Below are 55,963 nucleotides of genomic sequence, written 5' to 3' on the forward strand. Positions count from 1 at the left end.
GCCGCGGGTGGCGGTGCGAAGCATATGATCGTGTCCAGCACGACGCGTAATTCACCAGGAGTTGTTCGATGAGCGCCGCCCGCAGTTCCCATCCGGCGCATCAGCAGATCGCAGCCGCGCTTGCGTGGCTGCGTCAGCATGTGGCCCCCGCGGCGCAACTGCATGCCGACACGCGCAGCCTCAAGGCCGGCGACGTGTTCCTTGCATATGCGGTAGACGGGGCAGACAACCGAGCCTTCATTGCCGACGCCGTCGCTTGCGGTGCGGCCGCCGTGCTGTATCAGCCGGAAGGGCTGGCCGCTGCGCTGGCCGTGCCTGTCGCGCTCGCGGTGCCGGCGCTCGACCAGCTCGCCGGCGAGATCGCCAGCGGCTGGTACGGCGATCCGAGCGACAGCCTGCTCGCGGTGGGCGTAACGGGCACGAACGGCAAGACTTCGTGCACGCAATGGATCGCCGCCGCGTTGACGGCGCTGCACCAGCCGTGCGCGGTGATCGGCACGCTCGGCAGCGGGATGCCCGGCCAACTCGTGCCGACGGGCTTCACGACACCCGACGCGCCGCAACTGCAGCGCAGCCTCGCGCAGTTGCGCGATGCGGGCGCGAAGGCCGTGGCGATGGAGGTGTCGTCGCACGCGCTGCACCAGGGGCGCGTGAACGGTACGGCATTCGACATCGCGGTGTTTACGAATCTCACGCAGGATCACCTCGACTATCACGGCACGTTCGATGCGTACGAGGCCGCGAAGGCGAAGCTGTTCGCATGGCGGGGCCTGCGCGCGGCGGTCGTCAACCGCGACGACGTGGCCGGGCGACGTCTGCTCGAGAAGCTGGCCGGCCGCGTGCGCACGATCGCGTACGGGATCGGCGACGCACCGGCGCCCGACGCCGATCGCGAACTGGCCGCGCTCGACGTGCGCGCCACCGCAACCGGCACGGCATTCCGCCTGCGGTCGTCGTGGGGCGACACCGACGTCGAGGTCGGCACGCTCGGCACGTTCAACGTCAGCAACCTGCTCGCCGTGCTCGGCGCGCTGCTCGCGGCCGACGTGCCGTTCGACGCGGCGATCGCCGAGATCGCACGGCTCGAGCCCGTCAATGGCCGGATGCAGCGGCTCGGCGGCCGGCTGCAGATCGACGAACCGCTCGTCGTGATCGACTACGCGCACACACCCGACGCACTTGAAAAGACGCTCGACGCGCTGCGCCCGATCGCCGCGGCGCGCGGCGGCCGGCTCGTCTGCATGTTCGGCTGCGGCGGCGATCGCGATGCGACGAAGCGGCCGCTGATGGGCGCGATCGCGGAGCGGCTTGCCGACGAAATCGTCGTCACCAGTGACAACCCGCGCAGCGAAGATCCGCGGCGCATCATCGACCAGATCGTCGCGGGCATGACCGCGCCCGATCACGCACGCCGTATCGAGGACCGCGCGAGCGCGATCCTGCAGGCGGTGCGCGGCGCCGCACGCGAGGATGTCGTCGTGCTGGCGGGCAAGGGCCACGAGGCCACGCAGGAAATCATGGGCAAGAAGCGCACGTTCTCCGACCAGGATCACGCGCGGCTCGCGCTTGCGGCACGCGCGACGCACGGCAAGGGAGGCGGCGAATGACGATGCTCAGTCTCGGCGAAGCCGCCCGCCTGATTCCCGGCGCAACCGTCCACGGCGATGCGAGCGTCACGTTCGAGCGCGTGTCGACGGACAGCCGCACGGCCGGCCCGGGCGACCTGTTCGTCGCGCTGAAAGGCGAGCGCTTCGACGCGCACGACTTTCTCGGCGATGTCGCCGCGCGCGGCGCTGCCGCGGCGCTCGTCGCGCACGTGCCGGCGGGCGTCACGATGCCGGCGATCGAGGGCGGCGAAACGCGTGCCGCGCTTGGCGCGCTCGCGCACGGCTGGCGCAAACGATTCCCGCTGCCGCTCGTCGCGGTGACGGGCAGCAACGGCAAGACGACCGTCAAGGAAATGATCGCGTCGATCTTCGCGGCGGCGGTCGGCGCCGACGCGCGGCTCGCGACGGCCGGCAACCTGAACAACGACGTCGGCCTGCCGCTCACGCTGCTGCGCCTGTCGGCCGTGCATCGCCTCGCGGTGATCGAACTCGGCATGAATCACCCGGGCGAGACCGAGATCCTCGCGCGCCTCGCGGCGCCGACGGTCGCGCTCGTCAACAACGCGCAGCGCGAGCACCAGGAATTCATGGCGACGGTCGAAGCCGTTGCGCTCGAACACGCGGCCGTGATCCACGCGCTGCCGCCGGACGGTGTCGCGGTGTTCCCGGCCGACGATGCGTACGCGGGCATCTGGCGTGTCGCGGCGACCGGCAACCGGATCCTCGATTTCGCGCTGCACGATGCCGAACGGCAGAACGACGCGCAGGTCGCCGGTCGTCTTCACGGCGGCGAACTCGCGATCGACACGCCGGCCGGCGCCGTCACGGTGCGGCTGCGCGCGCTCGGCGAGCACAACGCACGCAACGCGCTGGCCGCGACGGCCGCAGCGCTGGGCGCCGGCGTCGCGCTGTCGGCGATCAGGCAGGGCCTCGAATCGTTCGAGCCGGTCAAGGGCCGGCTGCAGGTGAAGCAGGCGGTCGCAGGCAGCCTCGCGGGCGCGACGGTCGTCGACGATACGTACAACGCGAATCCCGATTCGATGCGTGCCGCGATCGACGTGCTCGCCGCGCAACCGGCGCCGCGCGTGCTGGTGATCGGTGACATGGGCGAGGTCGGCGACGAAGGGCCGGCATTCCATCGCGAGATCGGTGCCTACGCGCGCGAGCGCGGGATCGACGCGCTGTTCGCGCTCGGCGACGCGTCGCGCGATGCCTGTACGGCCTACGGCGACACGGCCCGCCATTTCGGCGACGTCGGCTCGCTCGTGTCGGCGCTGCTCGCGGCGGGCTACGGCGCGCAGGCGACGGTGCTCGTGAAGGGCTCGCGGTACATGAAGATGGAGCGCGTGATCGACGCGCTGACGAATCAACCCGCAGCGGGCACAGCGCCCGCTGCCCACTGAGTAGAAGGAAGGAAGCATGCTGCTGGCGCTGGCGCAATGGCTCCAAGGAGATGCAAGCTTTTTGCGCTTGTTCACGTACCTCACGTTCCGTGCGGTGATGGCCACCATCACCGCGCTCGGGATCGGGCTCGTGTGCGGACCGTGGGTGATCCGCAAGCTGACGCAAATGAAGGTCGGGCAGGCCGTGCGCAAGGACGGCCCGCAGACGCACCTCGTCAAGTCCGGCACGCCGACGATGGGCGGCGTGCTGATCCTGATCGGCATCGCGGTCGCGACGCTGCTGTGGGGCGACCTGACGAACCGTTTCATCTGGATCGTGATGCTCGTCACGTTCGGTTTCGGCGTGATCGGCTGGGTCGACGACTACCGCAAGGTCGTCCACAAGGACCCGCGCGGGATGTCGTCGCGCGAGAAGTATTTCTGGCAATCGGTGATCGGGCTGTTCGCAGCCGTCTACCTCGCATTCAGCGTGTCCGAAGCGAACAACGTGCGCGTGTTCGACCTGTTCATGGCGTGGGTGAGGAGCGGCCTGTCGATGGGGCTGCCGGCACGCGCCGACCTGATGCTGCCGTTCCTGAAGTCGATCAGCTACCCGCTTGGCGTATGGGGCTTCATCGTGCTGACCTACTTCGTGATCGTCGGCGCGAGCAATGCGGTGAACCTGACCGATGGCCTCGACGGCCTCGTGATCATGCCGGTCGTGCTGGTCGGCGCGTCGCTGGGTGTGTTCGCGTACGTGATGGGCAGCGCGGTCTATTCAAAATACCTGCTGTTCCCGCACATCCCGGGCGCAGGCGAACTGCTGATCTTCTGTTCCGCGATGGGCGGGGCCGGGCTCGCGTTCCTCTGGTACAACACGCACCCCGCGCAAGTGTTCATGGGCGACGTCGGCGCGCTGGCGCTCGGCGGCGCGCTCGGCACGGTCGCGGTGATCGTGCGCCAGGAAATCGTGCTGTTCATCATGGGCGGCATCTTCGTCGCGGAAACGCTGTCGGTGATGCTGCAGGTTTCGTGGTTCAAGTACACGAAAAAGCGCTACGGCGAAGGGCGGCGCCTGCTGAAGATGGCGCCGCTGCATCACCATTTCGAATTGTCCGGCTGGAAGGAAACGCAGGTGGTGGTGCGTTTCTGGATCATCACGCTGATGCTGTGCCTGTTCGGTCTGACCACCCTCAAGCTGCGGTAAAGGAAAGGTAACAAGGATGTCTGGCGAGATGTTTGGAGATCGGCAACGGCCGATGGTGCTCGTACTGGGGCTCGGGGAATCGGGTCTCGCGATCGCGCGATGGTGCGCGAGGCACGGGTGCCGGCTGCGGATTGCCGATACTCGCGAGGCGCCGCCCAACCTTGCCGCGCTGCAGGCCGAAGGCATCGACGCGGAATTCGTCGGCGGGGCGTTCGCGCCCGCGCTGCTCGACGGCGGTGTCGAGATCGTCGGGCTGAGCCCCGGGCTGTCGCCGCTCGAACCGGAACTCGCGGCGCTGGCCGCGGCCGCGAACGAGCGCGGGATCGCGGTGTGGGGCGAACTGGAATTCTTCGCGCAGGCGCTGCGCGCGCTCGGCACGAGCGGCTACCAGCCGAAGGTGCTTGCCATCACGGGCACCAACGGCAAGACGACGACGACGAGCCTCGCGGGCCTGCTGTGCCGGCGCGCGGGCAAGAAGGTCGCCGTCGCGGGCAACATCAGCCCCGCGATGCTCGACCGGCTCGCGGGCGCGATCGACGAAACGGCGCTGCCCGACGTGTGGGTGCTCGAACTGTCGAGCTTTCAGCTCGAGACCGCGCGCACGTTCGCGCCCGATGCGGCCGCGCTCCTCAACATCACGCAGGACCACCTCGACTGGCACGGCAGTTTCGACGCGTACGCGCAGGCAAAGGGCCGGATCTTCGGCGCGACGACGACGCGCGTGCTGAACCGCGACGATGCCGCCGTGATGAAGTTCGCGCCGGCGGCGGGCGCGGCCGACGCGCCGCGCACGGTCACGTTCGGCCTGAACGAACCGGCGCAAGACGGCGACTACGGGCTGTCCCGCGACAACGGCATCGCGTGGCTGGTGGAAGCCGTCGATCGCGACGCGCCGGATGAAACGGCGACGAGCCGCCGGCGCAAGCGCGACGCCGCGCATACGCCCGACATCGCGCAGAAGCGCCTGATGCCGGCCGATGCGCTCCGCATTCGCGGGCTGCACAACGCGGCGAACGCGCTGGCCGCATTCGCGCTCGCGCGTGCGATCGACCTGCCTGCCGCGCCGCTGCTGCACGCGCTGCGCGAATACCGCGGCGAAGCGCATCGCGTCGAAGTGATCGCGACGATCGACGACGTGGACTACGTCGACGACAGCAAGGGGACGAACGTCGGCGCGACGGTTGCCGCGCTCGACGGGCTCGCTCAGACGATCGTGCTGATCGCGGGCGGGGACGGCAAGGGACAGGATTTCGCGCCGCTGGTCGCGCCGGTCGCACGCTGGTGCCGCGCGGTGATGCTGATCGGCCGCGATGCGCCGGCGATCCGCGACACGCTCGCCGAAACGGGCGTGCCGCTCGCCGACCACGCGACGCTCGAAGGTGCGGTGCATGCGGCGGCCGACCTGGCGGAGCCGGGCGATGCGGTGCTGCTGTCGCCCGCGTGCGCGAGCCTCGACATGTTCAGGAACTACGCCCATCGCGCGGATGTGTTCCGCGCGGCGGTCGACGAAATCGCCATCGACAAAGGAGCGACGCCATGAGCTGGTCCGATCGCCTCGTCTCCCGTTTCAACGACCGGCGCGATGCCGGCGGCAATGCCGCCGGCGGTCGCGTCGCATCGGCCACGCGCGCCGCGACGGGCGGCCTCGCGAGCGTCGTCAACGGCGTGCGCCCGAGCCGTTCGCGGATGCTCGACTTCGACTACTCGCTGCTGTGGGTGGCGATCGCGCTGCTCGGGCTCGGCGTCGTGATGGTGTATTCGGCGTCGATCGCGATGCCCGATTCGCCGAAATACGCGTCGTATCACGACTACGCGTTCCTGATGCGCCACGTCATCTCGCTCGTCGTTGCGTTCATCGCGGCGGTGATCGCGTTCCGCGTGCCGGTGTCGACGTGGGACAAGTACGCGCCGCATCTCTTCCTGATCGCGCTCCTCAGCCTCGTGATCGTGCTGATCCCGCACGTCGGCAAGGGCGTGAACGGTGCGCGCCGCTGGATTCCGCTCGGCATCACGAACATGCAGCCGTCGGAAATCATGAAGCTCGCGGTGACGATCTACGCGGCGAACTACACGGTGCGCAAGCAGGAATACATGCAGAGCTTCGCGAAGGGCTTCCTGCCGATGGCGTTCGCGGTCGGGCTGGTCGGTGCGCTGCTGCTGCTCGAGCCGGACATGGGCGCGTTCATGGTGGTCGCCGCAATCGCGATGGGCGTGCTGTTCCTCGGCGGCGTGAACGGCAAGCTGTTCGGCGGCCTCGTCGCGACGGCGGTCGGCACCTTCACGATGCTGGTGTGGCTGTCGCCGTGGCGTCGCGAGCGGATCTTCGCGTATCTCGATCCGTGGGACGAGCGCTACGCGCAAGGCAAGGCCTACCAGCTCACGCACTCGCTGATCGCATTCGGCCGCGGCGAGTGGTTCGGCGTCGGCCTCGGCGGCAGCGTCGAGAAGCTGAACTACCTGCCGGAAGCGCATACCGACTTCATCCTCGCGGTGATCGGCGAGGAACTCGGCTTCGTCGGCGTGCTGGTCGTGATCCTGCTGTTCTACTGGATCGTGCGCCGCGCGTTCGAGATCGGCCGCCAGGCGCTCGCGCTCGACCGCACGTTCGCGGGCCTGACGGCGAAGGGCATCGGCATCTGGTTCGGCGCGCAGGCGTTCATCAACATGGGCGTGAACCTCGGGCTGCTGCCGACCAAGGGCCTGACGCTGCCGCTCGTGAGCTACGGCGGCTCGGGGATCCTGCTCAACTGCGTCGCGATCGCGGTGTTGCTGCGCGTCGACTATGAAAGTCGCGTCCTGATGCGCGGAGGGAAGGTATGACCGCAGCACGACGCACGCTGATGGTGATGGCAGGCGGCACCGGGGGCCACGTGTTCCCGGGGCTCGCGGTCGCACACCGGATGGAAGCGGCGGGCTGGCGCGTCGTGTGGCTCGGCAATCCGGCCGGGATGGAAGCGACGCTCGTGCCGAAGCACGGCATTCCGATGGAGTACGTGCGTTTCGGCGGATTGCGTGGCAAGGGCCTGAAGACCAAGCTGACGCTGCCGCTCAACCTGCTGCGCGCATGCTGGCAGAGCCTCGGCGCGCTACGTCGCGTGCGGCCGGACGTCGTGCTCGGGATGGGTGGCTACATCACGTTCCCGGCGGGCGTGATGGCCGCGCTGTCGGGGCGTCCGCTCGTGCTGCATGAACAGAATTCGATCGCGGGCCTCGCGAACAAGGTGCTCGCGAAATTCGCGAAACGCGTGCTCGTCGCGTTCCCGGGCGCGCTGCCGCACGCGGAATGGACGGGCAACCCGATTCGCGCGGAACTTGCGCGCACGGAACCGCCCAAAGCACGCTATGCATCGCGCAGCGGCCCGCTGAACGTGCTCGTCGTCGGCGGCAGCCTCGGTGCGGCCGCGCTGAACGAAGTCGTGCCGCGCGCGCTGGCGATGCTGGCGCAGGGCGAACACCCGCGCATCGTGCACCAGGCCGGCGCGAAGCACATCGACGCGCTGAAGACGAATTACGAAGCGGCCGGTTTCGCGGCCGGCGAAGACGTGCGGCTGGTGCCGTTCATCGACGACATGGCGGCCGCGTATGCGGCGGCGGATCTCGTGATCTGCCGGTCGGGCGCGATGACGGTGTCGGAGATCGCGGCGGTGGGCGTGGCGGCGCTGTTCGTGCCGTTCCCGTACGCGGTCGACGATCACCAGACGACCAACGCCGCGTTCCTCGCCGATGCGGGCGCGGCCGTGCTGGTGCAACAACGCGACCTGTCGGCGGAACTGCTCGCCGACTGGCTGCGCGGCCAGTCGCGGGCATCGCTCGCGGACATGGCGGAACGTTCGCGCGCGTTGGCGAAGCCCGAGGCCACCGACGAGGTCGCGCGCGTATGCGCGAAGGCGGCCGGCGCGAACCTGGAAAAACTGCAATGAAACACATCGTCAAACACATTCATTTCGTCGGGATCGGCGGCGCGGGCATGAGCGGCATCGCCGAAGTGCTCGTCAATCTCGGCTACGAGGTCAGCGGCTCTGACCTGTCGCGCAACGCGGTGACCGATCGTCTCCAGGCGCTCGGCGCACGGATCGCGATCGGCCACGATGCGGCGAACATCGAGGGCGCGAACGCGGTCGTCGTGTCGACGGCCGTGCGCTCGGACAACCCGGAAGTGCTGGCCGCGCGCCACCAGGGCGTGCCGATCGTGCAGCGCGCGGTGATGCTCGCGGAGCTGATGCGCCTGAAGCAGGGGATCGCGATCGCCGGCACGCACGGCAAGACCACGACGACGAGCCTCGTCGCGAGCGTGCTCGCGGCGGGCGGCCTCGATCCGACCTTCGTGATCGGCGGGCGGCTGATCAGCGCCGGCGCGAATGCGCGGCTCGGCACGGGCGATTTCATCGTTGCCGAGGCCGACGAGTCGGACGCGTCGTTCCTGAACCTGTATCCGGTGATCGAAGTCATCACGAACATCGACGCCGACCACATGGACACCTACGGCCACGATTTCGCGCGGCTCAAGCAGGCGTTCATCGAATTCACGCAGCGCCTGCCGTTCTACGGCAGCGCGGTCGTGTGCGTCGACGATCCGAACGTGCGGCAGATCATCCCGTTCATCTCGAAGCCGGTCGTGCGCTACGGCCTGTCGCCGGACGCGCAGGTGCGCGCGGAAGATATCGATGCGCGCGACGGCCGGATGCACTTCACGGTGATCCGCGAAGGGCGCGCGCCGCTTGCGGTCGTGCTGAACATGCCGGGCCTGCACAACGTGCAGAACGCGCTCGCGGCGATCGCGATCGCGACCGACCTCGGCGTGGCGGACGATGCGATCCAGCAGGCGCTGGCGGAATTCAACGGTGTCGGCCGGCGCTTCCAGCGTTACGGCGAGGTGCCGACCGCGGACGGCGGCCAGTACACGCTGATCGACGACTACGGCCATCACCCGGTCGAGATGGCGGCGACGATCGCGGCCGCGCGCGGCGCGTTCCCGGGCCGCCGCCTCGTGCTGGCGTTCCAGCCGCACCGCTACACGCGCACGCGCGACTGCTTCGACGATTTCGTCAACGTGCTGTCGACGGTCGACGCGCTGGTGCTGACGGAAGTCTACGCGGCCGGCGAGGCCGCGATCGCGACGGCCAACGGCGACGCGCTGTCGCGCGCGCTGCGCGCGGTCGGGAAGGTTGACCCGGTGTTCGTCGCGACGGTCGACGACGTGCCGGACGCACTGGCGAAGGTCGCGCAGACCGGCGACGTGGTGATCACGATGGGCGCGGGTTCGATCGGCGGCGTGCCGGCGAAGGTCGTGCAACACATTCAACAGAAGGCATGACATGAGCGGGATCGATCCGAAACGTTTCGGCAAGGTGGCGGTGTTGTTCGGCGGCGAATCCGCCGAGCGCGAGGTGTCGCTTACCTCGGGCCGCCTCGTGCTGCAGGGCCTGCGTGACGCGGGCGTCGATGCGCATCCGTTCGACCCGGCCGAGCGGCCGCTGTCGGCGCTGAAGGACGAAGGCTTCGTGCGTGCATTCAACGCGCTGCACGGCGGCTACGGCGAGAACGGCCAGATCCAGGGCGCGCTCGATTTCTACGGGATCCGCTACACGGGCAGCGGCGTGCTCGGGTCGGCGCTCGGCCTCGACAAGTTCCGCACGAAGCTCGTATGGCAGCAGACGGGCGTGCCGACGCCGCCGTTCGAAACGGTAATGCGCGGCGACGACCTCGCGGCGCGCGCGACGGAAATCGTCGCGAAGCTCGGCCTGCCGCTGTTCGTGAAGCCGGCGAGCGAAGGCTCGAGCGTCGCGGTGCTGAAGGTGAAGACGGCCGACGCGCTGCCGGCCGCGCTCGAGGAAGCCGCGACGCACGACAAGATCGTGATCGTCGAGAAGAGCATCGAAGGCGGCGGCGAATACACCGCGTGCATCGCCGGCGATCTCGACCTGCCGCTGATCAAGATCGTGCCGGCGGGCGAGTTTTACGACTACCACGCGAAGTACGTCGCCGACGATACCCAGTACCTGATCCCGTGCGGCCTGCCGGCCGAGCAGGAAGCGGAACTGAAGCGCATCGCGCGCCGCGCGTTCGACGTGCTCGGCTGCACCGACTGGGGCCGCGCGGATTTCATGCTCGACGCGGCCGGCAATGCGTATTTCCTGGAAGTGAACACGGCCCCCGGGATGACCGACCACTCGCTGCCGCCGAAGGCCGCGCGCGCGGTCGGCATCGGCTATTCGGAGCTGGTCGTGAAGGTGCTGTCGCTTACGCTCAACGACTGACGCAGGAACGGAACGACGTATGTGGAACAACGTTCGCCAACTCAACCTTGCCGCCAGCGCGCTGTACGCGCTGTTGCTGCTCGTGTTGGCGGCGGCCGGCTGCTACTGGCTGATCCAGCGCCCGACGTTCGCGCTGCGCGAGATCCGGATCGACGGCGACACCGAGCACATCAACACGCCGACGGTGCGCGCGGGCGTGGTCGGCCGGCTGAAGGGCAATTTCTTCACGGTCGATCTCGACACGGCGCGTGCCGCGTTCGAGCAGATGCCCTGGGTGCGCCACGCAAGCGTGCGCCGGGTGTGGCCGAATGCGCTGGCTGTCACGCTCGAGGAGTACAAACCGCTCGGGACCTGGGGCAGCGACCAGCTCGTGAGCGTCGACGGCGAACTGTTCACCGCGAACCAGGGCGAGCTGGATCAGGAACTGCCGGCGTTCGACGGTCCGGAGGGCAGTGCGAAGGAAGTCGTCACGCGGTACCGCGACTTCGGGAAATGGTTTGCGCCGCTGAAGGTGGCGCCGGAAGAAGTGACGCTGTCGGCGCGGTACGCGTGGACGGTGAAGCTGTCGAACGGCATGCAGGTGGAGCTGGGCAAGGAGCGCAACAACGAATCGCTGCATGACCGGAGCCAGCGCCTTGTCGCCGCATGGCCGGCGGTCACGGAGCGCTGGGGCAACGACATCGAGTACGCGGACCTGCGCTATCCGAACGGATTCGCGATTCGCGCGGCAGGCATGCGGTTCCTGACCGATACCGACAAGCGCAAGAAGTAAACGAGAGATCACACGCAAGAGCACTTTATGAGCAAAGACTACAAGGATCTGCTGGTTTCCCTCGACATCGGCACGTCGAAGGTGGTGGCCATCGTCGCCGAGCTGAAGGGCGAGGGCCATTACGAGGTGATCGGTCTCGGCCAGAGCGAATCGAAGGGTCTGAAGAAAGGCGTGGTGGTCAACATCGAGGCCACCGTGCAGTCGATCCAGCGCGCGCTCGAGGAAGCCGAGCTGATGGCCGACTGCAAGATCACCAACGTGTTCACGGGGATCGCGGGCAGTCACATCCGCAGCTTCAACTCGAGCGGGATGGTCGCGATCAAGGACAAGGAAGTCACGCAGACCGACGTCGCGCGCGTGATCGAGACCGCGAAGGCGATCAACATCCCGACCGACCAGCAGGTGCTGCACATCCTCACGCAGGAATTCATCATCGACGGCCAGGAAGACGTGCGCGAGCCGATCGGGATGAGCGGCATCCGCCTCGAGGTGAAGGTGCACATCGTGACGGGCGCGGTGAGCGCCGCGCAGAACATCGTCAAGTGCGTGCGCCGCTGCGGGCTCGAAGTGAACGACCTGATCCTGCAGCCGCTCGCGTCGTCGCTGGCCGTGCTGACGGAAGACGAAAAGGATCTCGGCGTGGTGCTGGTCGACGTCGGCGGCGGCACGACCGACATCGCGATCTTCGCCGAAGGCGCGATCCGCCACACCGCGGTGATTCCGATCGCCGGCGACCAGATCACGAGCGACATCGCGATGGCGCTGCGCACGCCGACGCCGGATGCGGAAGACATCAAGGTCGGCTACGGGATCGCGAAGCAGGCGCTCGCCGACCCGGACGAGATGGTCGAAGTGCCGGGCCTCGGCGAACGCGGCCCGCGCACGCTGTCGCGCCAGGCGCTCGCGGCCGTGATCGAGCCGCGCGTCGAGGAACTGTTCTCGCTCGTGCAGCAGGTCGTGCGCGAATCGGGTTACGAAGAACTGCTGAGCTCCGGCGTGGTCATTACCGGCGGTGCCGCGATGATGCCGGGCATGGTCGAGCTCGGCGAAGACATTTTCCTGAAACCGGTGCGCATCGGCGCGCCGGAGTATGCAGGCGGCCTCTCCGACGTCGTGCGCAATCCGCGCTACTCGACGGCGATGGGGCTGCTCGTCGAAGGCAGCGCTCAGCGCATGCGCGGCCGCAAGGTCGCCGTGCAGTCCGGCAACGCGGGGCAGGTTTTCTCGCGGATGAAGGAATGGTTCCTGAGCAACTTCTGACGAACCGAATTGAAATTCGCGCTGGTGCCGGCGGCTGGCGCGCGACAGGGGGTTGCCCGATCTCCTGCCGAATAACGGCCGAGTAGCAGTCATTCTCTTGACGGAGGCAACAATGGAATTCGAAATGCTGGAAACCGAGACCAACGGCACCATCATCAAGGTGGTCGGCGTTGGCGGCGCTGGCGGCAATGCCGTACAGCACATGATCAACCGCGGCGTGCAGGGCGTCGACTTCATCGTGATGAACACCGACGCCCAGGCGCTGTCGCGTTCGCGTGCATCGTCGGTGATCCAGCTTGGCAACACGGGCCTTGGCGCCGGTGCGAAGCCGGAAATGGGCCGTGCGGCAGCGGAAGAAGCGCGTGAGCGCATCGCCGACGCACTGCGCGGCGCGCACATGGTGTTCATTACGGCCGGCATGGGCGGCGGTACGGGCACGGGTGCGGCACCGGTGGTTGCGCAGATTGCGAAGGAGATGGGCATCCTGACGGTTGGTGTCGTCAGCAAGCCGTTCGAGTTCGAAGGCGGCAAGCGCATGCGCGTCGCTGAAGCAGGTTCGCAGCAACTGGAGGATCACGTCGACTCGCTGATCGTCGTGCTGAACGACAAGCTGTTCGACGTGATGGGCGATGACGCCGAGATGGACAAGTGCTTCCAGTGCGCGGACGACGTGTTGAACAACGCGGTCGCAGGCATCGCGGAAATCATCAACGTCGATGGCCTCGTGAACGTCGACTTCGAAGACGTGAAGACGGTGATGGGCGAGCAGGGCAAGGCGATGATGGGCACGGCGACGGTCGCCGGCGTCGATCGCGCACGCCTCGCGGCGGAACAGGCCGTGGCGAGCCCGCTGCTCGAAGGCGTCGATCTGTCGGGCGCGCGCGGCGTGCTGGTCAACATCACGTCGAGCCGTTCGCTGCGCCTGTCGGAAACGCGCGAAGTGATGAACACCATCAAGAGCTACGCGGCGGAAGATGCCACGGTGATCTTCGGTGCGGTGTACGACGACGCGATGGGCGATGCTTTGCGCGTGACGGTCGTGGCGACGGGTCTGGGCCGTGCGGCGAAGAAGCAGCAGTCGGCACCGATGACGCTGCTGCGCACGGGTACGGACAACCAGCCGGTCAGCGCGGTGTCGCACGGTTATGCACAGCCGCATCACGTCAGCACGGCCGACTACGGCGCGCTCGATACGCCGGCGGTGTGGCGCAACTCGCGCGAAACCGCGGCATCGCACGTGCAGGCGCTGCAGGAGAAGGGTGTCGATACCTACGACATCCCGGCTTTCCTGCGCAAGCAGGCTGACTGACGCAAACACAGGCGAAGCCGCGGCGGAATCGCCGCGGTATCGCCGGCGTGACGGATGCTACGGACCACGACAGGCCGCGTCGGCTGCGACGCAGGGCCGGGAAACGTGCCCTCTTCGCTTCGGCGGGGCGGGATGGATCGTGCTGTCCGCAACACGCTGAAAACCGTATCGCTATGAGGGACCAGCCATGATTCAAGTGGGCGACGCGCTGCCCGACGCGCAATTGTTCGAGTTCATCGACGACGCGCGCGAAGGCTGCACGCTGGGGCCGAACGCCTGCAGCGTGCGCGACCAGGTCGTGGGAAAGCGGGTGGTGATCTTCGGATTGCCGGGCGCTTTCACACCGACCTGCTCGGCGCAGCATGTACCGGGCTACGTCGAACACGCCGAGCAACTGCGCTCGGCGGGTATCGACGAGATCTGGTGCGTGTCTGTCAACGATGCATTCGTGATGGGCGCATGGGGACGTGATCTGCACACCGCGGGCAAGGTGCGCATGATGGCGGACGGCAGCGCGGCTTTCACTCATGCGCTGGGGCTGACGCAGGATTTGTCCGCGCGTGGCATGGGAATTCGTTCCCTGCGCTACGCGATGGTGATTGACGGCGGTGTGGTCAAGACGCTGGCCGTCGAAGCGCCGGGCAAGTTCGAAGTGAGCGATGCGGCGAGTGTTCTCGCGACGTTGACGTCCTGATCGTGCGGTGCGCCGTTGCCTGCCGGCAACGCTGCTCACCGGCCTCAGGGCAGTTGTAACACGGGCCGATGACCGGAAACGCCTCCGTTCCGGGCATCGGCCCGTCCCGTATCGGCGCGGGTAAACTGCCGAAACAGATTGATACGCAGTTTCAAACAGCGTTGAATAGGGAATTACGCTATAATCCGCCCTATCGAATATAACTCCTGATTGATATCTTCAATCAAGACGAAGAACACCATGCTGAAGCAGCGCACCATCAAATCGATCGTGAAGACCGTGGGTATCGGTCTCCACTCGGGCCGCAAGATCGAACTGACGCTCCGTCCGGCCGCGCCGGGCACGGGCATCGTCTTTTCGCGCGTCGACCTGCCCACGCCCGTCGATATTCCCGCCTCGGCGATGTCGATCGGCGACACGCGGCTCGCGTCGGTGCTGCAGAAGGATGGCGCGCGCGTGTCGACGGTCGAGCACCTGATGTCGGCATGCGCCGGCCTCGGTATCGACAACCTTTATGTCGACGTGACGGCCGAGGAAATCCCGATCATGGACGGCAGCGCGGCGACCTTCGTGTTCCTGATCCAGTCCGCCGGCATCGAAGAGCAGAACGCGCCGAAGCGCTTCATCAAGGTGACGAAGCCGGTCGAAATTCGCGACGGCGACAAGTTCGCGCGTCTCGATCCGTATTTCGGCTTCAAGCTGAAGTTCTCGATCGACTTCCGCCACCCGGCCGTCGACAAGACCGGCCAGGAGCTCGAGGTCGACTTCGCCAATACGTCGTACGTGCGCGAGATCGCACGTGCACGCACGTTCGGCTTCGCACATGAAGCCGAGATGCTGCGCGAGCTGGGCCTGGCGCGCGGCGGCAGCATGGACAACGCGATCGTGCTCGACGAGTACCGCATCCTGAACAACGACGGGCTGCGCTACGACGACGAGTTCGTGAAGCACAAGATGCTCGACGCGATCGGCGACCTATACGTGGTCGGCCATCCGCTGCTGGCGTCGTACACCGCGTACAAGTCGGGGCACGGGCTGAACAACGCGCTGCTGCGCGAACTGCTCGCGCACGAGGACGCGTACGAGATCGTCACGTTCGACGATCCGCAGACTGCGCCGAGCGGCTTCGCGTTCGACGCGCAGACGGCCTTCGCCTGACCGGCGTTCGGCACCGGCAAAAAAAAAAGCGGCCTGCGGGCCGCTTTTTTGTTGCCGGCTGCCGCCGGTGTCGTGCGCTCAGCGCGGAGATTTCGTGCCGTGCCGTGCCGCCATCCGGGCGAGCGCGGCCTGCAGTGGCGACGGTTCGAGGTGGTCGGCGAGGTCGCGCAATGCGGCGGCGCCGACCGAGGTCATCCGCGCCTGCTTCACGTGCGGCGGCTCCGGCGCGTCCTGCGGCCGCACGCGCACGCGCAGCGTCGCGACGGGCCAGCCGCGCTTTTGGAGATCGCCGAGCAGCCGCGGCTCGACCTGCCGCAGCCGGGCGGCCAGCGCATTGTGCGCGGCAAAGAGGGTCAGGGTGCCGTCCTTGATGAAGGCCGGTTCGACATGATTCGCAAGATAGTCGGGCAGGAGCGCGCACAGATCGCGCTGCAGCGATGCGACCTGCTCAACGCCGGCGCGCAGCGCCGTGAACGCGTCGGTGCGGTTGAGCACTTCGGACACGGGTTGCGGGCGATGCGCGGCGAGCGGGCCGAAACGCTTGGAAAATCGGTTCATCGAGGCATTCTTCGGGCGCGCACGCGCGCGGACGTTGACGCCGATTGTACCCGCGCCGGCCCGCGCACGGGCGGCTTTCGCCCCGGCCGCCCGGCCGTCGGCGCGCAGTGCCCGTCCGGCCGAGACACGGGCGGGCGCGTTCCCGCGTGCTAAAATTCAACGTTTGAGTCCACTAATTCGCTAAGCCGCCGAGGCTCGGGCGCCGGGGCGCGCAACACGCGCCGGGCGCCGGTGCTGCGACGCAGGATCCGATCCGATGACAACCGGTTTTCTCCAGAAAATTTTTGGCAGCCGCAACCAGCGGCTCGTCAAGCAATACCAAAAGACCGTCACGACGATCAATGCGCTCGAAACGCAGATCGAGAAGCTGACGGACGACCAGTTGCGCGGCAAGACGGACGAATTCCGCCAGCGGGTCGCGAGCGGCGAGTCGCTCGACAAGCTGCTGCCGGAGGCGTTCGCGGTGTGTCGCGAGGCGAGCCGCCGTGTGCTGAAGATGCGGCACTTCGACGTGCAGATGATCGGCGGCATGGTGCTCCACTACGGCAAGATCGCGGAAATGCGCACCGGCGAGGGCAAGACGCTCGTCGCGACGCTGCCCGTGTACCTGAATGCGCTGGCGGGCCGCGGCGTGCACGTCGTGACCGTCAACGATTACCTCGCGCAGCGCGACGCCGAATGGATGGCGCGCCTCTACAACTTCCTCGGTCTGTCGGTCGGCATCAACCTGTCCGGCATGGAGCACGACCAGAAGCAGCAGGCCTACGCGGCGGACATCACGTATGGCACGAACAACGAGTTCGGCTTCGACTACCTGCGCGACAACATGGTCTACGAGACCGACGCGCGCGTGCAGCGGGCACTGAACTTCGCGGTCGTCGACGAAGTGGACTCGATCCTGATCGACGAGGCGCGCACGCCGCTGATCATTTCGGGCCAGGCCGAGGATCACACCGAACTGTACGTGCGAATGAACGCGCTGCCGCCGCTGCTCGAGCGCCAGATCGGCGAGGAGAAGGCCGACGGCACGGGTGTCGAGAAGCCGGGCGACTACACGCTCGACGAGAAGGCGCGCCAGGTATTCCTGACGGAATCGGGCCACGAGAAGGCCGAGCGGCTGCTCTCCGAATGGGGTCTGATCGGCGATGGCGAGAGCCTGTACGCGCCGCAGAACATCACGCTGATGCACCACGTGTACGCGGCGCTGCGCGGACACACGCTGTTCCACAAGGATCAGCACTATGTCGTGCAGAACGGCGAAGTGGTCATCGTCGACGAATTCACGGGCCGCCTGATGGCCGGCCGCCGCTGGTCCGACGGCCTGCACCAGGCCGTCGAGGCGAAGGAACACGTGAAGATCCAGAGCGAGAACCAGACGCTCGCATCGATCACGTTCCAGAACTACTTCCGGATGTACGCGAAGCTGGCGGGCATGACGGGTACCGCGGACACCGAAGCATACGAATTCAACGAGATCTACGGGCTCGAGACGGTCGTGATCCCGACCAACCGTCCGCCGAAGCGGATCGACAAGCAGGACCAGATCTACAAGACGGCCAAGGAGCGCTACGACGCGGTGATCCGCGACATCCGCGACTGCTACGAGCGCGGCCAGCCGGTGCTGGTCGGCACGACGTCGATCGAGAACTCCGAGCTGCTGTCGCACCTGCTGAAGCAGGCCGGGCTGCCGCACGAGGTGCTGAACGCGAAGCAGCACGAGCGTGAAGCCGCGATCGTCGCGGAAGCCGGCCGTCCGAACCGCGTCACGATCGCGACCAACATGGCCGGCCGCGGCACTGACATCGTGCTCGGCGGCAACGCCGAGAAGCAGGCCGCGTTCATCGAGGCCGACGACGCGATCCCGGCCGACGAAAAGGCGCGCCGCATCCAGCAGCTGCACGACGAGTGGGAAACGCTGCACGAGCAAGTGAAGGCCGCGGGCGGCCTGCACATCATCGGCACCGAGCGCCACGAATCGCGCCGGATCGACAACCAGCTGCGCGGCCGTGCGGGCCGTCAGGGCGATCCGGGCTCGTCGCGCTTCTACCTGTCGCTCGACGATCCGCTGCTGCGCATCTTCGCGGGCGACCGCGTGCGCTCGATCATGGATCGCCTGAAGATGCCGGAAGGCGAGGCGATCGAAGCCGGCATCGTCACGCGTTCGATCGAATCCGCGCAGCGCAAGGTCGAAGCGCGCAACTTCGACATCCGCAAGCAGCTGCTCGAATACGACGACGTGTCGAACGACCAGCGCAAGGTCATCTACCAGCAGCGCAACGAACTGCTCGAAGCGCACGACATCACCGAGACGATCACCGCGATGCGTCACGGCGTGACCGCCGAAGTCGTCCGCCAGTTCGTGCCGGAAGGCAGCATCGAGGAGCAGTGGGACGTGCCCGAGCTCGAGGAGGCGCTGCGCAACGACTGGCAGCTCGACCTCGCGATCCAGGAAATGGTGAACGAGTCGTCGTCGATCACGGCCGAGGAGATTCTCGACTCCGTGGTGACGGCCGCCGACGAGCAGTACGAGGCAAAGGTCGCGATGGTCGGCCGCGAATCGTTCAGCGCGTTCGAGCGCTCGGTGATGCTGCAGACGGTCGACCGCCTGTGGCGCGAGCACCTCGCGGCGCTCGACCACCTGCGCCAGGGCATCCACCTGCGCGGCTATGCGCAGAAGAACCCGAAGCAGGAATACAAGCGCGAAGCGTTCGAGCTGTTCGCCGCGATGCTCGAGGCGATCAAGCAGGAAGTCACGCGCGTCGTGATGAACGTGCAGATCCAGTCGCCGGAGCAGCTCGAGGAAGCAGCCGAGCAGATCGAGGAGCGTAGCGGCCATCTCGAGAACGTCGAGTACCAGCACGCCGAGTTCGCGGAAGCCGGCACGCCGGTAGCGAACGTCGCGGCTGCCGCGGCGGCCACGGCGACGGCCGACATGGTCGGCAGCGCAATGACCCACAGCGGCCCCGGCGGCGAGATGCCGAAGGTCGGCCGTAACGATCCGTGCCCGTGCGGCAGCGGCAAGAAGTACAAGCACTGTCACGGGAAGCTGTCATGATCGACGGCGGCGCGCGCCACGCGTGCCGCTTCGTTCGCAGCTTCGAGTGAGTGGTGTGAGTTGCGGCGGCCCGCGCGTGTGGCCGCCGGTTCTTCCAATCGATGCCGGCGCGTGCCGGCATTTTCCATCCGGCAGGTGTGCCCCATGGCTGTCAATTTTCCGTCGATCGATCCCGCCCAACTGCATCCCGTCGCCGGCGTCACGCTCGGCTGGGCGGAAGCGAACATCCGCAAGCCGAATCGCAAGGACGTGCTGGTCATCTCCGTCGACGAAGGGGCGACGGTCGCGGGTGTGTTCACCGAGAACCGTTTCTGTGCGGCGCCGGTAACCGTCTGCCGCGAGCATCTGGCGAAGGTGCGCGCGGGCGGCGCGGGCATCCGCGCGCTCGTCGTGAATACGGGCAATGCGAATGCGGGCACCGGCGAGCCGGGCCTCGTGAACGCCCGCGAGACCTGCACGGAACTCGCGCGCCTCGCGGGCATCGAGCCGGCGCAGGTGCTGCCGTTCTCGACCGGCGTGATCCTCGAGCCGTTGCCGATCGACCGCCTGAAGGCCGGGCTGCCGGCCGCGCTCGCGAACCGCAAGGCCGCGAACTGGTATGACGCCGCGCACGCGATCATGACGACCGACACGCTGCCGAAGGCTGCGTCGCGCCAGGTGACGATCGACGGCCACACGGTCGTGCTGACGGGCATCAGCAAGGGCGCGGGCATGATCAAGCCGAACATGGCGACGATGCTCGGCTTCCTCGCGTTCGACGCGAACGTCGCGCAGCCGGTGCTTGACACCCTCGTGAAGGAAGTTGCCGACCGCTCGTTCAACTGCATCACGATCGACGGCGATACGTCGACGAACGACTCGTTCATCCTGATCGCGTCGGGCAAGAGCACGCTGCCGGCGATTACGTCGACCGATTCGCCGGCCTATGCGGCGCTGCGCGATGCGGTGACGGAAGTCGCGCAGGTGCTGTCGCAACTGATCGTGCGCGACGGAGAAGGCGCGACGAAATTCATGACGGTGCAGGTCGAGGGCGGCAAGAGCGTCGCCGAATGCCGCCAGATCGCGTACGCGATCGGCCATTCGCCGCTCGTGAAGACGGCCTTCTACGCATCCGACCCCAACCTCGGCCGAATTCTCGCGGCCATCGGCTATGCGGGCGTCGCGGATCTCGACGTCGGCAAGATCGACCTCTATCTCGACGACGTGCTCGTCGCGAAGGCGGGCGGCCGCAACCCGGCCTACCAGGAAGAGGACGGCCAGCGCGTGATGAAGCAGAGCGAAATCACGATCCGCGTGCTGCTCGGCCGCGGCGACGCGCAGGCCACCGTCTGGACGTGCGACTTGTCGCACGATTATGTGAGCATCAACGCGGATTACCGCTCCTGATCGGAGCGCTCGAACGACATGGACAAGCTCGAACAGTTTCTGACGCGCGCGGAAGCGATGCTCGGCCGTCTCGAGGCGATGCTGCCGCCCGCACCGGCGGCCGTCGACTGGAACGCCGCCCACGCGTTCCGCTGGCGCAAGCGCCAGGGGCGCGGCTACCTGCAGCCGGTGCCGGCTGTATCGTCGATCACGCTCGGCGACCTGCACAACATCGATCGCCAGAAAGGGCTGATCGAACAGAACACGCGGCAATTCGTGCAGCAAAAGCCGGCCAACAACGTGCTGCTGACCGGCGCACGCGGCACCGGCAAGTCGTCGCTGATCAAGGCATGCCTGCACGCATATGCGCAGGACGGGCTGCGCCTGATCGAAGTCGACAAGGACGATCTGCACGATCTCGGCGACATCGTCGACCTGATCGCGGCGCGCCCCGAGCGCTTTATCGTGTTCTGCGACGACCTGTCGTTCGAGGAAGGCGAATCGGGCTACAAGGCGCTGAAGGTCGCGCTCGACGGCTCGATCGCCGCGCAATCGGACAACGTGCTGATCTACGCGACGTCGAACCGCCGCCATTTGTTGCCCGAATACATGAGCGACAACGAGTCGTACAAGCATCTCCCGGACGGCGAGATTCACCCCGGCGAAGTCGTCGAGGAGAAGATCTCGCTGTCGGAGCGCTTCGGCCTGTGGGTCAGCTTCTATCCGTTCAAGCAGGACGACTACCTCGACATCGTCGCGCACTGGCTGCGCCATTTCGGCTGCCCGGATGCGGAGATCGCGACCGCGCGCGGCGACGCGCTCGTGTGGGCGCTCGAGCGCGGCTCGCGGTCGGGACGCGTCGCGTGGCAGTTCGCGCGTGACTGGTCGGGCCGCAAGGAGCAGGCATGAGCATGGAACTCGAACCGGGCGCCGTGCGCGCGCCGGATGGCCGCAAGGTGACGGAAGTCGCGGTTGGCGTGATGGTGCAGCCGGACGGCACGGTCGGCCGCTGCCGTTACCTGCTCGCGCAGCGGTTGCAGGGCAAGCCGTATGAAGGCTACTGGGAGTTTCCGGGCGGCAAGCTGGAGGCCGGCGAAAGCGTCGAGGACGCGCTTGCCCGCGAACTGCACGAGGAGCTCGGCATCGTCGTCACGGCCAGCCATCGCTGGCATACGCTCGAGCACGATTATCCGCACGCGTACGTGCGGCTTTATTTCTGCAAGGTGACGGGCTGGACGGGCGAGCCGCACAGCAAGGAAGGGCAGGCGTTCGTGTGGCAGCAACTGCCGGTCGACGTCGCGCCGCTGCTGCCGGCGGCGCTGCCGGTGCTCGAACTGCTCGAGAAGGAAGCCGCGTCGGACTAACGCCGCGGCGGCCTGCCGGAAAGGCGGGCCATATTGCCGGCGCGCGGTACCGCGCGCCGCTCAGCTGTCGCGGCGGCCGTCCGTATCCGTGCCGTCTTCCTCTGACGAGGGGCCCTCGTCGGAGGTGCCACCGATCCGGTATTTTTCCGAGGCCCATGCGCCGAGGTCGAACTGCTTGCAGCGGGCCGAACAGAACGGGCGGAACTGATTTTCAGGTGTCCAGCGCACTTCGGCGCCGCACGACGGGCATTTCACAACGGTAGTCATACGCAAGCGTCGATCCGGCACGCGGCCGTTACAGATTGCACAGGGTCAGATGGAACGGCACGTCGATGTCCACCGCGCGCGGCCGCACATCGCCGTCCTGCATGGTGAACCGTACCCACAGCATGTATTTGTTGGCGCTCGCTTCGGGAATGACGCGCAACTCCGGCGGCACGCGCACCTGCATCAACTGGTAGGTGCGGCCGGACAGCATCTGCTGGTAGCTGCCCTGCATTGCCATGACCTTCGACGCCTGACCCGATTCGCGTGCGAGCCGCAGCACGATTGCAGCGGCGTCGCGCAGCGGCAGCATCGGCATGATCCACTTCGCGATGTCGTGGCGCCGCTGCTCGGCGGGCCATTGCTGCCACGCGTAGTACGACGGCAGGTCGAACTTGCACGTGCCGCCGGGAATGACCGCACGGCTGCGGATGCTGGCGAGCCACTCGTTGTCGACGAGATGCTGGCCGGTCTTGCCCTGCATCTGCGCGAGATTCGCGAGCGTCTGCTCGATTTCGCCGAGCACGGCTTCGAGCGCGTTCTGCTCGATGCCCGGATTGCCGCGAAAGGGGGCGAGCGTCTGGCGCTGACGTTCGAGCTCCTTCATCAGATCCGATTTCAGGTCCGCGCGGCCCGTTACCTCGGCGATTTCGAACAGCGTCGTCAGCGCGACGTGGTGTTCACGCGGGTCCTCCTGAGCCAAAAAGAACGCGAAGCGCTCGAAGAGATCTTCGAGGCGCAACAGCGTGCGAATTCGCTCGTTGAACGGATACTCGTAAAGAATCAAGCGCGCTCGCCTCTTTGGTAGGGATTGAAACAATGCAGGACATTCTAATGCTCACTGTCTACCCTAGCAACGCACCAATTTCGTACCCCATCACGATCGCGCACGCACGATGCTCAGTGCGCGGCGGCCGCGAACCCGAGATAGCGTTGGTGCAGTGCATCGACCTGCGCGGCGAGCGCATCGGGCGTCGTTGCGTCGTTGACGATCACGTCGTCGGCCGCCGCAAGACGGGCTTCGCGCGTCGCCTGTCTCGCGATGATCGCTTCGACCTGCTCGCGCGTAAAGCCGTTGCGTTGCATCACGCGCGCGATCTGCGTGTCGACCGGGCAATCGACGACGAGCACGCGATCGCTGCGCGACTTCCAGTTGCCTGACTCGACGAGCAGCGGCACGACGAACATCACGTACGGGCCCTTTGCTTCGCGAGCCTCGCGATCGGTCTCCGCGCGGATCAGCGGATGCGTGATCGCTTCGAGGTGCCGGCGCGCATTGTCGTCGCTGAAGATCAGTGCACGCATCTTCGCGCGATCGAGCGACCCGTTGGCGGCAACGAAGCCGAGGCCGAATGCCCGTTGGATCGCAGGCATCGCGAGGCCGCCCGGCGCGGTGATGCGGTGGGCAATCAGGTCGGTATCGACAAGCGACGCGCCTCGGGCGGCGAACAGGTCGGCGACGGTCGTCTTGCCGCTGCCGATGCCGCCGGTGAGCCCTACTGCGAACATGTCAGCCTCCGAGCGCCGAATAGAAAGGGGTGCCGAAAAACAGCGTCGCGACGCCGCCCGCCGCGAGGAACGGACCGAACGGAATCGGTTCCTCGAAGCGCATGCGGCCGCGCCAGGTCGCGACGAGCCCGACGATCGCGCCTGTTACTGCGGCGAACAGCACGACCTGCGGCAATGCGGCCCAGCCCATCCACGCGCCGAGCGCGGCAAGCAGCTTCAGGTCGCCGAAGCCGATGCCCTCGATGCCGCGCAACCATTTGAACAGCCAATAGATCGACCACAGGAACAGGTAGCCGGCCATTGCGCCGATCACGGCCGAGCGCAGCGACGTGAACGTGCCGCCGAGGTTCAGCACGAGCCCGGCCCAGAGGAGCGGCAGCGTCATCGAGTCGGGCAGGTAGCCTGTCCGGATATCGATCGCGCTCATCGCAAGCAGCGCGGCGCACAGCGCGAAGGCGGCCAGCGCGGCGATGGTCGGGCCGAACGCCGCGAGCGAGCCGGCAGCGAGCAGCGCGCACGCGAGCTCGACGAGCGGATAACGGATGCCGATCGCGTGGCCGCAGTGCCGGCAGCGTCCGCGCAGCATCAGATAGCTGACGAGCGGGATGTTTTCCCACGCGCGCAGCACATGGCCGCAATGCGGGCATGCGCTGCGCGGGCGCCACAGATCGTAGCGCGGCGGATAACCGTCGTCGGGGGCGGCGCCCGCGTTGCCCGTCGCTTCGGCGATCTCGGCCCGCCAGGCGCGCTGCATCATCACGGGCAGCCGGTGCACGACCACGTTCAGGAAGCTGCCGATACAGAGGCCGATTACGACCGCGAACGCATACTGCACCGCGGGCGGCAGCATCGCCAGCGCAAGCAGCGTGCTCTCGGGCGAATCGGGAACGGCGGACAGGGGCGCTGGCGTCATGAGGCTCAAGGTTCGGACTAAAAGGCGACAGAATCGGTTGCGATGCTACACCACGTTGCCGAGCTGAAGGATGGGCAGGTACATCGCGATCACGAGGCCGCCGACGAGTGCGCCCAGTACGATCACGATCAGCGGTTCGCCGAGCGCGGCGAGCGTATCGAGACGCGTGTCGAGCTGGCGTTCGCACAGCGCGGCGATGTCGGCGAGCATCGTGTCGAGCGCGCCGGTTTCCTCGGCGACGGCGATCGGCTGCACGACGTCGTCCGGAAAGCAGCCGGCCGACTGCATCGCGTCGGCGAGACGCGCGCCGCGCAGCACGCGTGCGGCGATATGCACGGTGGCGTGCTCGAACACCGGATGGCCGGCCGTGCGCTCGAGCGTGGCGAAGGCATCGGCGAGCGGCACGCCGGCGCCGAGCAGCGTCGCAAGCGAGCGGCACCAGCGTGCGACCGCGAACCGCCCGAGCGCGCTGCCCGCGAGCGGGGCGTGCAGCAGGCGCCGCGCGACCGCATGGCGCAGCGGTGGCGACCGCCGAAGCGCGTGATGTGCGGCAAGCCCGGCTGCCGCGGCACCGGCGACAAGTACACCGCCCCACGCCGACAGCGCGGAGGACAGCGCGAGCAGTGCGCGGGTCGGCGCCGGCAGTGCGGCGCCGAAACCGTCGAAGATCTGCCGGAACGTCGGCACGACCCACACCATCAACGCGGCCGAGATCGCGAGCGCGAACAGGATGACGGCCGCAGGATAGGCGAGCGCGGCCCGCAGCTTGCGCCACTGCGCGTCGGCGCGCTCGCGGTGTTCCGCGACCCGTGTCAGCACGATGCCGAGCGAGCCGGACGCTTCGCCGACCTCGATCAACTGGCGATACAGCGTGCCGAACTGCGATGGGTAGCATGCGAGCGCGTCGGCGAAGCGCCGGCCGCCGACGATCTCGCGGGCGAGACCCGCGGCGATGCGTGGCAGGCCGTCGCGCGTACGCGTACGCGCGAGCATCTCGAGCGACGGCGCGAGCGGCAACCCGGCCTGCAGCAGGCTCGCGAGCTGGCGCGTGAAGCGCGTGACGTCCCGTGCGCCGGCCGCCGGCGGCCGGGCCGGCCCGCGGACGTCGAGCGACAGCACCGCGATGCCGTCGCGCGCGAGAGCGGTGCGCGCAGTTGCGGCGTCGAAGGCGATGACGATTCCGCGGCGCGGCGTGCCGTCGCGACGGCGGCCGCGCCATGCGAAGCGGGTTTCGCGCGGTGGCGTGCGCATGCTCACGCCGCAGGTGTCGCGGCGACGGCTTCCGCGATGCTCGTCGTGCCGTCCCGGACGCGCGCGAATGCCGCATCGCGCAGGTTGCGCACGCCTTCGGCCGCCGCGCATCGCGCGAGTTCGCCGACGCTCGCCCGCGCGACGATGCACTCCGCCAGCTCGGGCGATACCGGCATCGTTTGATGCAGGCCGATGCGGCCGCGATAGCCGATGCCATGACAGGCGGAACAGCCCCGCGCGACGAACGGCCGCCATCCGGCTGCCAGGGCCGCCGGGTCGCAGCCGGCTTCCCGCAGCACGCCTGCCGGTGCGTCCGAGTGCACGCGGCAGGCGGTGCACAGGCACCGGACGAGACGCTGAGCGGTGACGAGGTGCAGCGCGGCCGCCAGATTGTACGGTGCGACGCCGATGTCGAGCAGCCGCGCGACGGCGGCCGGCGCGTCGTTCGTGTGCAGCGTCGACAGCACGAGATGGCCGGTCTGCGCAGCCTTGATCGCGACGTCGGCCGTCTCCGCATCGCGAATTTCGCCGACCATGATGATGTCCGGATCCTGCCGCAACAGCGCACGCAGTGCCGTCGCGAAGGTGAGACCCGCCTTTTCGGCGACACCGACCTGGTTGATGCCGTCGAGCTGGATCTCGGCGGGATCCTCGACCGTGCAGACATTGTGCGCATCGCGATCGAGCATCTGCAGCGCGCAGTAGAGCGACAGCGTCTTGCCGCTGCCGGTCGGGCCCGTGACGAGCACGAGGCCATGCGGTGCGCGTATCGCGGCCTCCATCGCGGCCGCCTGCTGCGCGTCGAAGCCGAGGCGGGCGAGCGTGAGATCGGGCGGCATCGTTTCGAGGCGCCGCAGCACGAGCTTTTCGCCGAACAGCGTGGGCAGCGAACTGACCCGGTAGTCGCCGCGCGTGCCGCCGTCGATCGCGATGCGCAGCCTGCCGTCCTGCGGGAGCCGCCGCTCGGCGATGTCCATGCGCGCGAGTACCTTGATCCGCGTGACGAGCGCGTCGCGCAGATGAAAGGGCGGCCGCGCATGTTCGTGCAGCACGCCGTCGATGCGCAGACGGATGCGCCAGCCGCCTTCGAACGGTTCGACGTGGATGTCGGACGCGTCGCGCACGCGTGCCGCGTGAAGCGTGTCGGTCAGCAGCCGCACGGCCGGTGCATCGTCGAGCTGGGCCGCATCGAGCGCGCGTGGTGCGGCGGTGGCCGACGCATCGGCGTGGGCGGGCGGCGGCTGCGTGCGCAGCGGCGCCCCGGGAGGAGGGAAATGCATGTGAGCCGGCACGCTGGCCGCCTGTTGACCGTGACCTGCAGATGGTCGCGCGTCGCGGGCGGCGCCGGCAGTCGGCCGTTCGGCTAGCGCGTGGCGGCGCGTGCGGTGCGCGTGCCGCGCGGCTTGAAGAGCTTGACGGTGCGCACGGCCTGATCGTCGCTGCGCATGACCTCGAGCATCACGTCGCCGATTTTCACGCACACGTCGTCTTCCGGAATTTCCTCGAGGATTTCGAGAATCAGCCCGTTCAGCGTCTTCGGCCCGTTGGTCGGCAGCTTCAGGTGCAGCCAGCGGTTCAGTTCGCGCAGCGGCATGCTGGCCGCGACGATGCATTCGCCGTTATCGTCCCAGCCGCCCGCACGCTCGCTGCGCGGCATCGACGTGGTGAATTCGCCGATCAGTTCCTCGATGATGTCTTCGGGCGTGACGAGCCCTTCGAGCTCGCCGTACTCGTTGACGACGAGCGCGGTACGCTGCCGGGACTCCTGGAAATACTGGAGCTGCTGGACCACCGGCGTGCCCGACGGCACGTAGTACGGTTCGGCGAGCAGCGAGCGCAGCATGTCGCGGTCGAATTCCTGGTTGTGCAGCGCGGTGAGCGTCTTGCGCACGTGCAGCACGCCGAGCACCTTGTCGATGTCGCCTTCGTAGACGATCAGGCGGTTGTGGTAGCAGGTTTCGAGCTGATGCAGGACGTCGTCGAACGGCGCGTAGAAGTTGAGCGATTCGATCTGGCGGCGCGGCACCATCACGTCGTCGACCGTGATGTTCTCGAGGTCGAACAGGTTGAGCAGGATGCTGCGGTGCTTGGTCGGCATGAAACTGCTCGACTCGAGCACGATGGCCCGCAGCTCGTCGGGCGACATCCGCTGGTCGCGGCCCTTCTTCGTGTTGATGCGCAGCACCCACAGCACGCCGTTCGCGAGCGCGTTGACGAACCAGACGATCGGCTTGAACACGCGCATCAGCGGCGCGATCACGAGGCTCGCGGGCAGTGCGATGCGTTCGGGGAAGGTTGCGCCGACGATCTTCGGCGCGATTTCCGCGAACACGATGATCAGGAACGCGACGATGCCGGTCGCGATCGACAGCGCGAGATTGTTGCGGCCGAACGTATGGAGCGCGAGCGACGTCGTCAGGACCGGGATGATCGTGTTGAACAGGTTGTTGCCGATCAGGATCACGCTGAGCAGCAGGTCAGTCCGCGTCAGCAGACCCTGCGTGGTTTTCGCGCCGAGCGCGCCCTGGCCGGCGAGATGCTTCAGCCGATGGCGATTGAGCGCCATCATCGCGGTCTCGGAAATGGAAAAGAAGCTGGAACAGAGGAGAAGCAGGAAGACGGCGCCGATTTGCGCCCATAAGGGAATTTGGTCCACGCGTCGGAAAGGGCAGTGAAGGACAGGGATGGAGGGAATATAGCAGAGGCCGGCGACCGCGATGTGTCGTGCACGACACGATGGGCCCGCTGCGGCCGGACGAAAAAAAACCGTGCACACCGTGCACGGTTTTTTAAAAATCTGGTCGGGGTGAGAGGATTCGAACCTCCGGCCTCTACGTCCCGAACGTAGCGCTCTACCAGGCTAAGCTACACCCCGATTTTGACTCTTCCGATTTCGCAGTCTTCTTCAAGACCGCTGTTTCGTCGAGCAAGAACGTAACTATAACGACGTTTCTTCGAAAATGGAATACCTTGGAGAAGAAAATTTTCGAGACAGGTGATCGCCCCGTATCGATCGTGCGTCGTCGCGGCAGTGACGACGCACGCGACGCGCTTACGACTGCCGCGACGTCGAGTACGAGCACAGTGCGAGCAGGCTCTCCTTGTAGATCGAATCGGGGAACGCGGCGATCGCTGCCGCTGCCGCTTGCGCTTCCTGGCGGGCGCATTCGAGCGTGTGATCCAGCGCACCCGAGCGCGTGATCGCATCGAAAATCGTGTCGAAGCGATCGGTGCCGCCCTGTTCGATCGCCTCGCGCGCAAGCGCCGACTGTTCGGGCGTGCCGCGTTCGATCAGATAGATGAGCGGCAGCGTCGGCTTGCCTTCGCGCAGGTCGTCGCCGGCATTCTTGCCCATTGCCTCGACGGTGCCCGCGTAGTCGAGCCAGTCGTCCATGATCTGGAACGCGGTGCCGATCCGGCGGCCGTATTCGGCGGCGGCGGCCTCGGTCGGCGCATCGGCGCCCGAGAGCACCGCGCCCAGGCGCGCCGACGCCTCGAACAGCTTGGCTGTCTTGTAGCGGATCACCTGCATGTAACGCGTTTCGTCGACGTCCGCGTCGTGCATGTTGAGGAGCTGCAGCACCTCGCCTTCGGAAATGATCGTCGTCGCTTCGGACAGGATCTCCATCACGCGCATCTTGCCGACGCCGACCATCATCTCGAACGAGCGCGAATAGAGGTAATCGCCTACCAGCACGCTCGCCGCGTTGCCGAACAGCGCATTGGCCGTCTGGCGGCCGCGGCGCAGTTCGGATTCGTCGACGACGTCGTCATGCAGCAGCGTGGCCGTGTGGATGAACTCGACGACGGCGGCCAGCACGTGCCGCTGGTGCGACGTCTCGCCGAGCGCGCCGGCGACGAGCAGCAGCAACGCAGGGCGCAGCCGCTTGCCGCCCGCGCCGATGATGTACTCGGCGATCTGGTTGATCAGCAGCACGTCGGACGCGAGGCTTTGCCGGATAACGCGATTCACCTGCTCCATGTCGCTGGTGATCGGAGCGAGCAGGTGGGCGGCGCTGAGGGTGGGGGAGGCGGTGGACGACGACATGATGATGGAAATGGGTGATGCCGCGGATTATAAGTCGAATCCGAGATATCCCGGTCTGTCGGACGCGCCGCAGCCGCGATTTTGGCCGTCCGGCCGAGGCCGGTGAGCGGCAATCGTCGATCGGTTTTGACTCCGGTGCTAACCCCATGTATAATCACGTGTTTTCCGCGCGTGGTGTGCGGAAAAATTGGATCCAGAGTGAGGTTCTCAATGTACGCGGTCATAAAAACCGGCGGCAAGCAGTACAAGGTTGCCGTTGGCGAAAAACTCAAAGTAGAACAGATACCGGCTGACATTGACGCTGAAATCACGCTCGACCAGGTTCTCGCAGTGGGCGAAGGCGAATCGATTAAGTTCGGTACGCCGCTGGTCAGTGGGGCTTCCGTCAAGGCCACCGTCGTGTCGCACGGTCGTCATGCCAAGGTCACCATCTTCAAGATGCGTCGCCGGAAGCACTACCAAAAGCACGGCGGCCACCGCCAGAACTACACTGAGCTGCGCATCGACGCGATCAACGCGTAAGCGCCTCGGTAAAGGAGCAATCAGATGGCACACAAAAAGGCAGGCGGCTCTTCCCGGAACGGCCGCGACTCCGAGTCGAAACGTCTCGGCGTGAAAGTGTACGGCGGCCAGGCAATCAATGCCGGCGGCATCATCGTGCGTCAGCGCGGTACGCGCATGCACGCAGGCGAGAACGTCGGCATGGGCAAGGATCACACCTTGTTCGCGCTGGTCGACGGTCACGTGAAGTTCGCGACGAAAGGCGCGGACAAGAAGCATCTGGTCATCGTCGTCCCGGCGGCTGCCTAATTCAGGCACCTACGGGCTTCGTAGCCGAAAGGCCCCGCAGTCTTCGCGGGGCCTTTTTTTATTTGGTCGCCGGGCGCATGTGCGTTCCGGCGACCATCGCGCAACCGGCGTACGATCGGCCGAATGGCAGATTGTTCAAGCGCGCCGGCGCGCGGCACAATAGCGGAAATACTGGGCGGAGTGACGAATGAAGTTCATTGACGAAGCACGGATCGAAGTCATCGCCGGAGACGGGGGTGATGGCAGCGCGTCGATGCGCCGCGAGAAATTCGTCCCGTTCGGCGGGCCGGACGGCGGCGACGGCGGCCGGGGCGGCAGCGTTTACGCGATCGCCGACCGCAACATCAACACGCTGATCGACTACCGTTACGCGAAGAAGCACCTGGCGCGCAACGGCGAGAACGGCCGCGGCTCGGATTGCTACGGCAAGGGCGGCGACGACATCACGCTGCGCATGCCGGTCGGCACGATCATCACCGACATGGACACCGGCGAACTGATCGCCGACCTGACCGAGCACGACCAGCAGGTGATGGTCGCGCAGGGCGGTTCCGGCGGCCTCGGCAACCTGCATTTCAAGTCGAGCACGAACCGTGCGCCGCGCCAGAAGACCGACGGCAAGCCCGGCGAGCGGCGCATGCTGAGGCTCGAACTGAAGGTGCTCGCCGACGTCGGGCTGCTCGGCATGCCGAATGCGGGCAAGTCGACGTTCATCTCGTCGGTGTCGAATGCGAAACCGAAGATCGCCGACTATCCGTTCACGACGCTCGCGCCGAATCTGGGCGTCGTGCGCGTCGGACCGAGCAAGAGCTTCGTGATCGCCGATATCCCGGGGCTGATCGAGGGCGCCGCCGAAGGCGCGGGCCTCGGCCACCAGTTCCTGCGGCATCTGCAGCGCACCGGTGTGCTGCTGCATCTTGTCGATCTCGCCCCGTTCGACGAAAGCGTCGATCCGGTCGCGGAAGCGACCGCGATCGTCGGCGAGTTGCGCAAGTACGACGAGTCGCTCTACGACAAGCCGCGCTGGCTGGTGCTCAACAAGCTCGACATGGTGCCCGAGGACGAGCGCAAGGCGCGCGTCGCCGATTTCATCGAACGCTTCGGCTGGAGCGGCCCCGTGTTCGAGATCTCGGCATTGACGGGCCAGGGCTGCGAGGCGCTGTGCTATGCGATCTACGACTACCTCGCCGAACATTCGGACGCGCATCGCGCGGCGGAAGAGGAAGATCTGGCTGCGGACGTGCGTTTCCGCGACGCGCCGACTGCCGACGGTGGCGCGAAGCCAGGCGACGACGCCTGAGCGGTTTCGAGACGCGCCGGGCGAGGTCGCCGGGCGCCGTAGTTCAATCGCTATCAGATACAGGAAACAGCGCACGATGCGTTCGATCATCGCGGATTCGAAGCGATTGGTGGTGAAGGTGGGTTCCAGCCTCGTGACCAACGACGGCAAGGGGCTCGATCATGCTGCAATCGGCCGCTGGGCGGCCCAGATCGCCGCGCTGCGCGCTCAGGGCAAGGAAGTCGTGCTCGTCAGTTCCGGCGCGATCGCCGAAGGGATGCAGCGGCTCGGCTGGAGCAAGCGACCGCGGGAGATCGACGAGTTGCAGGCCGCCGCCGCAGTCGGCCAGATGGGGCTCGCGCAGGTCTATGAGAGCCGCTTCACCGAGCACGACATTCGCACCGCGCAGATCCTGCTCACGCACGCCGACCTGGCGGACCGCGAGCGTTACCTGAATGCGCGCTCGACGCTGCTTACGCTGCTGCGGCTCGGCGTCGTGCCGATCATCAACGAGAACGACACGGTCGTCACCGACGAAATCAAGTTCGGCGACAACGACACGCTCGGCGCGCTCGTCGCGAACCTGATCGAGGGCGATGCGCTGATCATCCTGACCGACCAGTCCGGGCTGTTCACGGCCGATCCGCGCAAGGATCCGAACGCGACGCTCATCGCGGAGGCCAATGCGGGCGCGCCGGAACTCGAGGCGATGGCCGGCGGTGCGGGCTCGAGCCTCGGCCGCGGCGGGATGCTGACGAAGATCCTCGCGGCGAAACGTGCGGCGCACAGCGGCGCGAATACCGTGATCGCGAGCGGCCGGGAGTCCGACGTGCTGGTGCGTCTGGCGACCGGCGAGGCGATCGGCACGCAGCTGATCGCACGTACCGCGCGGATGGCGGCGCGCAAGCAATGGATGGCCGACCATCTGCAGGTGCGCGGCCATGTCGTGATCGACGCGGGTGCGGTCGAGAAGTTGACGGCCGGCGGCAAGAGCCTGTTGCCGATCGGCGTGATCGGCGTGCAGGGCGCGTTCGCGCGCGGCGAGGTGATCGCGTGTGTCGGCCCGGACGGGCGCGAAGTGGCGCGCGGGCTCACGAACTACAGCAGCGCGGAGACAAAACTGATCCACCGCAAGCCGAGCGGCGAGATCGAGGCCGTGCTCGGCTACATGCTGGAGCCTGAACTGATCCATCGCGACAACCTCGTGCTGGTGTGATCGCACGCCCCGGTTCCGGCGGTGAAATAGAAAAGCCCGCGTCAAGCGGGCTTTGTTCATTGCGGCGGGACGGGCGGGCGGCCCGCACCGCGCGCCTTCAGCGCAACTGCGTCATCGCGGTGCGGTGAAACCGGATGTTCTCCAGGATCTGCTGGGTCGAGCCCTGCGGCATCTTGTTCGAGCAGAAGTAGTCCTGATAGAGCGCAGAGTGGTAGGCGTTCAGCTCGCCGTTCTCGATGCGCCGCCAGTCGTTCTCGACCGTGCGGTCCCAGCCGTCGTGGTCCGAATTCAGGCCGGCGTACTGGCGCCATTCGTAGGTGTCGCAGCGGATGCCTTCGTAGTTCACGTTGCGTGCGCCGGCCGGGCTCGTGATGACGACGGCGTAGCGTACGACGCCATCGGTGCCGACCGCGAGCGACTTCGCATCGACGAAGAACTTGAGTGGCGTGTTCTGTGACACGTTGAAAGGCAGCAGGTCGCCCGTTTGCGGCAACTGCGGTAGCGTATCGACCGCGTTTTCCTTCCAGGTTCCCTGACGGTCCAGCAGATACACGAACTCGCTGTCATCCTTATTGGTCGGCGTCTTCGAATTCGCGCAACCAGCCAGCGTGGCGGCCGCGGCAATCGATGCGAGCGCGATAGCAATCGCTTTCAATATGCATTCCTCGTAAAAAAAGGGCGCGACACCAAGGTCGCGCCCGGTCATGCAGTCCGACTCGTCATTTGCCGAGGATCACGCGGGGCGGCATCTCGTCGAGCGTGCCCGCTTCCACTTCGATCTCCGAACAGATTACCGATGTGTCGACAATCGTTAACGTCTGCTGGGCCTGTACGCCAATGACGCGCGGATAGCGCGACAGACGCGGCCCGCGCGGCTTTTCGGCTCGCTGCGCCGGGCGGCGCAGGAAGCGCGACAGTTCCGTCAGCGCCAACTGATAGACATCCCGCTTGAACTCGATCACCGCATCGAGCGGCACCCAGTACTCGTTCCAGCGCCACGCATCGAACTCCGGGTGATCGGTCGCGCGCAAGCAAATGTCGCAATCGCGTCCAACCATCCGCAGCAGGAACCAGATCTGCTTCTGGCCGCGGTAATGACCGCGTACTTCGCGTTTGATGAACTTGTCAGGCACCTCGTAACGCAACCAGTCGCGAGTGCGGCCGATTACCTTGACGTGTTCCGGATGCAGGCCGGTTTCCTCGTGCAGTTCCCGGTACATTGCCTGCATGGGGGTCTCGCCGTACTTGATCCCACCTTGAGGAAACTGCCAGGAGTGCTCGCGGAGCCGCTTGCCCCAAAACACCTCGTTGCGCGCGTTCAAGAGGATGATGCCGACGTTCGGGCGAAAGCCTTCACGATCCAGCATACAACCACCTTCGAATCCTTTAAAATTGCTTTGATTATAAACAGATAACGGGCGCTGCGCACCGTGACGGAGCGAATCCGCGCGGGGCGCGCCGGTTGAATTGTCCCTGATTGGTCTGCTACGTCATCTGCGCCATCGTCGTTCGTCGCGCGCAGCTTTTCACCTTTAAACTTTTTCGGGCGCCCCGCCTGGGGGCGCCGTTTTTGGAACCGTCCGCATGAAAGCTTCCCGTTTCTTTATCGGCACCCTGAAAGAAGCACCCGCCGACGCAGAGATCGTCAGCCACAAGCTGATGGTACGCGCCGGCATGATCCGTCGCGTCGCCGGCGGCATCTATAACTACTTGCCGGTCGGTCTGCGTTCGATTCGCAAGGTCGAAGCGATCGTGCGCGAGGAAATGAACCGGGCGGGCGCCATCGAGCTGCTGATGCCGGCCGTGCAGCCGGCCGAGCTGTGGCAGGAGTCGGGCCGCTGGGAACAGTACGGCCCCGAACTGCTGCGCTTCAAGGACCGCAAGGACAACGATTTCGTGATCGGGCCGACGCACGAGGAAGTCGTCACCGACATCGCGCGCAACCAGATCAAGAGCTACCGGCAGATGCCGGTGAACTTCTACCAGATCCAGACGAAGTTCCGCGACGAGATCCGTCCGCGCTTCGGCGTGATGCGCGGCCGCGAATTCATCATGAAGGACGCGTATTCGTTCGACAAGGACGCGGCGGGCCTGAACGAGTCGTATCGCAAGATGTACGACGCGTACGTGCGCATCTTCACGCGCCTCGGCCTCGAATTCCGTGCGGTCGCGGCCGACAGCGGCTCGATCGGCGGCAACTTCTCGCATGAGTTCCACGTGATCGCCGATACCGGCGAGGACGCGATCGCCTACTGCCCGACGTCCGAGTTCGCGGCGAACATCGAGGCAGCCGAAGCGCTGCCGCTGGTTGCCGAGCGCGCAGCGCCGGCCGAAGCAATGGAGAAGGTCGCAACGCCCGGCAAGGCGAAGTGCGAAGCCGTCGCCGAGTTGCTGGCCATCCCGCTCGCGCGCACGATCAAGTCGATCGTGCTCGCGACCGAAAACGAAGGCGCCGAGCCGACCATCTGGCTCGTGATGCTGCGCGGCGACCACGACCTGAACGAGATCAAGGTGTCGAAGCTGCCGGGCCTGCAGAACCACCGCTTCGCGACCGAGCAGGAAATCGTCGAGTGGTTCGGCACGCCGCCGGGCTATCTCGGCCCGGTCGGCACGAAGAAGCCCGTGAAGGTGATTGCGGACCGCACGGTCGCGAACATGAGCGATTTCGTCGTCGGCGCGAACGAAGTCGACTATCACATCGCTGGCGTGAACTGGGGCCGCGACCTGCCCGAGCCGGACGTCGCCGACGTGCGCAACGTGAAGAAGGGCGATCAGTCGCCGGACGGCAAGGGCGTGATCGACATCTGCCGCGGCATCGAGGTCGGCCACGTGTTCCAGCTCGGCACCAAGTATTCGGAAGCGATGGGCGCGACGTTCCTCGACGAGTCGGGCAAGCCGCAGCCGATGCTGATGGGCTGCTACGGCGTCGGCATCACGCGCATTCTCGGCGCGGCGATCGAACAGAACTTCGACGATAAGGGCATCATCTGGCCCGAATCGATCGCGCCGTTCGAGGTCGTGCTGTGCCCGATGGGCTATGACCGCAGCGAGATGGTGCGCGAGACTGCCGACAAGCTGTACGCGGAACTCGCCGCGGCCGGCATCGACGTGATCCTCGACGACCGCGGCGAGCGCCCGGGCGTGATGTTCGCCGACTGGGAACTGATCGGCGTGCCGCATCGCCTCGTGATCGGCGAGCGCGGCCTGAAGGAAGGCAAGATCGAGTACCAGGGCCGCCGCGACGCCGAAGCGACGCTGCTGCCGGCCGACGCGGCTGCGGCGACGGTCGCGGAGAAGATCCGCGCCGCGCTCGCGCACTAAGCGCGGCGCCCGGGGGACACGATGGAATATACGTTCCTGTCGGCCACCGTGCTCCTCGTGCTGATCACCGATCCGCTCGGCAATATCCCGCTGTTCATTTCGGCGATGCGGGAAGTGCCGCGCGAGCGGCGCGTGAAGCTGATCCTGCGTGAAGTGGGGATCGCGTTCGTGATCCTGCTGTTCTTCATGGTGGTCGGCGACCGCTTCCTGCGGATGATGAGCCTCACCGACCTGTCGTTGCGGCTCGGCGGCGGGATCGTGCTGTTCCTGATCGCGCTGCGGATGATCTTTCCGCATCCGGACGGCGCGCTCGGCAGCGATCCGCGCGCGGGCGGCGAACCGTTCATCGTGCCGCTCGCGATTCCGGCTCTCGCCGGGCCGTCTGCGCTCGCGACGGTGATGCTGCTGACGTCGCAGGCGCCGGGCAAGATGCTCGAGTGGGTCGGCGCGCTGACGGTCACGATGATCGTCTGCGCGATCACGCTGGTGTTGGCCGAACGGATCCAGCAGTGGCTCGGCGAGCGGACGGTCGCGGCGTTCGAGCGGCTGATGGGCCTCGTGCTCGTCGCGATCTCGGTCGAGATGCTGCTGGCCGGCATCCGCGCGTTCGTGCACCAGTTATAGGGCGGGCGGCGCGCGCACGAAAAAAGAGCGGCGCTCCGGGAAACCGGAGCGCCGCTTTCTATTTATATCTGGCGGGCAGCGCGGTCAGACGTTCGTGGTCAGCGCGCGGATCGTCGGCAGGTTGCGCCAGTAGCCCTTCGCATCCATCCCGCAGCCGAACACATAGCGGTCCGGCACCGAGAAGCCGCAGAAGTCGGGGTGCAGCGGTTTCGTCTTCGCGAGCGTCTTCTCGCACAGCACGGCCGACATGAAACGCTGCGCACCCATGTCGAGGATGCGGTCGCGGATCGCGGCCATCGTCTCGCCTTCGTCGAGGATGTCGTCGAGCACGAGCACGATCCGGTTCTTCACCGATTCGCGCGGCGCGACGCGCCAGTGCATTTCCGGGCTGCCCTGCGTCGTGTTGCGGTAGCGGGTCAGGTGGATGTAGTCGAATTCCAGCGGGAAATCGAGATGCGGCAGCAGCATCCCGGTAAACACCGCGGCGCCGCCCATCACCGAGAGTACGAGCGGGAACGCGTCGCCAATCTCGGCGCGGATCGCGTCGGCCATCCTGGAGATCGACGCGTTGACGGCGTCGGCCGAGACGATCTCTTCGGAGTGGTCGAAAATGTGGAGGGCTTCTTCGCGGTTCATGTGTTCTGGCGGGCAGTCGGTATACAAATAAGAATGAAGCAGAACGGACGGCGCGCGCTACAGCAAAAACCCGCGCGCCGGCCGACGGGCGGAATCAGCGCATGCCGGGCATCACGCCCTTCAGGCCGCGCATCATCTTCTGCATGTTGCCGCCCTTCAACTTCTTCATCATCGTACGCATCTGGTCGTACTGGTTCAGCATCCGGTTGACTTCCTGCACCGGCACGCCCGCGCCGGCCGCAATGCGGCGCTTGCGCGTCGCCTTGATGATCTCGGGTTTCGCGCGCTCGGCGGGCGTCATCGAGCTGATGATGCCTTCCATCCGGCGGATCTGCTTTTCGGCCTGGCCCATGTCGGCGCCGGCCGCCGCCTGCTGGAATTGCGCGGGCAGCTTGTCCATCAGCGACGACAGGCCGCCCATGTTCTTCATCTGCGAGATCTGCGCGCGGAAATCGTTCAGGTCGAAGTCGCCGCCTTTCTTGACCTTGTCGGCGAGCTTTTGTGCAGCCTGCACGTCGACACCGCGCTGCGCCTCCTCGACGAGCGCGAGGATGTCGCCCATGCCGAGGATCCGGTTCGCCATCCGGTCGGGGTGGAACACCTCGAGGCCGTCGAGCTTCTCGGCGACGCCGACGAACTTGATCGGCTTGCCCGTGATGTGACGCACCGACAGCGCGGCGCCGCCGCGCGAATCGCCGTCGAGCTTGGTCAGCACGACGCCCGTGAGCGGCAGCGTGTCGTTGAACGCCTTCGCGGTGTTGACCGCGTCCTGGCCGAGCATCGCGTCGACGACGAACAGCGTTTCGGCCGGCTTCAGCGTATCGTGCAGCGCGGCGATTTCCTGCATCATCGCCTCGTCGATGCCGAGGCGGCCGGCCGTATCGACGATCAGCACGTCATGGTAGTGGCGTTTCGCCCAGTCGACGGCCGCGACCGCGATGTCGACGGGCTTCTGGTCCGGCGTGGACGGGAAGAAGTCGGCGCCGACCTGTTCGCTCACCGTTTTCAGCTGCATGATTGCGGCCGGGCGATACACGTCGCACGACACGGTCAGCACTTTCTTCTTGTACTTCTCGCGCAGCAGCTTCGCGAGCTTGCCGACGGTCGTGGTCTTGCCCGCGCCCTGCAGGCCGGCCATCAGGATCACGGCGGGCGGGGTGACCGCGAGGTTCAGCTCGGCGGCCTTGCCTTCGTAGTCGCCGCCGATCACGGCGGTCAGTTCCTTCTGGACCACGCCGACGAGCGCCTGACCCGGCGACAGGCTGCTGATCACTTCTTCGCCGAGCGCCTTTTCCTTGACCTTGGCGATGAATTCGCGGACGACCGGCAGCGAGACGTCGGCCTCCAGCAGCGCGAGACGCACCTCGCGGAGCATCTCCTGCGTGTTCGCCTCGGTGAGCCGGGCCTCGCCGCGCAGCGTCTTGACGACGCGGGCCATCCGTTGAGTGAGATTGTCGAGCATGGGGAGCGATGGACAGTGGGGCCCGAAGGCGCGGCGGAGCCGAACAAAGGGAGCCGTCGCGGGAAGGGGGCCTAGTGTAAACTTCGAACATGGATATTGTACTGTATGCCCTCACCGCATTCCTGTACGGCGGCCTCGCCGTCGCAGGCTGGCGCACGCACCGCCAGGGCGCGACGCCGCTCGTCGCGAGCGTGCCGGCCGTGCCGGTTCCCGCGTCGGCCGCGTCCGGGATGAGCGGGGCCGGCCGCGCGCTGCTGTTCGCCGCGCTCGTCGCGCACGGCGTGCTGCTCCACACGACGATCTTCCCGCACGACGCGATGGTGTTCGGCTTCGCGTTCGCGCTGTCCGCGATGTTCTGGCTCGGCGCCGGCATCTACTGGATCGAGAGCTTCTTCTTCCCGCTCGACAGCCTGCGCCTGCTGGTGCTGCCGCTCGCGTGCGGCGCATCGCTGCTGCCGCTCGTGTTCGGCGGCGTGCGGGTGCTTCCTTATGCCGCAGCGCCGTTGTTCAAGCTGCACTTCCTGATTGCGAACATCGCGTACGGCCTGTTCGCGATCGCCGCGCTGCACGCGGTCCTGATGCTGATGGTCGAGCGGCGCCTGCAGTCGCTGCGCAACGGCGGGCGCGACGGCTCGACGGGCTGGATCGCGAGCTGGCTCGAAACGCTGCCGCCGCTGCTGACGCTCGAGAAGCTGCTGTTCCGCCTGATCGGCGCCGGCTTCGTGCTGCTTACGCTGACGCTCGCGTCGGGCATCCTGTTCAGCGAGCAGGTCGACGCGCGCGCGCTGCGGCTCGACCACAAGACCGTGTTCGCGATCCTGTCGTGGCTGATGTTCGGCGGCCTGCTGGTCGCCCGCAAGACGTCGGGCTGGCGCGGGCGCGGCGCCGCGCGCTGGGTGCTCGTGTCGTTCGCCGCGCTGTTGCTCGCATATGTCGGCAGCCGGTTCGTTTTCGAGGTGCTGCTGCACCGTTCCGTAGTTTGACCGCAGGTTTCCGATGCGACAGATTCTTCTCCTGATTCTTCTCTTCTTCGCGGGTTCGTGGATCGCGCGCAAGCTGCGCCAGGCCCAGGAGCACGCGCAGGCGCGCACTGGCCGCGGCGCCGGTTACGACGGCGCTCCCGGCTCCGGTGGCGCCGGCACTGCGCGCCCGAACGGCGGCACGCGGTCGCTGCCCGAGCCGATGGTGCGCTGCGCCGAATGCGGCGTGCATGCGCCGAAGGGCGACGCCGTCGTCGCGAGCGGCGAATACTTCTGCAGCGCCGAGCACGCACAGCGCCACGCAGCGCGCGCGAGCGGTCACGACGCACGATGAGCGACGCGTCGTTGCTGTCGGTCGACGCGAACGGCTGGGTGTGCGAAGCACGCCATGCGCCGTCGCCGAACTTCGAGGCGCGGCCAGCGGCTGCGGTGCCGACGCTCGTGGTCGTCCACAACATCAGCCTGCCGCCCGGCGAATTCGGCGGTGATGCGATCGAGGCACTGTTCCTGAATCGTCTCGACTGCGATGCGCACCCCTATTACCAGAGCCACCTGCGCGGCGTGCGCGTGTCCGCGCACTTCCTGATCCGCCGCGGCGGCGAACTCGTGCAGTTCGTGTCGTGCGACGAGCGCGCGTGGCATGCGGGCTCGTCCGCGTTCTTCGGCCGGCCGCGCTGCAACGACTTCTCGATCGGCATCGAGCTCGAAGGCGCGGACGACGTGCCGTTCGACGACGCGCAATACGCGATGCTCGCCGCACTCTCGCGCGCGCTCGCCGCGCGCTACCCGGTCGACGCATTCGCTGGGCACTCGGACGTCGCGCCGGGCCGCAAGACCGACCCGGGCCCGCATTTCGATTGGCAACGCTTCGCGAGCGATGCCGGCTTTTCCGCCGAATACTTTCCTTTCCGTCAGCACTGATCGCGGGGTTTTTTGACCGGGGAAAGTTTTTTCTCCGACCAATGCCTTGTCGTGTCGGCGCGTGAGCGATGTCAAGACCTTCATCGCAAATTATCCGTTTGGACGTCGTCCGAATGTCCACTATACTTGGTGCCAGTTGAGCAGTTCTGTACTAGATATAGTGTGTGCCGCAGGGGAAACCCGAGCGGCACCGGCCGGCGGGCAACGCCGGCGGACAGGGTTCTCAGGGCGGTGCGTCGGGCCGGGCGGTCCGGGCGTCGCGATCAGCGCAGCGAACTTCGACGGGGCAGGGTACACATGACGAAGCACACGACCGGATCGGTTGTCGCGCATCGAACGAACCGGCTTCCCCGACGCATCGCTCGCTTCTTACCGCTCGCGCACCACGTTGCGCAGCGTTCGTTTTAATCCGCGGTTCTCTCCGCACCATCCAACACCAGGAGCTTTGCACATGCAAACCACCGACAACGCGACGTCCCAGTACGAGAGCGCCTCGAGCCGTCCGCTCGGCGGGACCGGACAGGGCACGCAGGCGCTTGCGCCGCAGGCCACGTTCGCCGACTACAAGGTGATCCGCCGCAACGGCAGCGTGGTGTCGTTCGAGCCTTCGAAGATCGCGATCGCGGTGACCAAGGCTTTCCTGGCCGTCAACGGCGGGCAGGGCGCGGCATCGGCGCGCGTGCGCGAGCAGGTCGAACAACTGACGCACAGCGTCGTGCGCGCGCTCGTGCGCAGCCGCCCGAACGGCGGTACGTTCCATATCGAAGACATCCAGGACCAGGTCGAACTCGCGCTGATGCGTGGCGGCGAGCACAACGTCGCGCGTGCGTACGTGTTGTATCGCGAGAAGCGTCACCTCGAGCGCCAGCATGCGGGCGAGGAAGCAGCGGCGGCGGGCGGCGAGTCGAACACCGGCATCAACGTCGTTGACAACGGCGTTTCGCGTCCGCTCGACATGAACGCGCTGCGCACGCTGATCGTGTCGTCGTGCGACGGCCTCGGCGCTGCGGTTAACCCTGACCCGATCGTCGCGGAGACGGTGAAGAACCTGTACGACGGCGTGCCGATGAGCCAGGTCTACGATTCGGCGATCCTCGCTGCGCGCACGATGATCGAGAAGGATCCGGCATACAGCCAGGTCACGGCCCGCATCCTGCTGCACACGATCCGTCGCGAGATCCTCGGCGAGGAAGTGGTCCAGTCCGAGATGTCGGCCCGCTACGCGGAATACTTCCCGCAGTTCCTGAAGCGCGGCGTCGACGCCGGCCTGCTCGATGACAAGCTGCTGCAGTTCGACCTGAAGCGCCTCGGTGAAGCGCTCGACGCGAACCGCGACCTGCAGTTCGGCTACCTCGGCCTGCAGACGCTGTATGACCGCTACTTCCTGCACGTCGAGGGTACCCGCATCGAAATGCCGCAGGCATTCTTCATGCGCGTCGCGATGGGCCTGTCGCTGAACGAGATCGACCGCGAAACGCGCGCGATCGAGTTCTACAACGTGCTGTCGAGCTTCGACTTCATGAGCTCGACGCCGACGCTGTTCAACTCGGGCACCCACCGCTCGCAGCTGTCGTCGTGCTACCTGACGACGGTCGCGGACGATCTCGACGGCATCTATGAAGCGCTGAAGGAAAACGCGCTGCTGTCGAAGTTCGCCGGCGGTCTCGGCAACGACTGGACGCGCGTGCGCGCACTCGGCTCGCATATCAAGGGCACGAACGGCAAGTCGCAAGGCGTGGTCCCGTTCCTGAAGGTCGTCAACGACACGGCCGTCGCGGTCAACCAGGGCGGCAAGCGCAAGGGCGCGGTCTGCGCGTACCTCGAATCGTGGCACCTCGACATCGAGGAGTTCCTCGAGCTGCGCAAGAACACGGGTGACGACCGCCGCCGTACGCACGACATGAACACGGCGAACTGGATTCCCGACCTGTTCATGAAGCGCGTGATGGAAGGCGGCGACTGGACGCTGTTCTCGCCGTCGACCTGCCCGGACCTGCACGACAAGTTCGGCGCGGAGTTCGAGGCGGCTTACACGGCTTACGAAGACAAGGTCGCGCGCGGCGAGATCAAGCTGTTCAAGAAGATCCCGGCGGCGCAGCTGTGGCGCAAGATGCTCGGCATGCTGTTCGAAACCGGCCACCCGTGGATCACGTTCAAGGATCCGTGCAACATCCGCTCGCCGCAGCAGCACGTCGGCGTCGTCCACTCGTCGAACCTGTGCACGGAAATCACGCTGAACACGAGCGACACCGAAATCGCGGTGTGCAACCTCGGCTCGGTGAACCTCGTCGCCCACCTGGTGAAGCAGGCCGACGGTAGCTACGCGCTCGACCACGACAAGCTGAAGCGCACGATCAGCGTCGCGATGCGGATGCTCGACAACGTGATCGACATCAACTACTACGCGGTGCCGAAGGCGCGTAACTCGAACCTGAAGCACCGCCCGGTCGGGATGGGCATCATGGGCTTCCAGGACTGCCTGCACCTGCTGCGCACGCCGTACGCGTCGGAAGCGGCCGTCGAGTTCGCCGACCGTTCGATGGAAGCCGTCTGCTACTACGCGTACCACGCGTCGACCGAACTGGCCGAGGAGCGCGGCCGCTACTCGAGCTACCGCGGCTCGCTGTGGGATCGCGGCATCCTCCCGCAGGACACGCTGAAGCTGCTGGCCGACGCGCGCGGCGGCTACGTCGAAGTCGACACGTCCGAATCGCTCGACTGGACGTCGCTGCGTTCGCGGATCGCCGTGCACGGGATGCGCAACTCGAACTGCGTCGCGATCGCGCCGACGGCGACGATCTCGAACATCATCGGCGTGTCGGCGTGCATCGAGCCGACCTTCCAGAACCTGTACGTGAAGTCGAACCTGTCGGGCGAATTCACGGTGGTGAACGAGTTCCTCGTTCGCGACCTGAAGGAACGCGGCCTGTGGGACGAAGTGATGGTCTCCGACCTGAAGTACTTCGACGGCATGCTGTCGCGCATCGACCGCATCCCGGCCGACCTGCGCGCGATCTACGCGACCGCGTTCGAAGTCGATCCGACGTGGCTGGTCGAAGCGGCATCGCGTCGCCAGAAGTGGATCGACCAGGCGCAGTCGCTGAACATCTACATGGGCGGCGCGTCGGGCAAGAAGCTCGACGAGGTCTACAAGCTCGCATGGCTGCGCGGCCTGAAGACGACCTACTACCTCCGCACGATGGCGGCGACGCACGTCGAGAAGTCGACGGTCGCACACGGCGCGCTGAACGCAGTGCCGACGGGCGGTTCGGGTAGCGGCGGTTCGAGCAGCGGCGGCGCGCAAGGCGCTGCAGGCGGTTTCGGTGCGGCAGGCGGCGATGCGTCGTCGGGCGCGATCAATGCAGCGCCGGCACTCGCGCCGGTCGAGGCCGACGGTCCGGTGTGCACGATGCGTCCGGGCGATGCGGGCTTCGACGAGTGCGAAGCGTGTCAGTAACGCAACGCGCCTGACCCGAGGAAGGTTCGGGCGGCGCACACGACGATCGATCGAGGTTGAAGTGTGCGCCGCTCTCAACTAAAAAAATGATAAGGAATCTGTAACGCGGCACCTGCGTTGCAGGCAGTGACAAGCGATCGAAACATCCCCGACAGCGTCGCGTTTCGATCAGCGTTCGATGCGTCGAGCGCACCTCGCGAACCATGCACGACACACGTCGCGCTCTGCATGAACGACGATGCGTTGCTCAAAGTGTTGTATCGAGGTCGCAACGCGAATCGAAAAAAGGATTTTTCGTGAGCGAACCCTTTTATCGCTCAAGAAAAGATGGTACAAACCGTTCTAAATTGATGGTGAGAATTTATGCTCAACTGGGATGACGAGAAGACTGCCGTAACTCCCGCGAGCGGAGCGCAGCACAACGCGATGCGCGCCCCCGCCGGAGTGGCTGTCGGAATGCAGGCCGCGTCGCCTGCCGCCCATCAGGTCCGCGACATTTTCGAAGGCGATCTTGCGGTGCCGCCGCAAGCATCGGCTGTTCCCGCCGGCGGTTCGGAAGCGCGGGTCAATGTCGCCGACAAGCGCATCATCAACGGCCAGACTGACGTCAATCAGCTGGTGCCGTTCAAGTACAAGTGGGCGTGGGAAAAGTATCTGGCCGGTTGCGCGAACCACTGGATGCCGCAGGAAATCAACATGTCCCGCGACATCGCACTGTGGAAGGACCCGAACGGTCTGACCGAGGACGAGCGCCGCATCGTGAAGCGCAACCTCGGCTTCTTCGTGACGGCCGATTCGCTCGCGGCGAACAACATCGTGCTCGGCACGTACCGCCACATCACGGCGCCCGAGTGCCGGCAGTTCCTGCTGCGCCAGGCGTTCGAAGAGGCGATCCACACGCACGCGTACCAATACATTGTCGAATCGCTCGGTCTCGACGAAGGCGAGATCTTCAACGCGTACCACGAGGTCACGTCGATCCGCGCGAAGGACGAATTCCTGATCCCGTTCATCCACACGCTGACGGACCCGGCCTTCAAGACCGGCACGCTCGAAGCGGATCAGAAGCTGCTGAAGTCGCTGATCGTGTTCGCCTGCATCATGGAAGGCCTGTTCTTCTATGTCGGGTTCACGCAGATTCTCGCGCTCGGCCGCCAGAACAAGATGACGGGTGCTGCAGAGCAATATCAGTACATCCTGCGCGACGAGTCGATGCACTGCAACTTCGGCATCGACCTGATCAACCAGATCAAGCTCGAGAACCCGCATCTCTGGACCGCGGAATTCCGCGCCGAGATCCGCGAGCTGTTCAAGCAGGCTGTCGAACTCGAATACCGCTACGCCGAGGACACGATGCCGCGCGGCGTGCTGGGTTTGAACGCGTCGATGTTCAAGAGCTATCTGCGCTTCATCAGCAACCGCCGTTGCCAGCAGATCGGCCTCGACCCGCTGTATCCGAACGAGGAAAACCCGTTCCCGTGGATGAGCGAGATGATCGACCTGAAGAAGGAACGCAATTTCTTCGAGACGCGTGTGATCGAGTATCAGACGGGGGGCGCGCTGTCCTGGGAATAACCCGCAGCAGCGAACCCGTTACACGATGGAGCAGCCGGTGGCCTCTCGGCCCCGGCCCAAGGTTTAGGAGCAAGAACGCCTGATGCAAAGCATGCCCGGTGCCTTAACGGCCCAACGATACGACCGGCACTTTGCGAACCCTTCAGTGGGATGGGCAAACTTCCCTCCGGATAAAGCGGACGGCCGTGTGGCGGTCCGCTTGATCAAGCGATTAGGGGTAGCGGCGCGCGGTGCGCCGGCTACCGACTTGATTTGGCGCGCGAGGCCGGGTGGTCACGCGCGCCATACCGTATTCATTAGCGTAAGCGCGTGGTATCCGCGTACGCCGATGAATAGCCCGCTTCGAAGCGCACGTCCTGAACAGCGTCCGCGGGAAGCGGGTTTTGACGAAGGGTGTAGTTTGAACTGACTCTCATCTGAACCTGAAGGAGAACAACATGGCTACTGCCAAGAAGAAACCGGCTGCTAAGAAGGTTGCTGCCAAGAAGACCGTTGCGAAGAAGGCTGCCGCTCCGGCGAAGAAGGCTGCTGCGGTGAAGAAGGTTGCTGCGAAGAAGGTCGCGGTGAAGAAGGTTGCCGCGAAGAAGGCAGCACCGGCGAAGAAGGCCGCTGCCAAGAAGGTCGCGGCAAAGAAGGTCGCAACGAAGAAGGTTGCAGCCAAGAAGGTCGCAGCGAAGAAAGTCGCGGTGAAGAAGGTTGCTGCGAAGAAGGCAGCGCCGGCGAAGAAGGCCGCTGCGAAGAAGGTTGCAGCCAAGAAGGTTGCAGTGAAGAAGGTTGCTGCGAAGAAGGCGGCACCGGCGAAGAAGGCTGCTGCGAAGAAGGCCGCGCCGGCGAAGAAGGCTGCTGCCAAGAAGGCTGCGCCTGCCAAGAAGGCTGCGGCGAAGAAGGCTGCGCCCGCCAAGAAGGCTGCCCCTGCGAAGAAGGCTGCTGCTCCGGCGAAGAAGGCTGCTGCACCGAAGAAGGCCGTCGTGAAGAAGGCTGCACCGGCAACGACCGCGTCGACCGCATCGGTTGCGCCGGCATCGGGCGCGAAGACCGCGCTCAACCCGGCAGCGGCATGGCCGTTCCCGACCGGCAGCCGTCCGTAATCGCGGCTGAGCAGTACCACCCGGGCACTCAAGTGGTGTCCGTGGGTTGAGTAGCGCTACTCAATCAGTCCCGCCATCTGGCTCAGGTGGCGGGATTTTTTTCGTCCGCGCTTCACCCAGGCGCGCCCATGTGCCGGCCGCGGCGCGTGCGGACGAAAAAAAACGCATGTGCAAGCTTCGCACATGCGTTCGACCGCGGCTTGCGCCGCGTGCTGAGGTACCCGGTTAATGCGTGACGCGCGTGACGCCGCCGCTCGACAGCAGTCGTACACGCTCGCCGGCGCGGAACGCTTCGCCGCTTGCTGCCTGCGTGATCGAGCGCAGATCGCCGTTGTCGAGGCGCACGGTGATTTCGACACCGTTCGCCGTGCTGAGGTTTTCGCCGACTGCGTTGCCCGCGACCGCGCCGACGAGACCGCCGGCGATCGCCGTCAGGATCGATCCCTTGCCGCCGCCGATCGCGCTGCCTGCCACCGCGCCGAGTGCGCCGCCGCCGAGCGTGCCGATCGCGCTGCCGCCGCCGTCGGACTGGATGCGCACCGCACGGACGCTTTCGACCGTGCCCATGCGGACCGTCTGTTCGCGCTGCACCTGGCCGCCGCTATAGACATCCGCCGAACCGGGTGCCGTGAAGCAGCCGGCGAGGGGCAGCGTGGCCGTCAGCATGGCCGCGAGCGTGAGGGTTTTTTTCGTCAACATCTTTGCTCTCCCACAATATTCATTTGAGACTGTAACCGAATGCAGTCTCGAAGCGCGCATCGATTTCGGCGCGCGTCAGTACGTAAGTCTGGGGCCCCTGGTGGGCGATCTTGAGCGAGCCCATCAGGCTCGCGAGGCGGCCCGTGGTTGCCCAGTCGAGGCCATTCTCGATGCCGTACAGCAGGCCGCCCCGGAAGGCATCGCCGCAGCCGGTCGGATCGACGACGCGCTCGGCACCCACGACGGGAATCTGTTCTTCGCCGTTTTTGTGAAGAATAGTTGAGCCGTGCTCGCCGCGCGTGATGATCAACGCCTGAACCCGGCTGGCGATTTCCTGTTCGGACCAGCCCGTCTTGTCGCTGACGAGCTTGCCTTCGTAGTCGTTGACCGCGACGAATGTCGCGAGTTCAATGATGCGGCGCAGCGTCGCACCGTCGAACAGCGGCAAGCCCTGGCCCGGATCGAAGACGAACGGGATGCCGGCCTTCGCGAATTGTTCGGCGTGCTGGACCATCCCGTCAAAGCCGTCCGGCGCGACGATGCCGAGCTTCACGCCCGCGACTTCGTCCGCGCGGTTCAGGTGCGACTGCATCATCGCGCCCGGGTGGAATGCGGTGATCTGGTTGTTGTCGAGATCGGTCGTGATCATCGCCTGCGCGGTGTGCGTATCGGGCACCACGCGCACGCTTGCCTTCGACAGGCCGAGGCTGTCGAGGCGCTCGAGATAGCGGTCCGCGTCGTTCGCGCCGACCGTCGCCATGATGCGCGCGTCGCCACCGAGCATGTGCAGCGCGTAAGCGATGTTCCCCGCGCAACCGCCGAATTCGCGTCGCATCGTCGGCACGAGGAAGCTCACGTTGAGAAGGTGAACCTGGTCGGGCAGGATGTGCTCGCGGAACCGACCTTCGAAGGTCATGATGTTGTCGTAGGCGAGCGAGCCGCAAATCAGCGTAGTCAAGGCGTGCGTTCCTTGTAGAGAGCAAAGGGAAGCGGCCGCCCGGCCGGCGCGCGGATGGCCTGTCGGGCCTCGCGCGGCAGGGCCGGGCGGCAGCGGGTTACTTCAGTGCGGCGAGCGCGGCGTCGTAGTTCGGCTCGTCCTTGATCTCGCCGACGAGTTCCGCGTGGATCACCTTGTCCTGCGCGTCCAGCACGACGACGGCACGTGCGGTCAGGCCGTTCAGCGGGCCGCTCGTCACGTCGACGCCGTAGGCGTTCGCGAAGGCGCGGCCGCTGCGGAACGTCGAAGCCGTCACGACGTTCGCGAGGCCTTCGGTCGTGCAGAAGCGCGTGGCGGCGAACGGCAGGTCGGCGGACACGACGACCACGACCGTGTTGTCGAGCGACGACGCGGCTTCGTTGAACTTGCGGGTCGACGTCGCGCAGGTCGGCGTGTCGAGGCTCGGCACGATGTTCAGTACCTTGCGCTTGCCGGCGAAGCTGGCGAGCGACAGATCGGCGAGGTCCTTGCCGACCAGCTTGAAATCGGCGGCTTGCGCGCCGACGGCCGGGAACGTGCCGGCGAGATCGATCGGGTTGCCACCCAGCGTAACTTTGCTCATGTTCGTGCTCCGAAATAGCGCGCCGCTCAGGCGCGCGGGTTGAGACGGGCGCGCGAGCGCGCGCCGCGGCGCGTCACGGATAGAAGATCTGGACGCGGAAATTCGAGGCGGGCGTGCCGTTCGTTTCGAGGCGGACGACCATCGTCTGCGTCGTGCCGGGCGGCAGCCCGGCGTCGATCGGCGTGCCCGGGCGCACGTAATCGCGCGGCGCGAGCACGCGGCGCACGGTCACGTGATTGGTGTCGTCGAGCAGCGTGAGTTCGAGCGACGGGTACGCGAGCGCGACGCGGTAGCGGTTCGTCAGCGGCACCTTCAGTTCGAGCTCGCGCGGGCCGTCGAGCTGACGCAGGTCGGTCGCATCGAGCCGCAGGCCGTCGATCGCGCGCGGCGGTGCGACCGTGCAGCCGAGCGGCGCGCAGGCTTGCCGGAACCAGCCCTGCGTGACGGGCCAGTAGATCATCAGCGTTTCGCGCTGCCACCATGCGAGTTGGGCGACGAGCAGCACGGCCAGCACGGTGGCGACGAGGCCGCCGAAAAAGCCGCCGAGCATCCCGCGCTGCTGAGTCTCGCGCGTCTCGTGCGTGACGGCGAAGGGCGGTCGAGCGTCGTCGGTCAGCGCGGCCGGGAACGGTGCGGTCGGTTCGTCGACGGCCGCGGCCGGCGTCTTGTCGTGCCGGGTGACGCCGGCGGCGGGTTCGGCTTCGGCTCCGACTTCGGTTACGGCCGGCGCCGGCGCGAACGCAAAACGCGGTTCGCGCGGCGCGCGCTCGTCGTCCGGCACGGCGAAGTGCGCATTGCCGACGGGTTCTTCTGTGTCCGACGGCACGTGGGCGACGAAGCGGGGCTCACGCGGATCGCGCTCGATGGGCGCGGGCGATGCTTCGGTGTCCTGCTGCGTCTGCGTCGAATGCGATTCGGCCGGTTGCGCGACGGCGGTGGATGGGTCCAGCTCGGCCGGGGAGGGCGCGAACGGCGCGGGCGTACCCGACAGGTGAACGACGCCGGCTTCCGTGGACGGGAGCGCGAGCGGCACCAGCGGCTCGGTGCGCACGGTCTGCACGCTGTGCTGCAGCGACGGATCGACACCGGCGTCGAGCCACGGCGCCCACATGTCCCAGCCTTCCGGCTTGTAATCGGTGTCGGACGGCGGCCCGGCCGGTGCGTCGGCGGCGAACAGCCGTGCAGGTGGGGCCTGATGGTGCGCATCGCCGTCGTCCGGTGCGGCAGCCGGTTCGGTCAATGCCGGTCCCGGCTGCGGCGCGTGCTCGGGAACGAGCGATTCGGACGCGTTGAAGACTTCGTGGCAATGCCCGCAGCGCACGAGCCCTTCGTGCAGCGAGAGCTGTTCCTGCTGCAGCCGGAAGACGGTTTCGCAATGAGGGCAGCGCGTCGCAAGAAGCATGTCGAGCCGGGCGGCCTGCTGGCCAGAGTGAAGGACAGCGCTATTCTAATGGCTTTCCCGCCGGGTTCCGGCGAGGCATACCCAACCTTCGTGTTCGCGCCAGACCGAGATGTCGACGTAGCGCGCGTAGACGGCCGCGACTTCGTCCGCCTGGCGCGCGAGCACGCCCGACAGCGCGATGCGCCCGCCCGGTTTGACCTTCGATGCGAGCATCGACGCCATCAGCTTCAGCGGGTTCGACAGGATGTTCGCGACGACGATATCGAATTCGCCGTCCGGGCACGCATCGGGCAATCCGTACGTGACTTCCGCACGGTTGCGTTCGCTGTTCTGCCGCGCCGATTCGACCGCCTGCGGATCGATGTCGATGCCGATGACGGGGTTCGCCCCGCATTTCTTCGCGAGGATCGCGAGAATGCCCGAGCCGCAGCCGTAGTCGAGCACCGACTGGCCAGGCTTCACCGACTGTTCGAGCCATTCCATGCAAAGGCGCGTGGTCGGGTGGCTACCGGTGCCGAAGGCGAGGCCGGGGTCGAGTTCGAGTATGAGCGCATCGGGGTCGGGTGCATCGTGCCACGACGGCACGACCCAGATCCGCTCGCCGATCGGGATCGGCTCGAACTGCGATTGCGTGAGCCGCACCCAGTCCTGTTCCTCGACTTCGCGGACGGTGAACGTCGGCGTGGCGACGCCGATCTCGTTCGCGGCCGCCGCGAGCAGCACGGCCGGCTCATGGTCGGCCGACAGCAGCGCGACCACGCGCGAGTGCTGCCACGCGGTGCGATCGGGCACGAGGCCCGGCTCGCCGAAGAGCGGCTGTTCGTCGGGCGTGTCGGCGTCGGCGTCCTCGACGGACACCGACAGCGCGCCGAGTTCGAGCAGCGCGTCGGACAGTGCCTCCGCATGCTCACGGGCCAGTTCGACGACGAGTTCGCGATAGCTCATGCTTACGCTTCTTCCGGTGCGACCTGCAGCTTCTGCGCGAGCCGGTTTTCGAGGTAGTGGATGCTGGTGCCGCCTTCGACGAACTTCGAGTCGATCATCAGCTCGCGGTGCAGCGGGATGTTGGTCTGGATGCCTTCGACGACCATTTCCGACAGCGCGATGCGCATCCGGCTGATCGCCTGCTCGCGCGTCGCGCCGTAGGTGATCAGCTTGCCGATCATCGAATCATAGTTCGGCGGCACGAAATAGCCATTGTAGGCGTGCGAGTCGACGCGCACGCCGGGGCCGCCCGGCGTATGCCACGACGTGATCCGGCCCGGCGACGGCGTGAACTTGAACGGATCTTCGGCGTTGATCCGGCATTCGATTGCGTGCCCGCGGAACTGGATGTCGCGCTGGCGCAGCGTGAGCTTTTCGCCGGCCGCGATGCGGATCTGTTCCTGCACGATGTCGACGCCCGTGATCATCTCCGACACCGGGTGCTCGACCTGCACGCGCGTGTTCATCTCGATGAAGTAGAACTCGTTGTTCTCGTACAGGAATTCGAACGTGCCCGCGCCGAGGTAGCCCATCTTCTTGCACGCGTCCGCGCAGCGGTCGCCGATGCGATCGATCAGGCGGCGCGGAATGCCGGGCGCCGGTGCTTCCTCGATCACCTTCTGGTGGCGGCGCTGCATCGAACAGTCGCGCTCGCCGAGCCAGATCGCGTTCTTGTGTGCGTCGGACAGCACCTGGATTTCGATGTGGCGCGGGTTCTCGAGGAACTTCTCCATGTACACCTGCGGGTTGCCGAACGCACGGCCGGCTTCCTCGCGGGTCATGTTGACCGCGTTGACGAGCGCGGCCTCCGTGTGCACGACGCGCATCCCGCGACCGCCGCCGCCGCCAGCGGCCTTGATGATGACCGGATAGCCGATCGTGCGCGCAATCTTCACGATCTCCTTCGGATCGTCCGGCAACGCGCCTTCCGAACCCGGCACGCACGGCACGCCGGTCTTGATCATCGTCTGCTTCGCGGTGACCTTGTCGCCCATCATGCGGATCGTTTCCGGGCGCGGGCCGATGAACGTGAAGCCCGACTGCTCGACGCGTTCCGCGAAATCGGCGTTTTCCGACAGGAAGCCGTAGCCGGGGTGGATCGCCTCGGCATCGGTGACTTCCGCGGCGCTGATCAGCGCCGGCATGTTCAGGTAGCTCAGGTTCGACGGGGCCGGGCCGATACAGACGGCTTCGTCCGCGAGGCGCACGTACTTGGCTTCCTTGTCGGCTTCCGAGTAGACGACCACCGTCTTGACGCCGAGCTCGCGGCACGCGCGCTGGATGCGCAGCGCGATTTCACCGCGGTTGGCAATGAGGATTTTTTCAAACATAGCGAGTATTCGTCTCTTCGAGGGGCGCGCGAACGGCGCCTGGCGAGCATCGGCGGCGCGCGGCCGGCTGGCCGCGCGGCGGGCTTAGCCGATCACGAAAAGCGGCTGGCCGTATTCGACGGCCTGGCCGTTCTCGACGAGGATTTCCTTGATTACGCCGGCCTTGTCCGACTCGATCTCGTTGAGCAGCTTCATCGCTTCGATGATGCAGATCGTCTGGCCTTCCTTGACCGTGTCGCCGACCTGGACGAACGGGTCCGCGCCCGGCGACGGTGCGCGATAGAACGTGCCGACCATCGGCGACGTCACGATGTGGCCCTGCGGGACGGCGGGCGCGGCAGCTGCGCCTGCTGCCGATGCGGCAGCACCTTCGGTCGGCAGCGCGACCGAAGGAACCGGCGCGCTCATCTGCGGGGCATACCCAGCCGTCGGCTGCACGTAGATCGGCGGCGCGTTCTTGACGATGCGCACCTTGCCTTCGCCTTCCGTCACTTCCAGCTCGGAGATGCCGGATTCGGAAACGAGGTCGATCAGAGTTTTCAGCTTACGAAGATCCATCGGGAATTCCCCTTTCAATACGTGAAAGCGCCGGTTAGGAGCCGGCGCTGAATCTAGATCGCGAAATCAGCCGCGCGACGTGCCTTGCAGCTTGTCCAGCGCGTACTCGAGCGCGTACAGATAACCTTTCCAGCCGAGCCCGCAGATCACGCCTTCGGCCTGGTCGGAAAAGTAGGAGTGGTGCCTGAACGCTTCGCGGCGATGCACGTTCGACAGGTGAACCTCGACGAACGGGATGCCAACGCCGGCGATCGCGTCCCGGATCGCGACGCTCGTGTGCGTATACGCGGCCGGATTGATCAGGATGAAATCGGTCTGTTCCTCCCGCGCGGCCTGGATGCGGTCGACGAGCGCGCCTTCGTGGTTGCTCTGGAACGACGACAGTTCGGCGCCGGCTTCCCGGGCGCGCGCGGCAAGCGCCTGATCGATCTGCGCCAGCGTGACGCGGCCGTACACCTCCGGTTCCCGGGTGCCGAGAAGGTTCAGGTTGGGGCCGTGCAGCACCAGCAATCGTGTCATGGTCGCTTCTATTTCTGCGGAATTGCGCGAACTTTAGCGCTATTTAGAGAAATTTGTCTAGTTTTGCCGAACGGCCGAGCGAGTCGGACCTGCAAGAATTACCGGTGTGGACGCAAAGTATCGGCGAATTCACGCGAAATTGCGGCGATCGACCTACAAATCGCCGCCAACGTGCGGGCTGCTGTTCGGGACGGTTACAGCGCGTCGAGCGTCTTTTTCAGCTCGGCCGGCTGGATTTGTCCCAATTTTGTCTCGCGGATCTTGCCGGTTTCGTCGATGACGACTGTAAACGGCAACGCGCCGGCGGTATTTCCGAAATTACGGGCCAGATCGGCGCCCGCATAACCGCTAACGAAGACCGGATAGTCGACCTTCACTTTCTGCAGAAAGTTCTTCACGTTCTGTTCGGAATCGACGCCGATCCCGATGAAACGGATGCCTTTCTGCTTGTACTGGTGTGACAGCGCGACGAGCTCGGGCATCTCTTCGACGCACGGGCCGCACCAGGATGCCCAGAAATTGACGACGACCTTCTGGCCCTTGAAGGCGGCCAGTGTGGCCGGCTTGCCGTCGACACCCGTCAGCGACGATGCCCACAGCTGCTCGACCGGGCTGCCCTGTGCGGCGGGCGCGGCGACGGCGACGCCGTCGTCGCCGCTGCCGCGGAACCAATGGCCGGCGGCGATCCCGCCGGCAACGGCGGCGGCCGCGATCACCGCGAGCGCCAACATGCGTTTCATCATCATCGTTGAATCATTCCGGTTCGGAAGGGGCTTTGCCTGCTTCGACGAGCGCGCGCAGCGCGGCGGCATCCGCGCGGGCGACACGGCCGCGCGCGTCGGCCTTGACCGCGCCGCGCAGGTCGTCGCTCGCATAGAGTGCGAGGTGGATGCCGATCGCGTCGACGTCGCGCCGCGGGCGCCACAGGAAGCTGAGCGTCTCGACGTCGCCGCGGCCCGCGAAGTGCCGCGTCTCGGATACGTCGTACTGGACGTTCTGGTTCAGCAGGTAGATCGAGACGTCCTTCGGGTTGTCGGTGAATGCCTGCAAATAGATGTCCGAATGTGCGTTCGCGGTGCCGTTCAGCACAGCGCCCGTTACATACGGATGGAACTCGGCGAGCCGGCGCATCCAGTCGAGCGCGATCTCGCGCAGCCGGCGCAGTTCATCCGGCTGAGTGTCGCTCTGGAAGAGTGCGAGGTATTCGCGCAATTCTTCCTCGATCTGGTCGTTATCCGGCAACCATTCGCCGGCAATGCGCGAATCGCCCAGCAACTGGCGCGCGGCCTTGCGTTTCGCGCCGGCGTAGTCCAGGCCGTCCTCCGCGATCAGGCGGGCGGCGGACTGGGCGATTTCCTCGCGGACGCGCCGCGGGTCGACAAGAGGTTTGCGAGACATGATCCGGCAATCATACTCGATCGCCGCAGCACCCGAGCACGGGTGCCGCGGCCTGCCGCCCGGGGCGCCGGTGCCGTTCGCGCGCATCGTTCGGGCCGCCGGGCACGGCGGGCCGTCAGTTACAATACCGTTCTTTGTGTCGCGGCGACGAGCGCCGGTCGCACGGCCTGT

At 66.3% G+C, this 55,963-nt stretch carries 54 protein-coding genes and 1 tRNA gene (1 of these 55 cut by a window edge); 31 read left to right on the top strand and 24 right to left on the bottom strand.

Annotated elements, in window-relative coordinates:
* The 14 genes from CUJ89_RS02675 to lpxC form a co-directional block, all read left to right on the top strand.
* Positions 1 to 72 carry the 3' end of a peptidoglycan D,D-transpeptidase FtsI family protein gene (locus CUJ89_RS02675; RefSeq protein ID WP_114175999.1) on the top strand. Its footprint begins 1,776 nt before the window's first position, so 72 of the gene's 1,848 nt are visible here — the last part of the coding sequence; its start codon lies beyond the left edge, outside the window; the stop codon is at positions 70 to 72.
* Entirely contained in the window at positions 69 to 1,607 is a 1,539-nt protein-coding gene (locus tag CUJ89_RS02680; protein ID WP_114176000.1) for a UDP-N-acetylmuramoyl-L-alanyl-D-glutamate--2,6-diaminopimelate ligase, read from the top strand. Before CUJ89_RS02675 ends, CUJ89_RS02680 begins: the two co-directional genes overlap by 4 nt.
* Positions 1,604 to 3,010, top strand: coding sequence for a UDP-N-acetylmuramoyl-tripeptide--D-alanyl-D-alanine ligase (locus CUJ89_RS02685; RefSeq protein WP_114176002.1), 1,407 nt, complete (start codon positions 1,604 to 1,606; stop codon positions 3,008 to 3,010). Before CUJ89_RS02680 ends, CUJ89_RS02685 begins: the two co-directional genes overlap by 4 nt.
* Before the next feature lie 16 nt (positions 3,011 to 3,026).
* Positions 3,027 to 4,196, top strand: a complete 1,170-nt coding sequence (mraY, locus tag CUJ89_RS02690; protein ID WP_006477019.1) for a phospho-N-acetylmuramoyl-pentapeptide-transferase — start codon at positions 3,027 to 3,029, stop codon at positions 4,194 to 4,196.
* A gap of 28 nt (positions 4,197 to 4,224) precedes the next feature.
* Complete coding sequence (gene murD, locus CUJ89_RS02695; protein WP_114176003.1) at positions 4,225 to 5,736, top strand: UDP-N-acetylmuramoyl-L-alanine--D-glutamate ligase; 1,512 nt, start codon at positions 4,225 to 4,227, stop codon at positions 5,734 to 5,736.
* The gene (gene ftsW, locus CUJ89_RS02700) at positions 5,733 to 7,016 is read left to right on the top strand and encodes a putative lipid II flippase FtsW (RefSeq protein WP_114176004.1); all 1,284 of its coding nucleotides are present in this window, start codon (positions 5,733 to 5,735) and stop codon (positions 7,014 to 7,016) included. Before murD ends, ftsW begins: the two co-directional genes overlap by 4 nt.
* Entirely contained in the window at positions 7,013 to 8,116 is a 1,104-nt protein-coding gene (gene murG, locus CUJ89_RS02705; RefSeq protein ID WP_114176005.1) for an undecaprenyldiphospho-muramoylpentapeptide beta-N-acetylglucosaminyltransferase, read from the top strand. The genes ftsW and murG overlap by 4 nt, the downstream gene beginning before the upstream one ends.
* Positions 8,113 to 9,510, top strand: coding sequence for a UDP-N-acetylmuramate--L-alanine ligase (gene murC / locus CUJ89_RS02710; protein ID WP_114176006.1), 1,398 nt, complete (start codon positions 8,113 to 8,115; stop codon positions 9,508 to 9,510). Before murG ends, murC begins: the two co-directional genes overlap by 4 nt.
* Position 9,511: 1 nt before the next feature.
* A complete protein-coding gene (locus CUJ89_RS02715; RefSeq protein ID WP_114176007.1) occupies positions 9,512 to 10,453 on the top strand; it encodes a D-alanine--D-alanine ligase in 942 nt (313 codons plus the stop codon).
* A 19-nt stretch (positions 10,454 to 10,472) separates the two neighbouring features.
* Positions 10,473 to 11,225 (top strand): cell division protein FtsQ/DivIB, encoded by a 753-nt coding sequence (locus tag CUJ89_RS02720; protein ID WP_114176008.1) that lies wholly within the window; start codon positions 10,473 to 10,475, stop codon positions 11,223 to 11,225.
* A gap of 27 nt (positions 11,226 to 11,252) precedes the next feature.
* Positions 11,253 to 12,485: a cell division protein FtsA gene (gene ftsA, locus CUJ89_RS02725; RefSeq protein WP_034182640.1), complete on the top strand. Its 1,233-nt coding sequence runs from the start codon at positions 11,253 to 11,255 to the stop codon at positions 12,483 to 12,485.
* 112 nt (positions 12,486 to 12,597) lie between these two features.
* Positions 12,598 to 13,794 carry a cell division protein FtsZ gene (gene ftsZ, locus CUJ89_RS02735; RefSeq protein ID WP_006477012.1) on the top strand — a complete coding sequence of 399 codons (1,197 nt, stop codon included), beginning with the start codon at positions 12,598 to 12,600 and terminating at the stop codon, positions 13,792 to 13,794.
* Between the two features lie 187 nt (positions 13,795 to 13,981).
* Positions 13,982 to 14,488, top strand: coding sequence for a peroxiredoxin (locus CUJ89_RS02740; protein WP_114176009.1), 507 nt, complete (start codon positions 13,982 to 13,984; stop codon positions 14,486 to 14,488).
* Between the two features lie 240 nt (positions 14,489 to 14,728).
* Entirely contained in the window at positions 14,729 to 15,646 is a 918-nt protein-coding gene (lpxC, locus tag CUJ89_RS02745; RefSeq protein ID WP_114176010.1) for a UDP-3-O-acyl-N-acetylglucosamine deacetylase, read from the top strand.
* Between the two features lie 78 nt (positions 15,647 to 15,724).
* On the opposite strand, the gene CUJ89_RS02750 is transcribed toward lpxC, so the two are convergent.
* The gene (locus tag CUJ89_RS02750) at positions 15,725 to 16,204 is read right to left on the bottom strand and encodes a DUF721 domain-containing protein (RefSeq protein ID WP_114176011.1); all 480 of its coding nucleotides are present in this window, start codon (positions 16,202 to 16,204) and stop codon (positions 15,725 to 15,727) included.
* A gap of 256 nt (positions 16,205 to 16,460) precedes the next feature.
* Here CUJ89_RS02750 and secA point away from each other — a divergent pair, with 256 nt between their 5' ends.
* The 4 genes from secA to CUJ89_RS02770 all read left to right on the top strand — a co-directional run bounded on the left by secA (position 16,461) and on the right by CUJ89_RS02770 (position 21,988).
* Positions 16,461 to 19,259 (top strand): preprotein translocase subunit SecA, encoded by a 2,799-nt coding sequence (gene secA / locus CUJ89_RS02755; protein ID WP_114176012.1) that lies wholly within the window; start codon positions 16,461 to 16,463, stop codon positions 19,257 to 19,259.
* A gap of 144 nt (positions 19,260 to 19,403) precedes the next feature.
* Positions 19,404 to 20,645 carry a bifunctional glutamate N-acetyltransferase/amino-acid acetyltransferase ArgJ gene (gene argJ / locus CUJ89_RS02760; protein ID WP_114176013.1) on the top strand — a complete coding sequence of 414 codons (1,242 nt, stop codon included), beginning with the start codon at positions 19,404 to 19,406 and terminating at the stop codon, positions 20,643 to 20,645.
* 18 nt (positions 20,646 to 20,663) lie between these two features.
* A complete protein-coding gene (locus CUJ89_RS02765) occupies positions 20,664 to 21,533 on the top strand; it encodes an ATP-binding protein (RefSeq protein ID WP_114176014.1) in 870 nt (289 codons plus the stop codon).
* Entirely contained in the window at positions 21,530 to 21,988 is a 459-nt protein-coding gene (locus CUJ89_RS02770) for an NUDIX domain-containing protein (RefSeq protein WP_114176015.1), read from the top strand. Before CUJ89_RS02765 ends, CUJ89_RS02770 begins: the two co-directional genes overlap by 4 nt.
* A 60-nt stretch (positions 21,989 to 22,048) precedes the next feature.
* On the opposite strand, the gene CUJ89_RS02775 is transcribed toward CUJ89_RS02770, so the two are convergent.
* From CUJ89_RS02775 to CUJ89_RS02815, 9 genes are all read right to left on the bottom strand, one after another.
* Complete coding sequence (locus CUJ89_RS02775; RefSeq protein ID WP_114176016.1) at positions 22,049 to 22,255, bottom strand: DNA gyrase inhibitor YacG; 207 nt, start codon at positions 22,253 to 22,255, stop codon at positions 22,049 to 22,051.
* A gap of 28 nt (positions 22,256 to 22,283) precedes the next feature.
* A complete protein-coding gene (gene zapD, locus CUJ89_RS02780; RefSeq protein ID WP_114176017.1) occupies positions 22,284 to 23,039 on the bottom strand; it encodes a cell division protein ZapD in 756 nt (251 codons plus the stop codon).
* 113 nt (positions 23,040 to 23,152) lie between these two features.
* The gene (gene coaE / locus CUJ89_RS02785) at positions 23,153 to 23,761 is read right to left on the bottom strand and encodes a dephospho-CoA kinase (RefSeq protein ID WP_114176018.1); all 609 of its coding nucleotides are present in this window, start codon (positions 23,759 to 23,761) and stop codon (positions 23,153 to 23,155) included.
* Between the two features lies 1 nt (position 23,762).
* Complete coding sequence (locus tag CUJ89_RS02790) at positions 23,763 to 24,674, bottom strand: prepilin peptidase (protein WP_114176019.1); 912 nt, start codon at positions 24,672 to 24,674, stop codon at positions 23,763 to 23,765.
* 45 nt (positions 24,675 to 24,719) lie between these two features.
* Positions 24,720 to 25,925 (bottom strand): type II secretion system F family protein, encoded by a 1,206-nt coding sequence (locus CUJ89_RS02795; RefSeq protein ID WP_114176020.1) that lies wholly within the window; start codon positions 25,923 to 25,925, stop codon positions 24,720 to 24,722.
* Positions 25,926 to 25,927: 2 nt separating this feature from the next.
* Positions 25,928 to 27,205 carry a GspE/PulE family protein gene (locus tag CUJ89_RS02800; protein ID WP_114176021.1) on the bottom strand — a complete coding sequence of 426 codons (1,278 nt, stop codon included), beginning with the start codon at positions 27,203 to 27,205 and terminating at the stop codon, positions 25,928 to 25,930.
* An 83-nt stretch (positions 27,206 to 27,288) separates the two neighbouring features.
* The gene (locus CUJ89_RS02805) at positions 27,289 to 28,581 is read right to left on the bottom strand and encodes an HlyC/CorC family transporter (RefSeq protein ID WP_114176022.1); all 1,293 of its coding nucleotides are present in this window, start codon (positions 28,579 to 28,581) and stop codon (positions 27,289 to 27,291) included.
* A gap of 142 nt (positions 28,582 to 28,723) precedes the next feature.
* A tRNA-Pro gene (locus CUJ89_RS02810) sits at positions 28,724 to 28,800 on the bottom strand.
* Between the two features lie 177 nt (positions 28,801 to 28,977).
* On the bottom strand, positions 28,978 to 29,973 hold the full coding sequence (locus CUJ89_RS02815; RefSeq protein WP_114176023.1) for a polyprenyl synthetase family protein: 996 nt from the start codon (positions 29,971 to 29,973) through the stop codon (positions 28,978 to 28,980).
* Between the two features lie 210 nt (positions 29,974 to 30,183).
* Between CUJ89_RS02815 and rplU the strand changes: the two genes are divergently transcribed.
* The 4 genes from rplU (at position 30,184) to proB (ending at position 33,278) form a co-directional block, all read left to right on the top strand.
* Positions 30,184 to 30,495, top strand: coding sequence for a 50S ribosomal protein L21 (gene rplU, locus CUJ89_RS02820; protein WP_006025184.1), 312 nt, complete (start codon positions 30,184 to 30,186; stop codon positions 30,493 to 30,495).
* Positions 30,496 to 30,519: 24 nt separating this feature from the next.
* Entirely contained in the window at positions 30,520 to 30,783 is a 264-nt protein-coding gene (gene rpmA / locus CUJ89_RS02825; RefSeq protein WP_006476999.1) for a 50S ribosomal protein L27, read from the top strand.
* Positions 30,784 to 30,970: 187 nt separating this feature from the next.
* Positions 30,971 to 32,083, top strand: a complete 1,113-nt coding sequence (cgtA, locus tag CUJ89_RS02830; protein ID WP_114176024.1) for an Obg family GTPase CgtA — start codon at positions 30,971 to 30,973, stop codon at positions 32,081 to 32,083.
* Positions 32,084 to 32,159: 76 nt separating this feature from the next.
* Entirely contained in the window at positions 32,160 to 33,278 is a 1,119-nt protein-coding gene (gene proB / locus CUJ89_RS02835) for a glutamate 5-kinase (RefSeq protein ID WP_114176025.1), read from the top strand.
* Positions 33,279 to 33,375: 97 nt separating this feature from the next.
* Here proB and CUJ89_RS02840 read toward each other — a convergent pair whose 3' ends face one another.
* Positions 33,376 to 33,984, bottom strand: coding sequence for a CNP1-like family protein (locus CUJ89_RS02840; protein ID WP_114176026.1), 609 nt, complete (start codon positions 33,982 to 33,984; stop codon positions 33,376 to 33,378).
* A 13-nt stretch (positions 33,985 to 33,997) separates the two neighbouring features.
* On the bottom strand, positions 33,998 to 34,645 hold the full coding sequence (locus tag CUJ89_RS02845; protein WP_114176027.1) for an RNA pyrophosphohydrolase: 648 nt from the start codon (positions 34,643 to 34,645) through the stop codon (positions 33,998 to 34,000).
* A 217-nt stretch (positions 34,646 to 34,862) separates the two neighbouring features.
* Here CUJ89_RS02845 and CUJ89_RS02855 point away from each other — a divergent pair, with 217 nt between their 5' ends.
* Complete coding sequence (locus CUJ89_RS02855; RefSeq protein WP_114176030.1) at positions 34,863 to 36,599, top strand: proline--tRNA ligase; 1,737 nt, start codon at positions 34,863 to 34,865, stop codon at positions 36,597 to 36,599.
* A gap of 21 nt (positions 36,600 to 36,620) precedes the next feature.
* A complete protein-coding gene (locus CUJ89_RS02860; protein WP_114176031.1) occupies positions 36,621 to 37,223 on the top strand; it encodes a MarC family protein in 603 nt (200 codons plus the stop codon).
* Between the two features lie 84 nt (positions 37,224 to 37,307).
* Here CUJ89_RS02860 and CUJ89_RS02865 read toward each other — a convergent pair whose 3' ends face one another.
* Together CUJ89_RS02865 and ffh are read right to left on the bottom strand one after the other, a co-directional pair.
* A complete protein-coding gene (locus CUJ89_RS02865; protein WP_114176033.1) occupies positions 37,308 to 37,859 on the bottom strand; it encodes a hypoxanthine-guanine phosphoribosyltransferase in 552 nt (183 codons plus the stop codon).
* 94 nt (positions 37,860 to 37,953) lie between these two features.
* Positions 37,954 to 39,321, bottom strand: a complete 1,368-nt coding sequence (ffh, locus tag CUJ89_RS02870; RefSeq protein ID WP_114176034.1) for a signal recognition particle protein — start codon at positions 39,319 to 39,321, stop codon at positions 37,954 to 37,956.
* Between the two features lie 89 nt (positions 39,322 to 39,410).
* On the opposite strand from ffh, the gene CUJ89_RS02875 reads away from it, so the two are divergent.
* The 7 genes from CUJ89_RS02875 (at position 39,411) to CUJ89_RS02915 (ending at position 47,342) form a co-directional block, all read left to right on the top strand.
* Entirely contained in the window at positions 39,411 to 40,304 is an 894-nt protein-coding gene (locus CUJ89_RS02875; RefSeq protein ID WP_114176035.1) for an inner membrane protein YpjD, read from the top strand.
* A gap of 13 nt (positions 40,305 to 40,317) precedes the next feature.
* Positions 40,318 to 40,635, top strand: a complete 318-nt coding sequence (locus CUJ89_RS02880) for a PP0621 family protein (RefSeq protein ID WP_114176036.1) — start codon at positions 40,318 to 40,320, stop codon at positions 40,633 to 40,635.
* Positions 40,632 to 41,222 (top strand): 1,6-anhydro-N-acetylmuramyl-L-alanine amidase AmpD, encoded by a 591-nt coding sequence (gene ampD, locus CUJ89_RS02885; RefSeq protein ID WP_114176038.1) that lies wholly within the window; start codon positions 40,632 to 40,634, stop codon positions 41,220 to 41,222. The genes CUJ89_RS02880 and ampD overlap by 4 nt, the downstream gene beginning before the upstream one ends.
* A 451-nt stretch (positions 41,223 to 41,673) precedes the next feature.
* Complete coding sequence (locus CUJ89_RS02895) at positions 41,674 to 44,679, top strand: ribonucleoside-diphosphate reductase subunit alpha (RefSeq protein WP_114176041.1); 3,006 nt, start codon at positions 41,674 to 41,676, stop codon at positions 44,677 to 44,679.
* A gap of 363 nt (positions 44,680 to 45,042) precedes the next feature.
* The gene (locus CUJ89_RS02905; protein WP_047899748.1) at positions 45,043 to 46,254 is read left to right on the top strand and encodes a ribonucleotide-diphosphate reductase subunit beta; all 1,212 of its coding nucleotides are present in this window, start codon (positions 45,043 to 45,045) and stop codon (positions 46,252 to 46,254) included.
* Between the two features lie 82 nt (positions 46,255 to 46,336).
* Positions 46,337 to 46,663 carry a hypothetical protein gene (locus CUJ89_RS02910; RefSeq protein WP_080971037.1) on the top strand — a complete coding sequence of 109 codons (327 nt, stop codon included), beginning with the start codon at positions 46,337 to 46,339 and terminating at the stop codon, positions 46,661 to 46,663.
* A 28-nt stretch (positions 46,664 to 46,691) separates the two neighbouring features.
* On the top strand, positions 46,692 to 47,342 hold the full coding sequence (locus tag CUJ89_RS02915; protein ID WP_114176044.1) for a histone H1-like DNA-binding protein: 651 nt from the start codon (positions 46,692 to 46,694) through the stop codon (positions 47,340 to 47,342).
* A 225-nt stretch (positions 47,343 to 47,567) separates the two neighbouring features.
* Here the strand turns inward: CUJ89_RS02915 and CUJ89_RS02920 are convergent, their stop codons facing one another.
* The 10 genes from CUJ89_RS02920 to CUJ89_RS02965 all read right to left on the bottom strand — a co-directional run bounded on the left by CUJ89_RS02920 (position 47,568) and on the right by CUJ89_RS02965 (position 55,792).
* Complete coding sequence (locus CUJ89_RS02920; protein WP_114176046.1) at positions 47,568 to 48,041, bottom strand: glycine zipper 2TM domain-containing protein; 474 nt, start codon at positions 48,039 to 48,041, stop codon at positions 47,568 to 47,570.
* 19 nt (positions 48,042 to 48,060) lie between these two features.
* On the bottom strand, positions 48,061 to 48,999 hold the full coding sequence (locus CUJ89_RS02925; protein WP_114176048.1) for a carbohydrate kinase family protein: 939 nt from the start codon (positions 48,997 to 48,999) through the stop codon (positions 48,061 to 48,063).
* 97 nt (positions 49,000 to 49,096) lie between these two features.
* On the bottom strand, positions 49,097 to 49,600 hold the full coding sequence (gene tpx, locus CUJ89_RS02930) for a thiol peroxidase (RefSeq protein ID WP_114176049.1): 504 nt from the start codon (positions 49,598 to 49,600) through the stop codon (positions 49,097 to 49,099).
* Positions 49,601 to 49,673: 73 nt separating this feature from the next.
* Positions 49,674 to 51,002, bottom strand: coding sequence for a zinc-ribbon and DUF3426 domain-containing protein (locus tag CUJ89_RS02935; RefSeq protein ID WP_114176050.1), 1,329 nt, complete (start codon positions 51,000 to 51,002; stop codon positions 49,674 to 49,676).
* 45 nt (positions 51,003 to 51,047) lie between these two features.
* The gene (gene prmA, locus CUJ89_RS02940; protein ID WP_114176052.1) at positions 51,048 to 51,947 is read right to left on the bottom strand and encodes a 50S ribosomal protein L11 methyltransferase; all 900 of its coding nucleotides are present in this window, start codon (positions 51,945 to 51,947) and stop codon (positions 51,048 to 51,050) included.
* Positions 51,948 to 51,949: 2 nt separating this feature from the next.
* Entirely contained in the window at positions 51,950 to 53,317 is a 1,368-nt protein-coding gene (gene accC / locus CUJ89_RS02945; protein WP_114176053.1) for an acetyl-CoA carboxylase biotin carboxylase subunit, read from the bottom strand.
* Between the two features lie 84 nt (positions 53,318 to 53,401).
* Positions 53,402 to 53,875, bottom strand: coding sequence for an acetyl-CoA carboxylase biotin carboxyl carrier protein (gene accB / locus CUJ89_RS02950; RefSeq protein WP_114176055.1), 474 nt, complete (start codon positions 53,873 to 53,875; stop codon positions 53,402 to 53,404).
* Positions 53,876 to 53,941: 66 nt separating this feature from the next.
* On the bottom strand, positions 53,942 to 54,394 hold the full coding sequence (gene aroQ / locus CUJ89_RS02955; protein ID WP_011350880.1) for a type II 3-dehydroquinate dehydratase: 453 nt from the start codon (positions 54,392 to 54,394) through the stop codon (positions 53,942 to 53,944).
* A gap of 194 nt (positions 54,395 to 54,588) precedes the next feature.
* Positions 54,589 to 55,140 carry a TlpA family protein disulfide reductase gene (locus CUJ89_RS02960; RefSeq protein ID WP_114176057.1) on the bottom strand — a complete coding sequence of 184 codons (552 nt, stop codon included), beginning with the start codon at positions 55,138 to 55,140 and terminating at the stop codon, positions 54,589 to 54,591.
* Between the two features lie 7 nt (positions 55,141 to 55,147).
* Positions 55,148 to 55,792: a UDP-N-acetylmuramate--alanine ligase gene (locus CUJ89_RS02965; RefSeq protein ID WP_114176058.1), complete on the bottom strand. Its 645-nt coding sequence runs from the start codon at positions 55,790 to 55,792 to the stop codon at positions 55,148 to 55,150.
* Positions 55,793 to 55,963 lie beyond the last annotated feature (171 nt).

This window comes from Burkholderia pyrrocinia (assembly GCF_003330765.1).
Lineage (GTDB): Bacteria > Pseudomonadota > Gammaproteobacteria > Burkholderiales > Burkholderiaceae > Burkholderia > Burkholderia pyrrocinia_B.

Excerpts from the sequence above, each read along its gene's own strand:
- rplU (WP_006025184.1), top strand. The coding sequence starts at position 30,184 with ATGTACGCGGTCATAAAAACCGGCGGCAAGCAGTACAAGGTTGCCGTT.
- CUJ89_RS02905 (WP_047899748.1), top strand. The coding sequence starts at position 45,043 with ATGCTCAACTGGGATGACGAGAAGACTGCCGTAACTCCCGCGAGCGGA.
- CUJ89_RS02965 (WP_114176058.1), bottom strand. The coding sequence starts at position 55,792 with ATGTCTCGCAAACCTCTTGTCGACCCGCGGCGCGTCCGCGAGGAAATC.
- ftsZ (WP_006477012.1), top strand. The coding sequence starts at position 12,598 with ATGGAATTCGAAATGCTGGAAACCGAGACCAACGGCACCATCATCAAG.
- ftsW (WP_114176004.1), top strand. The coding sequence starts at position 5,733 with ATGAGCTGGTCCGATCGCCTCGTCTCCCGTTTCAACGACCGGCGCGAT.
- CUJ89_RS02720 (WP_114176008.1), top strand. The coding sequence starts at position 10,473 with ATGTGGAACAACGTTCGCCAACTCAACCTTGCCGCCAGCGCGCTGTAC.
- CUJ89_RS02795 (WP_114176020.1), bottom strand. The coding sequence starts at position 25,925 with ATGCGCACGCCACCGCGCGAAACCCGCTTCGCATGGCGCGGCCGCCGT.
- CUJ89_RS02815 (WP_114176023.1), bottom strand. The coding sequence starts at position 29,973 with ATGTCGTCGTCCACCGCCTCCCCCACCCTCAGCGCCGCCCACCTGCTC.
- mraY (WP_006477019.1), top strand. The coding sequence starts at position 3,027 with ATGCTGCTGGCGCTGGCGCAATGGCTCCAAGGAGATGCAAGCTTTTTG.
- murG (WP_114176005.1), top strand. The coding sequence starts at position 7,013 with ATGACCGCAGCACGACGCACGCTGATGGTGATGGCAGGCGGCACCGGG.
- proB (WP_114176025.1), top strand. The coding sequence starts at position 32,160 with ATGCGTTCGATCATCGCGGATTCGAAGCGATTGGTGGTGAAGGTGGGT.
- murC (WP_114176006.1), top strand. The coding sequence starts at position 8,113 with ATGAAACACATCGTCAAACACATTCATTTCGTCGGGATCGGCGGCGCG.
- secA (WP_114176012.1), top strand. The coding sequence starts at position 16,461 with ATGACAACCGGTTTTCTCCAGAAAATTTTTGGCAGCCGCAACCAGCGG.
- CUJ89_RS02880 (WP_114176036.1), top strand. The coding sequence starts at position 40,318 with ATGCGACAGATTCTTCTCCTGATTCTTCTCTTCTTCGCGGGTTCGTGG.
- CUJ89_RS02775 (WP_114176016.1), bottom strand. The coding sequence starts at position 22,255 with ATGACTACCGTTGTGAAATGCCCGTCGTGCGGCGCCGAAGTGCGCTGG.
- prmA (WP_114176052.1), bottom strand. The coding sequence starts at position 51,947 with ATGAGCTATCGCGAACTCGTCGTCGAACTGGCCCGTGAGCATGCGGAG.
- CUJ89_RS02855 (WP_114176030.1), top strand. The coding sequence starts at position 34,863 with ATGAAAGCTTCCCGTTTCTTTATCGGCACCCTGAAAGAAGCACCCGCC.
- CUJ89_RS02685 (WP_114176002.1), top strand. The coding sequence starts at position 1,604 with ATGACGATGCTCAGTCTCGGCGAAGCCGCCCGCCTGATTCCCGGCGCA.
- ftsA (WP_034182640.1), top strand. The coding sequence starts at position 11,253 with ATGAGCAAAGACTACAAGGATCTGCTGGTTTCCCTCGACATCGGCACG.
- CUJ89_RS02790 (WP_114176019.1), bottom strand. The coding sequence starts at position 24,674 with ATGACGCCAGCGCCCCTGTCCGCCGTTCCCGATTCGCCCGAGAGCACG.
- CUJ89_RS02895 (WP_114176041.1), top strand. The coding sequence starts at position 41,674 with ATGCAAACCACCGACAACGCGACGTCCCAGTACGAGAGCGCCTCGAGC.
- accB (WP_114176055.1), bottom strand. The coding sequence starts at position 53,875 with ATGGATCTTCGTAAGCTGAAAACTCTGATCGACCTCGTTTCCGAATCC.
- aroQ (WP_011350880.1), bottom strand. The coding sequence starts at position 54,394 with ATGACACGATTGCTGGTGCTGCACGGCCCCAACCTGAACCTTCTCGGC.
- CUJ89_RS02920 (WP_114176046.1), bottom strand. The coding sequence starts at position 48,041 with ATGTTGACGAAAAAAACCCTCACGCTCGCGGCCATGCTGACGGCCACG.
- cgtA (WP_114176024.1), top strand. The coding sequence starts at position 30,971 with ATGAAGTTCATTGACGAAGCACGGATCGAAGTCATCGCCGGAGACGGG.
- murD (WP_114176003.1), top strand. The coding sequence starts at position 4,225 with ATGTTTGGAGATCGGCAACGGCCGATGGTGCTCGTACTGGGGCTCGGG.
- CUJ89_RS02845 (WP_114176027.1), bottom strand. The coding sequence starts at position 34,645 with ATGCTGGATCGTGAAGGCTTTCGCCCGAACGTCGGCATCATCCTCTTG.
- CUJ89_RS02840 (WP_114176026.1), bottom strand. The coding sequence starts at position 33,984 with ATGACCGGGCGCGACCTTGGTGTCGCGCCCTTTTTTTACGAGGAATGC.
- lpxC (WP_114176010.1), top strand. The coding sequence starts at position 14,729 with ATGCTGAAGCAGCGCACCATCAAATCGATCGTGAAGACCGTGGGTATC.
- ffh (WP_114176034.1), bottom strand. The coding sequence starts at position 39,321 with ATGCTCGACAATCTCACTCAACGGATGGCCCGCGTCGTCAAGACGCTG.
- ampD (WP_114176038.1), top strand. The coding sequence starts at position 40,632 with ATGAGCGACGCGTCGTTGCTGTCGGTCGACGCGAACGGCTGGGTGTGC.
- argJ (WP_114176013.1), top strand. The coding sequence starts at position 19,404 with ATGGCTGTCAATTTTCCGTCGATCGATCCCGCCCAACTGCATCCCGTC.
- accC (WP_114176053.1), bottom strand. The coding sequence starts at position 53,317 with ATGTTTGAAAAAATCCTCATTGCCAACCGCGGTGAAATCGCGCTGCGC.
- CUJ89_RS02860 (WP_114176031.1), top strand. The coding sequence starts at position 36,621 with ATGGAATATACGTTCCTGTCGGCCACCGTGCTCCTCGTGCTGATCACC.
- CUJ89_RS02875 (WP_114176035.1), top strand. The coding sequence starts at position 39,411 with ATGGATATTGTACTGTATGCCCTCACCGCATTCCTGTACGGCGGCCTC.
- CUJ89_RS02915 (WP_114176044.1), top strand. The coding sequence starts at position 46,692 with ATGGCTACTGCCAAGAAGAAACCGGCTGCTAAGAAGGTTGCTGCCAAG.
- coaE (WP_114176018.1), bottom strand. The coding sequence starts at position 23,761 with ATGTTCGCAGTAGGGCTCACCGGCGGCATCGGCAGCGGCAAGACGACC.
- CUJ89_RS02770 (WP_114176015.1), top strand. The coding sequence starts at position 21,530 with ATGAGCATGGAACTCGAACCGGGCGCCGTGCGCGCGCCGGATGGCCGC.
- CUJ89_RS02865 (WP_114176033.1), bottom strand. The coding sequence starts at position 37,859 with ATGAACCGCGAAGAAGCCCTCCACATTTTCGACCACTCCGAAGAGATC.
- CUJ89_RS02740 (WP_114176009.1), top strand. The coding sequence starts at position 13,982 with ATGATTCAAGTGGGCGACGCGCTGCCCGACGCGCAATTGTTCGAGTTC.
- CUJ89_RS02960 (WP_114176057.1), bottom strand. The coding sequence starts at position 55,140 with ATGATGATGAAACGCATGTTGGCGCTCGCGGTGATCGCGGCCGCCGCC.
- CUJ89_RS02910 (WP_080971037.1), top strand. The coding sequence starts at position 46,337 with ATGCAAAGCATGCCCGGTGCCTTAACGGCCCAACGATACGACCGGCAC.
- CUJ89_RS02765 (WP_114176014.1), top strand. The coding sequence starts at position 20,664 with ATGGACAAGCTCGAACAGTTTCTGACGCGCGCGGAAGCGATGCTCGGC.
- CUJ89_RS02750 (WP_114176011.1), bottom strand. The coding sequence starts at position 16,204 with ATGAACCGATTTTCCAAGCGTTTCGGCCCGCTCGCCGCGCATCGCCCG.
- CUJ89_RS02680 (WP_114176000.1), top strand. The coding sequence starts at position 69 with ATGAGCGCCGCCCGCAGTTCCCATCCGGCGCATCAGCAGATCGCAGCC.
- CUJ89_RS02715 (WP_114176007.1), top strand. The coding sequence starts at position 9,512 with ATGAGCGGGATCGATCCGAAACGTTTCGGCAAGGTGGCGGTGTTGTTC.
- CUJ89_RS02935 (WP_114176050.1), bottom strand. The coding sequence starts at position 51,002 with ATGCTTCTTGCGACGCGCTGCCCTCATTGCGAAACCGTCTTCCGGCTG.
- tpx (WP_114176049.1), bottom strand. The coding sequence starts at position 49,600 with ATGAGCAAAGTTACGCTGGGTGGCAACCCGATCGATCTCGCCGGCACG.
- CUJ89_RS02800 (WP_114176021.1), bottom strand. The coding sequence starts at position 27,205 with ATGCATTTCCCTCCTCCCGGGGCGCCGCTGCGCACGCAGCCGCCGCCC.
- rpmA (WP_006476999.1), top strand. The coding sequence starts at position 30,520 with ATGGCACACAAAAAGGCAGGCGGCTCTTCCCGGAACGGCCGCGACTCC.